This window comes from Cypionkella sp. (assembly GCF_034376685.1).
Classification (GTDB): domain Bacteria; phylum Pseudomonadota; class Alphaproteobacteria; order Rhodobacterales; family Rhodobacteraceae; genus Cypionkella.
The window spans coordinates 56,085-102,841 of the sequence record NZ_JAXMJJ010000078.1; the positions used below are offsets into that span (position 1 = coordinate 56,085).

Here is a 46,757-nt window from a genome sequence, read left to right on the forward strand (position 1 = left end):
CGGGGTCCTGCTGTATCCACAACTTGACGCCCTGCTGGTCTTTCTCGGATTGACAGCCGTGACCATCTGCGCGGGCCATTCGGTGGGAATGCACCGCCTGCTGATCCATCGCAGCTTTGAAACTCCACGGGTCGTTGAATACACCTTTGTCTGGCTTGGCACCCTTGTCAGCATGGCGGGGCCGATCGGCATGATCCGCACCCATGATCTGCGCGACTGGCATCAACGCCAAACCGAATGCCCGCCGCATCCCGCCCATCAAGCCGCCTTCTGGCGCGACGCATGGTGGCAACTTTGCTGCGAGTTTCGTCTGGACCACCCGCCCGAATTCGTTCTGGAAGATCGCGTAGGACAAGACCGCACCTACCGCTTCATCGAGAAGACATGGATGTGGCAGCAACTTCCCGTTGCGCTGCTGCTCTATGCTTTCGGCGGCTGGGCTTGGGTTTTGTGGGGTTGCTCGCTGCGGATATTTGTCTCACTTGTTGGACATTGGCTGGTCGGGCATTTCTCGCACCGACGCGGCCATCAGGGTTGGCGCATTTCCGGTCTGCCCGTGCAAGGCTACAACATCCCCGGCATCAGCCTGCTGACCTTTGGCGAAAACTGGCACGGCAACCACCACGCCTTCCCGCATTCCGCCAAGCTGGGGGTCGAACGCGGGCAGCTCGATCCGGGCTATTATTTCATCTGGGTTTTGCAGAAACTGGGGCTCGTATGGAATGTAAAAACCCCAGACTCGGAACCGCCCCGCAAAGGCTTGCAGCGTGTTTAGGGTGATGCTTCTACCGGCGTCAAACGTCGCTATAACTCCATTGCTGACATGAAACCCACCACCTCTTTTTGCCCGGAATCAAGGGTGAAGCCCGCCGGGCCGCGCCCGACCTCCTCCCGGGAGGGCGCGTTTGCAACGGCACCAGCAGAAATTCGGTGGGAGTCGTTGACCCAGTAAGCGCCTAGAACAAGCGTCGGCGCGCCATCCCGAGGTCGGGCACGACCCTGTGTTGCGCTTCACCTGAACCGCAGCTTTGCCTTGCTTAGCCGTCACACCATTGCTTTCCCTGACTCGAGTCGTTCCATTCGCCGTTGTAGGGCAGTTCCTCCAGAACTTGCCCAACCCCAGCCTCAAAACTGGTTAACCCTTCATTAAAAAATTCGTAACTCACTGATCCCAAACCATAAACCAAATGGTCCCAACTCGGGACCACACCCAAACCCCCAAATCCCACCCCCTTCACAACCGCGTGCCACCCCTCCAAACCACCCTTGCACCCGTCCGCAGCTTGGGGGATTGTCCCGCCATGCCCTCCGCCCGCATCCTCCCCCTGATCGTCGCGACAGCCCTGCTGATGGAGAATATTGACAGCTCCGTCCTCTCTACCTCCCTGCCGCAGATCGCGAAGGATCTGAACTCCGACCCGATCCACCTGAAGCTGGTCCTCACCACCTACCTGCTCGCCCTCGCCGTCTTCATCCCCGCCTCCGGCTGGATGGCCGACCGGTTCGGGGCCCGCAAAATCTTCCGCGCCGCCATCGTGGTTTTTGCCCTGGGCTCCATCGCCTGCGCCCTCTCCACCAACCTGATCGAACTCGTCGCCGCCCGCGCCCTGCAAGGGATCGGCGGGTCGATGATGACCCCGGTGGGCCGCCTGATCGTGCTGCGCGGCACCCCCCGCGCCGGGCTGGTGGGCGCGCTGGCCTGGCTGACCGTGCCTGCGCTTTTGGGCCCGGTGCTGGGGCCACCCCTGGGCGGCTACATCACCACCTATTGGGATTGGCGCTGGATCTTCTGGATCAACATCCCCATCGCCGTGCTGGGCGTGATCCTAGCCACCCTCTACATCCCCGACCTGCGCGAGCCTGAACCCCGCAGCTTTGACACCGCTGGCTTCCTGCTGCTCGGTCCCGGCCTTGCGGGATTCCTGACCGGCGCGACGCTGATGGGTCTGAACCTTGCGCCCCCTCTCGCGGTATTCACTCTGATGGGTGGGGGTGCGGCCCTGATCGCTCTTTACGTCCGCCATGCCCTGCGGGTGGCCAATCCGATGGTCGACCTGCGCCTGCTGGCGCTGCCGACCTTCCGCATCTCTGTCACCGCAGGCACGCTGTTCCGTGTCGGCGTCGGCGCGTTGCCGTTCCTGCTGCCGCTGATGCTGCAACTCGGCTTCGGGCTGAACCCGTTCCAATCCGGCATGATCACCTTCGCCTCGGGCATCGGCGCGCTGGTTTTGAAATTCGCAGCCCAACCGATCCTGCGCCGCTTTGGCTTCCGCCGGGTCTTGCTGGTCAATGCCCTGATTTCCTCGGCGTTCATTCTCGCCCCCGCAGGCTTCACCCCACAAACGCCGTGGCTGTTGATGCTGGTGGTCTTGTTCGTGGGCGGGCTGTCACGGTCGCTGCAATTCACCTCGGTCAACGCCATCGCCTATGCCGAGGTGCCATCCGAGCGGCTTTCCTCGGCCACCTCTTTCACCGCTGTTCTGCAGCAACTTTCCGGTTCCATCGGCATCACCTTGGCCGCGATGACGCTGGAGGGCGCGGGCTATCTGCGCGGCACATCAGCCACCGATCTAGGCAACTTCCCCATCGTGTTCATCGTGATCGCCTTGCTGTCGCTGTCTTCTGCGGTGATCTTCGCCAAGCTGGCGCCACAAGCCGGGTCGCAACTGGTCCGCGCCGCAGATTGACAGCAGACGGCTTTGCGCCGACTTTGGCGAAAACGAAAGGCCTGCGCATGGACATCAACCTTACCTTTGAGCGCCCCGAGGAAGGCCCGAAATCTGGACCTGTGACCATCGGCTGGTTTCTGACGCAGGACAAAGGTGCGGTGATGTATGATCCGCCCGAGCGGGTGCTGTTTCGCCAAACGAACAAGGCTCATTCCAAATCGGCCAGCCGTTGCCCGGCGGTGATCCAGCTGGAAAGCCGCTACTTCATGATCAAATGCCCGTTTGACATGCATCTTGGCTTTGGCCGAGACGACAAAGGCAAGCCGCATCTGATCAACCGGGCCGGAGCGGCATCGCCCATTCGCGCCAACAAGCTGGGTGAGGTGATGACGCTGGTGTCGGAAACCGAATGGCGCTACCCGGATCGCCCTACCGTGCAAATGTCGTTGCCCTACTGCTTTATCGCGGATGAGCTGGTCTACATCACCCAGCTTTCCGCCTTCGCACATTACCGCCGCGAGCAACTGCCGGGCACGATCTTTGGCGGCCGCTTCCCGCTGAACATCTGGCCGCGCCCGCTGATGTGGGCGTTTGAATGGCACGAGCCTGAGAAAGACATTATCCTGAAACGCGGTGAGCCTTTGTTTTACTGCCAGTTTGAAGCCGAGGGCCCGGATCGTCCGGTGCAGGTGGTTGAAGCCGAGAAAACCCCCGAGTTGCAGAAATATATGGATCAGATCGGCGGCGTGGTGAATTACGTCAACCAGACTTTTGGCCTGTTCAAAGCTGCCGAGGCGCTGCGGCCCAAGAAGCTGCTGACACCGAAGGAACGCGGGTAGGGTGGGTCTAACCCACCGCGCGGATCGGTGGGCTACACCCACCCTACCGCTCTTCTGAAAAGGTCTTTCTGTGCGTAGCTTCTTGGAAATTTATGATCTTGCCAGCGCCACCTCTCGGGTGATTTTGCAGACCGAGCGGCATATCGAGGCGCCGAACTGGGATCCCTCCGGCAAGACGCTTTTGGTCAACGCCGAGGGGCGGCTGTTCCGTGTGCCGCTGGATGCCCCCGTTTTGCTGCCAGTCGAAACCGGTGTTGCGGTCAAGCTGAACAACGACCACGGCATCAGCCCCGATGGCCGTCAGATCGTGATTTCGTCGCATCACGAGGGTCAAGGCTCGCAGATCTATATGGTTCCGGCTCGCGGCGGCGATCCGATCAAAATCTCTCCCGAGGCCCCGAGTTGGTGGCATGGCTGGTCGCCGGATGGGACGACCCTGACCTATGTTGCGGCGCGGGGCGAAAAGAAGGTAATCGACGTCTACACCTTGGCGTTGGGGGCTTTTGAGACCCGGCTGACCCAGGGAGAGGGGCATTGCGACGGGCCGGATTATTCTGCCGATGGTCGCCAGATTTACTACAACTGCGACCGTGACGGTCATGCGCAGATCTGGGTGATGGCGGCGGATGGCACAGGCCAGCGCAAGCTGTTCGCGGATCACTACGTCAACTGGTTTCCGCATCCCTCACCGGACGGGCAGCTCCTGCTGTATCTGGCTTACCCCCCCGGCACCTTAGGTCACCCGGCAAACCTGCCGGTGGCGCTCTGCCTCTGCGATCCCAAAGGTCATGGCCGCCGCCGCATTCTGGAATTTATCGGCGGCCAAGGCACGATCAACGTGCCGAACTGGGCACCGGATTCGCACGCCTTCGCTTATGTGCGTTACGAGCCCTGAACCGGGCCGACCTGAAGTGGAACAGGTGGCCGCACCCCCATCATCCGATGCGTGTTGCTCCAGACCGAGATATAAATCTCTGCGGCCCCATTCGGTGACAAATGCTCGGGTGTCAGACCAACGATTCGCACCCTCAGGTGGTCGCTGTGCTGCAAGGGTTCGGTCATCACGGCCGTGGCAGCTGGCCCCAGAAAGCCCAGATGGCGCAGGCTGCGGCGCGGCAACAGCCCCAGCAAGGGCCGTTTTGCCAGCGCATAAATCCCGATCCTGCCATCTGCTTGCAGCTGTAATTCTGCGGCATCTCCAATGCACAAGCCGCTTTTGCCGATATGCAGCTGCACGTCTTGCACCGGGGCCTTGTGAATCAATACCTGCAAAATGTCCTGCATCCGTGCCGCCTTTTTGTTTTTCTGGTTACCGATTGGGCCGCAAACCCGTCGCAGGGCAAGACCGTTCAACATACCTTAGGTTGTAGTCGCCAGAACGGGCGGTATCGCGCCGACCACATGCAGCCCTATCGGCGGATTCGCGTTCATCGCTGCGCAAACCCTGCATAAATTTGCCTGAATGTCTTTGATCCACGGCATTGCAAAGCAAACCACTCCTCCCCAAGTATCGCCCAAGGCCACCGTCGATGTGCTGGAGATCCGGGCATCGCAGGGGCGCTTAGCAAAAGGAGTGATACCGATGAATTTAGAGAAATTCACGGAGCGGTCGCGCGGTTTCATCCAAGCGGCGCAAACGATTGCCATGCGGGAAAGCCATCAGCGGCTGGCACCCGAACACCTGCTGAAAGCAGTGATGGATGATGATCAGGGGCTGGCGAGCAACCTGATCCGTCGCGCTGGCGGCGAGCCTGCGCGGGTGGTGGAATCGCTGGCCTTGGCGATGGGCAAGTTGCCGAAAGTCTCGGGTGATGCGCAGCCGTTCATGGACCCCGGCCTTGTGAAAGTGCTGGATGAGGCTGAAAAGCTGGCCAAGAAGGCGGGCGATTCTTTCGTGCCAGTGGAACGTCTGCTGATGGCTTTGGGCATGGTGAAATCCGCCGCCAAGGATGCCTTGGACGCAGGCGCAGTCAGCCCCCAAAAGCTGAACTCGGCGATCAATGACATTCGCAAGGGTCGCACGGCGGACAGTGCTTCGGCTGAAGAAACCTATGATGCGCTGAAGAAATATGCCCGTGATCTGACCGAGGCTGCCGAGCAAGGCAAGATCGACCCGATCATTGGCCGTGACGAAGAAATCCGCCGCACCATGCAGGTGCTTTCCCGCCGTACCAAGAACAACCCCGTGCTGATCGGTGAGCCTGGAGTCGGTAAAACCGCGATTGCCGAGGGTCTGGCTTTGCGCATCATCAACGGCGACGTGCCAGAGAGCCTGCGCCACAAGAAACTGATGGCGCTGGACATGGGCGCTCTGATCGCCGGCGCGAAGTATCGCGGTGAGTTTGAGGAACGTCTGAAAGGCGTGTTGAACGAGGTCACCGCTGCAGCGGGCGATATCATCCTGTTCATCGACGAGATGCACACGTTGGTCGGCGCGGGCAAATCCGATGGCGCGATGGATGCCGCCAACCTGATCAAACCCGCCTTGGCGCGGGGTGAGTTGCACTGCGTTGGCGCCACCACGCTGGATGAATACCGCAAGTATGTCGAGAAGGACGCGGCTTTGGCGCGTCGGTTCCAGCCGGTTATGGTCTCTGAACCGACGGTTGAAGACACCATTTCGATTCTGCGCGGTATCAAAGAGAAATACGAACTTCACCACGGCGTGCGGATTTCTGACTCTGCGCTCGTGGCTGCCGCAACGCTCAGCCACCGCTACATCACCGACCGTTTCCTGCCCGATAAGGCCATCGACCTTGTGGACGAAGCGGCCAGCCGTCTGCGGATGGAGGTAGACAGCAAGCCCGAAGAACTCGACCAGTTGGATCGCCAGATCCTGCAACTGCAAATCGAGGCCGAGGCGCTGAAGAAAGAGGACGATGCCGCCAGCAAAGACCGTCTGGAAAAGCTGGAGATGGAACTGTCGAACCTGCTGGAGCAATCCGACGCGATGACCGCCAAATGGCAGGCAGAGCGTGACAAACTGGAAGGCGCGCGTGATCTGAAAGAGCAACTCGACCGCTTCCGCGCCGAGCTGGATCAGGTCAAGCGCGACGGCAATCTGGGCCGTGCAGGTGAATTGTCTTATGGCATCATTCCGGGGCTGGAAAAGCAACTGGCCGAGGCTGAGGCGCGCGAAGGCGATGCTTTGGTATCCGAAGCCGTGCGCCCCGAGCAGATTGCTGAAGTGGTCGAACGTTGGACCGGGATTCCAGTGGCCAAGATGCTGGAAGGCCAGCGTGAAAAGCTGCTGAAGATGGAGGAAGAGCTTGGGCGTCGGGTGATCGGCCAAAACGCCGCCGTCACCGCCGTGGCCAATGCTGTGCGGCGCGCGCGGGCTGGGCTGAACGATGAGGGGCGGCCTTTGGGCAGCTTCCTGTTCCTCGGGCCAACCGGCGTGGGGAAAACCGAGCTGACCAAAGCCGTTGCCGAATATCTGTTCGACGACGACGCGGCGATGGTGCGGATTGATATGTCCGAATTCATGGAGAAACACTCGGTCTCGCGCCTGATCGGCGCGCCTCCGGGCTATGTTGGCTATGATGAGGGTGGCGTTCTGACCGAAGCCGTTCGGCGCCGCCCTTATCAGGTGGTGCTGTTTGACGAGGTGGAAAAAGCCCACCCCGACGTGTTCAACGTGCTGCTGCAAGTGCTGGACGATGGCATGCTGACCGATGGTCAGGGCCGCACCGTCAGCTTCAAGCAAACGCTGATCATCCTGACCAGCAACCTTGGCGCGCGGGCTTTGTCGGAACTGCCGGAAGGTGCCGATCAGGCAGGTGCGCGGGCGCAGGTGATGGAAGCGGTGCGGCAGCATTTCCGCCCGGAATTCCTGAACCGTCTGGATGAGCAGATCATCTTTGATCGTCTGAACCGTGTCGATATGGCGGGTATCGTTGAGATTCAGCTCCGCAAACTTGAGGCCCGTCTGGTCAGCCGCAAGATCACGCTGGATCTTGACCCGCAGGCCAAAGCTTGGCTGGCGGATGAAGGCTACGATCCGGTGTTTGGCGCGCGTCCGCTGAAACGGGTGATCCAGAACCACCTGCAAAACCCGCTGGCCGAGATGATCCTGTCGGGCGACGTGCTGGATGGCGCGACGATCAAAGTCAGCGCTGGGGCGGATGGCTTGATCATCGGGGACCGCGTGTCGGCCTCGCGTCGCGAGCGTCCGGCGCAGGCTGTGGTGCATTAGGATCTCGATCCATAAGAAAACTGAAAGCCCGTCCTTGTTGCCAAGGGCGGGCTTTTTCAATTCTGCTGGTTTGCGTTCAGCGCGGGGTGGTCCCAACTCGGGACCTTTTTTATGTGTTTATAATCAATGGGATGAGGTGGTGGATTTAACGATTTGTTAAGGGTTGGACGGTTGTGAGAGGTAACAGGCCGTCAAATTCTTGCACGGGGGGATACGGCGACCCCAAGCCCATGGCGATCATTGAGCACAATCTGAAACGAAAATCTGTTTCCTTTATGTTCTCTTTCGGTATGCTGGGCCGCACCCCATTGCGGAGGCAATCATGCTGGATCAGCGGCACAAGTTCGAACGGTTCAAGGCCCTTCATACTGGCGACCGTGCATTCGTTATTCCCAATCCATGGGACGCGGGGTCAGCCCGTCTTCTCACAAGCCTTGGGTTTGAGGCGCTCGCGACCACCAGCGCCGGATATGCGTTTTCGAAGGGCAAGCGCGATTCCTTTGCCGGTCTTGAACGGGGCGAAATTCTGGACAACGCGGCTGAGATTGTCGCCGCGACTGATCTGCCCGTGTCAGCCGATTTAGAAGATGGCTTTGGATCTGCACCGGAAACCTGCGCTGAAACGATCCGTTTGGCTTGTGCGGTTGGACTGGTCGGCGGCTCTATTGAAGATGCAACGGGCGATGCCTCTCACCCGATTTATGATTTTTCTCAATCGGTTGAGCGGGTTCATGCTGCAGCCGAAGCAGCGGCTAGCCTGCCTTTCCTGCTGACCGCAAGGGCAGAGAATTTCCTTTGGGACAAGCCTGATCTGGACGACACAATCAAGCGGCTGCAGGCTTTTTCTGCCGCTGGTGCGGATGTTCTGTATGCACCCGGATTGCCCAATCTTGAAACCATCCGCACCGTCTGCGCCGCTGTCGACAAGCCGGTCAATGTTGTCATGGGGCTGCGCGGGCCGACCTATTCCGTGGCGGAACTGTCAGATGCCGGTGTTCGCCGGGTGAGTGTTGGCGGCTCTTTCGCACGCGCGGCACTCGGCGCGCTGATGCGCGCCGCTGAGGAGGTCAGGGATACCGGCACTTTTGAGTACGCCTCTGACGCGCTGCCAGCGAAGGTCGTCACGGAGCTGATGTCGAAAGATAAGCCCAACGAAAGGCAATGACGCCTGCGCCCGCCAATGCGGCATCAAGATGCGCGCGGGCCTTCCTGCTCTGTGCCGGATTGCAAGCGTCGCAAAGCTGACCTCCCTGACCGGCTGCGCCTAACTCGATATTTTCCCAAGCGCCGCCTTCAGTGCCGCAACTTTCGCGCGGTCCGTGCGCTTTTCGCTGCCGGATTGGAAACCGAAGGCAAGGGCCTCACCGCCACTGGGCAGCGGGCTGGAGCAGGAGGCGTGGATTTCGCGCAGGGGTAGGTGGGTCATTTTTGGCAGGGTTTCCAAAGAGATACCTGACCCTGGCATGATGATTAGGCCCTCGCCTGCGGCTTGCATCATGGCTTGGAGCGCTTCTGCGCCATCGGCGGCGGTGAGGGCGCCGCCAGAAGTCAGGATGCGACGGAAGCCCAGGGCTTTGGCGGTGGTGACGGCTTCGGGTTTGTTGGGGGCAAGGTCGATGCAGCGGTGCAGGGTGGCATCAAGCCCCGCGGCTTCGTCCAGCAAGACCCGCAGGACGGCCTCATTCAAGCGGCCATCGGCATGGCTTGCGCCAAGGACAACGCCTTTCAGACCAAGCGATCGGGCGGCGCGGATGTCGGCGCGCATCACTTCAACCTCGGCCTCGGTATAGGTGAAATCCCCGGAACGTGGGCGGATGATCGGATAGCACAATGCGCCGGATTGCGCGGCCATCTGCATCAGGCCAAGCGTCGGGGTGAGGCCGCCCAACGCTAAGGCGGCGCAAAGCTCGATGCGGTCGGCCCCGCCTGCGATGGCCTCAGACAGGCCAGCGGGATCGTCAACGCAGACTTCTAGCAGGATTTTAACCAAAGCGGGCCTCCCCTGCGGCGGCGGCTCCGGCGAGGCCTGCGTCGGCGGAGGTGGTGGCGGGGACGATCAGGGGCGTATCGGTTTGGCGCAAGATGCGGGCACGGGTGGCGGTATCAAGGGCGGCGATCAGGGTGGTGTCGTTGGCAAGGCCGCCGCCGACCGGGACGATGTCAGCGCCAATCAGGTTGATGACCATGGCGAGTTGGCCCGACAGCAGATCGACCCAACGGGTGACGGTTGGGCTAGGGGCAGTTTTCCATACCGCGATGATAGCTTCGGCGCTGGCGTCTTGTCCGGTGAGGTGTTTGTGCAGTCGTTCCATCCCGCGTGCGCCGCCGATGGTGTCGAGGCAGCCGATCTGGCCACAGCCGCAGGGGAAGGCGGGGTCGTGGACGACGGGGCCGTGGCCCCACTCGCCTGCGTAGCCGCCCGCGCCGGTGACGATCTGGCCGTTGAGGACAAGGCCGCCGCCAACGCCGGTGCCAAGGATGATGCCGAAGACATTTCGGTGGGTTTTGCCTGCGCCATTGGTGGCTTCGGCCATCGCAAAGCAATCGGCGTCGTTCAGGATCAGCACGGGGCGGTTGAGGGCGGCTTGCAGATCGGCGGTGACGTTGCGGCCATCCAGGCAGGGGATGTTGGCGACTTTGATGCGGCCTGAGGCGGGATCGACGACTCCGGTGATCGAAATGGCGATGGCGGATTCTGTGCTGAGGAAGGCGGCGAGGGCGGCGGTGAAGGCGGCGAAATCCTGTGTGGGGGTGGCGGTTTCGCCCAAGGGTTCGAGGTGGCCGTTGCTGCTGCGGGCCACTTTGATGCGGGTGCCGCCGATATCGAAGGCTAGGATCATCTTGCGCACTCCTTGACAGACCCCTCTGTTGGCCGCATGACGCCGGAAATCAAGGGAGATCGCAATGCAGGATGACCGGTTGATCGTGGCGCTGGATGTGCCGAATATCGTGCAGGGGCTGGAATTGGCGGGGCGGCTGGGCGATACCGTGTCGTTTTACAAAATTGGGCTAGGGATGCTGACCGGCGGTGGTTTTGCTTTGGCGAATGAGCTGAAGCAGGAACACGGCAAGCGGATTTTCCTCGACATGAAGCTGTTCGACATTGGTGCGACGGTCGAAGCGGCGGTGCGCGGGATTGCGCAGTATGATCTGGATTTTCTGACCGTGCATGGCGATCCGCAAGTGGTGCGGGCGGCCGTGGAGGGTCGGGCGGGGAGCGGGTTGAAGATTTTGGCGGTGACGGTGCTGACCTCGCTGGACCGTTCGGATCTGGACGCGAATATGATCCGGGCGGGGGATCTGAGCGAGATCACCATTGAACGCGCGGCGCGGGCGTTGGAGGCGGGGGCGGATGGGGTGATCTGCTCGCCGCAAGAAGCCGCCGCGATCCGGGCTTTGCCACAGGCTTTGGGTCGGTTGATCGTGACGCCGGGCGTGCGGCCTGCGGGGGCGGATTTGGGCGATCAGAAGCGGGTGGCGACGCCAGCGCAGGCGATTGCGGATGGGGTGGATCATATCGTGGTAGGGCGTCCGGTCTGGCGGGCAGCAGATCCGGCAGCAGCGGCGCGAGCGATTGTGGCCGAAATGATGTCACCACAGGCGCGTGCGCCAAACCGGTGATTTGGGCGAGTTAGAGACGCTTTTGAAGGGGTTTGATGGCTGACGTGGCGAGCGGGGGTTCACACCCCCGCACCCCCGTGGAATATTTAAGCCAGTATGAAACAAATTTTAGATAAGTTTAGCGACTAGTGGGTGAACTCGGCCGCGGAGCCCCAGAGTTGTTTTACGCGCGCGTCACGACCGCAGCTTTCACGGTAAAACTTGTAGGCGTTCTGCTTTTCCTTCGGGCCACGACGGGTCAGCACAAGCTCGGTGCTTTTGTAGTAATCCTGATGATAGGCCTCGGCTGGCCAGAAGGTTTTGGCGCTAAGAACCGGGGTGACGATGGTTTGGCCAAGCGCGGCTTGGGCTTTGGCGATTTCATCCTTGGCTATGTTCTTTTCAGCCGTGTTAGAAACGAAAATGGCAGATCGGTAGGCTTTGCCACGATCACAGAACTGGCCGCCAGCATCGACTACATCGGTCGAGTGCAGGAATTTGTCGACGATCTGCGCATAGGTGATCTTGGCATCATCATAGGTAATCTTCACCGCCTCATAATGGCCATCGTGGTCGTCATAGGTCGGGTTTTGCGAATTTCCCCCGGTGTAGCCGGAAATCACATCCTTCACCCCCGCGACGCCTTCAAAGTTCGACTCGACGCACCAGAAACATCCGCCCGCCAAGATGGCGGTTTGGGTTTTGGCCTGAGCAGCGCCTGCGAGCAGGATCAGGGCGAGGGTGAGGCGGATCATGTTCAACTCCATCTGTTTGAAAAAGCCTGAGGCTTAGCCGCGATCCGGGCAACTCACCCATCTGTGAGATCACGCCAAGGTGATGGCCCCCTTGGCCTTTCAGCATCGCCGCAATAGCGTAGCGGGCAAACAGGAGACCGCCATGACCGACCATGTATCGACCCATCAAGCTGAAGAAGACGCCCGGAACGAGGATATTCTGATCTATGTGAACGGCAGGATTGTGCCGAAAGCGCAGGCGATGGTCTCGGTTTACGATTCAGGCTTCATGCTCGGCGATGGAGTTTGGGAGGGGATACGGCTGTATAACGGGCGCTGGACGTTCCTCGATGAACATATTGAGCGGTTGTTCGAGGCGGCGAAGGCGATTGATCTGGACATCGGCATGACCCCAGATCAGGTGGTTTCCGCCGTGTTAGAGACGCAAAAGGCCAATGCCATGGTTACGGATGCCCATGCGCGGCTGATGCTGACGCGGGGGGTGAAGACACGGCCATTCCAGCATCCGAAGCTGTCGCAGCGCGGCCCGACGATGGTGATCATCATGGAGCATTCGCGCCAAAAACTGCCGCGCCCGATCCGGTTGGCGACGGTGCCGCATATGCGCGGCTTGCCAATGACGCAGGATCCGAAGTTGAACAGCCATTCCAAGCTGAACTGCATTCTGGCCTGTATTGCGGCGGAGAAGGCCGGGGCGGATGAGGCGTTGATGTTGGATGTGCATGGCTTTGTGAACACCACCAACGCCTGCAATTTCTTCATCGTGCGCAAGGGGGCGGTTTGGACCAGCACGGGGGATTATTGCATGAACGGCATCACCCGGCAGAAGGTGATTGATCTGTGTAAGGCCAATGACATCCCGGTGTTTGAACGCAATTTCAGCCTTGTAGAGACGTATTCTGCGGATGAGGCGTTCTTGACCGGGACGTTTGGCGCGCAAACTCCGGTGGGGTCGATTGACGGGCGGGTGATTGGATCAGGCCAGATGGGGCCAATGACGGAGCGTCTGCGTGGGCTTTACAAGGCGATGGTGGGGGCATGACTTCTGCCGCAAAACGCATTGCGATGTGGTCGGGGCCGCGCAATCTGTCAACCGCGATGATGTACAGCTTTGCGGCGCGCGGCGATTGCACGGTGTGGGACGAGCCGTTTTACTCCGCCTATCTGGAATACACTGGCATTGATCATCCGATGCGCGACGAGATCATCGCGGCGCACGAGCCTGACCCGGATGTGGTCGCCTCGATCTGCAAGGGGCCGGTACCGGGCGGAAATGCGGTGTTTTACCAAAAGCACATGACGCTGCACATGATCCCGCAGTTTGATCGGCGCTGGATGCGGTCTTGCACGAATGTGTTTCTGATCCGGCATCCGGCGCGGGTGGTGGCGAGCTATGCCAAAAAGCGCGAGGGCACGACGCTGGCGGATATCGGTTTTGTGCAGCAGGCGGAGCTGTTTGACGAGGTGGCGGGGTGGTCGGGCAGCAACCCGGTGGTGATCGACAGCGATGACATTCGGGCTGAGCCGGAAGCGATGCTACGCAAGCTGTGTGCCACCATTGAGGTGCCGTTTACCCGGAAGATGTTGCACTGGCCTGCGGGCGGCAATGAGGCCGACGGCGCTTGGGCGCCGCATTGGTATGCAGCGGTGCATCGCAGCACCGGGTTTGAGGGGGCGGAGGGGCCGTTGCCGAATTTGGGCGGTGTTTACGCGGGTCTGGTGAAGCAAGCTTTGCCGCATTATCAGCGACTGGCGGCGTTCAAGCTTTAGATCGGGGCGCCGCTGTGCAGGGCTGAGAGCAGTTGGTCAGCCTCTCGCAGGACAGTATCGCGGTGGGTTTCCGCCATCTTGTCCCATGTGCGATACATCTGCGCCATGCGGGGGTTTTTGGCGAAGCGGTCGCGGTGACGATCCAAGAAATGCCAATACAGCAGGTTGAACGGGCAGGCATCGGGGCCGGTGCGGTCTTTCACCTTGTACGCGCAACTGCTGCAATAGTCTGACATGCGGTCGATGTAGGCCCCGGACGAGACATAGGGTTTTGAACCCAACTGACCGCCGCAAGCAAATTGACTCATGCCAATGGTGTTGGGGGCTTCGACCCATTCGAAGGCATCGATGTAAACGGCAAGATACCATTCGTGGACAAAAGCAGGGCCTATTCCGGCCAAAAGCGCGAAATTTCCGGTGATCATCAGGCGCTGGATGTGATGGGCATAGGCCAGATCGCGGGTCTGCGCGACGGCGGCTTTCATGCAGGCCATCTTGGTTTTGCCGCCCCAATAGACGGCGGGCAGCGGGGCTTTGTGGTTGAGCGCATTTAAGGTCGGATAGTCCGGGCCGTTCAGCGCCCAGATGCCGCGCATATATTCGCGCCAGCCGATGATCTGGCGGATGAAGCCTTCCACCGCGTTCAGCGGGGCGCGGCCTGCGTGGTACTCAGCCTCGGCACGCTGGCAGACTTCCAGCGGCGAAAGCAGGCCAAGGTTGATACAGGGCGATAGCAGCGAATGACTAAGGAAGGGATCGTCGGCCAGCATGGCGTCTTGCTCATCACCAAAGCGGGGCAGGCTGTGCGTGATGAAATGGTCCAGCGCGGTGAGGGCTTCGGCGCGGTCAGTGGGCCAATGGAAGGGGCGGAGGTTTCCGAAGTGGGTCGGGAAATGCGTCTCTACAAGGCTTAAAACCGCCTCTGTTTCGGCATCAGGAGTAAAGCGCAGCGGCTTGGGGCGCAGCAGGTCGGGCTTGGCGGCTTTGCGGTTTTCGGGGTCGAAGTTCCACTGGCCGCCGATGGGTTGGTCGCCGTCCATCAACAGCCCGGTGCGACGGCGCATGTCGCGGTAGAACCATTCCATCCGCAGCTGTTTGCGTTCAGAGACCCAAGCGGTGAAGGTTTCGGGCGGGCAGAGGAAACGATCGTCTGGGAGCATGGTGACCGTAAGGGGAACGGCTTCCAGCGCTTGCAGCAGCCGCCAATCGCCGGGAGTCGTAACGATCAGGTGATCTGCGCCATGTTCAGTAGCGCGTCGCAGGATTTCTGCGGGGAGCGAGGGGCCGGTTTCGGGATCATCCAGCCGGGAATAGGCGACGGTGTAGCCTTCGGCCGTCAGGTGATGGGCAAACTTGCGCATCGCGGTCAGCACCAGCGCGATCTTCTGCGGATGGTGCGGGACGGCGGTGGATTCGGTCATCACCTCGGCCATCACGATCACATCGCAGGCAGGATCGGCCTGCCGCAATCCGGCGAGGGTGTCGGTGAGTTGGTCACCCAGAACGAGGATCAGGCGGGGTTTGTCTGTCATGGCGCGGAGGTAGCGCGCGGTTTTGGAAAGTCAGGGGGCGGTGCGGCTATCCCAGCAGTTTTGCAAGACCCATTGCCACGGTCGGGTTGCCGGACAGTTTCAGCTTACCCGTGGCCAGCGCCATCATCGGGTTCAGCTTGCCTTTCAGCAGGCTGACCAGGTTTTCTTGGCTCAGGCGCAGGGTGCAGTCGGTGTCGCGATCTTCTGTGCTGGCGGTGCCGTCGGCCAGCACGATCAGACCGTCTGCGCCGCAGTCGAACTTTAGGCTACCGGAAAAGCTTTTTGTTTGCAGCACTTTGCGCATTTCTGCTGCGATGTCGTCCAGTGTCATGCCGATCTCCCTTGGGTGTGGATCACGATAGACGGCAAGAGATCAGAGGCAAGTGTGCCGCCGCGTCACGGCGGCACAAGAGGGAGGCAGGCTGCCGATCAGCCTTTGTCGGCCACGCGGGCGTTACGGCTGGCGATCAAGCGCAGGCGCAGGGCGTTCAGGCGGATGAAGCCTTCGGCGTCTTTTTGGTCGTAAGCGCCGGCATCTTCTTCAAAGGTGACGTGCTTTTCGGAATACAGGCTGTAATCCGACCACCGCGCGACGGTGCGGGCGGAGCCTTTATACAGCTTCACGCGGACGGTGCCGGTGACGTATTCTTGGGTTTTGTCGATCAGCGCCTGCATGGCTTCACGCTCGGGCGAGAACCAGAAGCCGTTGTAGATCAGCTCGGCATAGCGCGGCATGATGCTGTCTTTCAGGTGGCCCGCGCCGGAATCCAGCGTGATCTGCTCGATGCCACGGTGGGCTTCCAGCAGAATGGTGCCGCCGGGGGTCTCATACAACCCGCGCGATTTCATGCCGACGAAGCGGTTTTCCACAAGGTCGAGCAAGCCGACGCCATGCTTGCCGCCAATATCGTTCAGGCGGGCAAGGATGGTGGCGGGGGACAAAGCCTCACCGTTGATGGAAACGGCATCGCCATGTTCAAAGCCGATTTCGACATATTCCGGAGTGTCGGGGGCTTTTTCCACCGGGGTCACGCGCTGATAGACGAATTCGGGGGCCTCTTCGGCCGGATTCTCCAGCACTTTGCCTTCGGACGAGGTGTGCAGCAGGTTGGCATCGACCGAGAACGGCGCTTCGCCGCGCTTGTCTTTGGCAATCGGGATCTGGTTGGCCTCGGCGAATTCCAGCAGCTTGGTGCGGCTGGTCAGATCCCACAGACGCCACGGCGCGATAACCTTGATCGCGGGGTCAAGCGCGGCGGCAGAAAGCTCAAACCGCACCTGATCGTTGCCCTTGCCGGTGGCACCATGTGCGACGGCATCCGCGCCGGTTTCATGCGCGATACGGACAAGGTGCTGCGAAATCAGCGGGCGGGCGATCGAGGTGCCGAGCAGGTAGAGGCCTTCATATAAAGCGTTAGCGCGGAACATCGGGAAGACGAAATCCCGCACGAATTCTTCCCGCACATCAACAACATGGATGTTTTCTTCTTTGATCCCCATCAGCAAGGCCTTTTGCCGTGCTGGTTCAAGCTCTTCGCCCTGACCAAGATCGGCGGTGAAGGTCACCACTTCGCAGCCATATTCGGTTTGCAGCCATTTCAGGATGATCGAGGTATCCAGACCGCCGGAATAGGCGAGGACGACTTTCTTCGGGGCGAGCTTGGCGGACATTTGGGGGAACTCCTTCACGGGTTTCGCCCGCGATTATCGGGAAATGGGGCCAAGGGCAAGGCGGACGGTTCACCGCAGGGTTGACGGGGCGGTTGACAGAGGGCCGTTGCGGTGAATCATGGCGGGATTGGTTTAGGAAATGGAGGGCAAGATGAAGGGCGTGCAGATTTTCTCGCATTCGTTGCGGCAGGTGATGGATAACCTTGGCCCCGCGCTGAAAGTATCTGGGGTGCTGTATTTTGTGCAGGTGGTGATCACCGGAGCACTGGGTTACGCGATGGCCTCGTCTGGAGTTGCGGGTATGGGCAGCGGCATGGGGTTGGGCGTGATCTTGGTGCTGGTGGTGTCGTTGATCACCGGGATCTGGATCGCTGTGGCATGGCACCGCTATGTGCTGCTGGGGGAAGAGCCTGTCGGATATGTACCGCCTTTCATGGGCGAGCGGATGGGGTCTTACTTTGTCAAATCCCTGCTGATCGGTTTGGTGCTGATGGTGCTTGGCATGATCCTGGGCATGGTGGTCGGGCTGTTGTTTGGGCGGCTGATGGCGGCAAGCGGCATGTTTGTGGCGATGCTGCTGATGGCGGCAATGGTGCAGGTGCCGATGATCTTCCTTGGTCTGCGGATGGCTGCGGCCTTGCCCGGCACCGCTTTGGGTGCCAACCCGCCGCTGATGGCAGGCTGGCAGGCAACGGAGGGTGAATGGCGGCCATTGTTGCAACTGGCCGTGCTTATGGCGCTGGCGCTTTGGGTGGTGAACCTGATCGGCTGGTTTGTGTTTGGCGGCATCGGGGTGATGGCGCAGCTGTGGCAGCTGATCGCGGGCTGGCCGGTCACGATGGTTGGCTTGTCGATTTTGACCACGCTTTACGGCCATTACATTGAAAAGCGTCCGCTGGTCTGACTTGCTTTTCGGCCTCAGGCGGGCGTAATCGGGGATATGAGTGATTTTTCCGATGCCGCCCGCCAATCCACCCGCGCCCTGCGTGAACTGTTTCCGCGCACGCCGTTGCAGCGCAACGACTATCTGTCGCGGCGCTATGGGGCCGAAATCTGGCTGAAGCGCGAGGATCTGAGTCCGGTGCGCAGTTATAAACTGCGCGGGGCGTTTACCGCAATGCGCAAGGTGCGGGCGAGCAATCCGGGGCAGACAGCGTTTGTGTGCGCCTCGGCTGGGAACCATGCGCAGGGTGTGGCCTTTGCCTGCAAACATTTCGGCGTGAAGGGCACGATTTTCATGCCGGTGACGACGCCGCAGCAGAAGATCGACAAGACGCGGGCATTTGGCGGCGATGCGGTGCGGATCGTGCTGACCGGGGATTATTTCGACCAAACTTTAGCGGCTTCGCAGAAATATTGCGCCGAGCAGGGCGCACATTTTCTGTCGCCGTTTGATGATGAGGATGTGATCGAAGGCCAAGCTTCGGTTGCCGTCGAGATGCTGGAACAACTGGGCCGTGCGCCGGATCTGGTGGTTTTGCCGGTGGGGGGCGGTGGACTTGCCTCGGGTGTGACGCGGTTTTTGCGGGCGGAAGCACCAGAGACTGCCTATCGTTTTGTCGAACCCGTCGGGGGGGCCAGCCTGACGGCGGCACTGGCGGCGGCAGAGCCTGTGAAGCTGCGGGTGATCAACAGCTTTGTCGATGGCGCGGCGGTGGCGCGGCTGGGCGACAAGACCTTTGCGGCACTGTCTTGGGTGAAACCCGCCGAGGTTTTGCTGGCCCCCGAAGACCGGATCTGCGTGACCATGCTGGACATGCTGAACGTCGAAGGCATCGTGCTGGAGCCTGCGGGGGCGCTTTCAGTCGATGTGTTGCAGGATTTGGCCCCCGAGATTGCCGGGAAAGTGGTGGTCTGCGTGACCTCAGGCGGCAATTTCGACTTTGAGCGGCTGCCGGAAGTGAAAGAGCGGGCGCAGCGCTATTCGGGAGTGAAGAAGTATTTCATCCTGCGGATGCCGCAACGCCCCGGTGCCTTGAAAGAGTTTCTGGGGATGTTGGGCCCCGAGGATGACATCGCCCGGTTCGAATATCTGAAGAAATCGGCGCGCAACTTTGGCTCGGTGCTGATCGGGATTGAAACCAGCCAAGCCGCGAATTTCAAATCGCTGTTCGACCAGTTGGATGCAGCCGCCTTCACCTATCGCGACATCACCAATGATGAGATTTTGTCCGAATTTCTGATCTAGGCGATCTGGCTTTGCCTTGGCTAGGCCGCGCTGGCTTTCGGCCCCGCCACCAGCGCCTGTTTGGAGGCCTGATAGCTGCTACAGACCTGCGCCACATCCACCGCAGTATCACCTGCCGCGGCGCGGCGCTCCCCAGACTGACACGCAGCTGCAAAGCGCGCGAAGCCAAGGTTGAGTGCCGCCCCCTTCAGAAAATGCAGGTCAGCCTCAAGCGCCTTGGCGCCGACGGTTCGGGAAAGTCGCGCGATCACCTCATCCGCTTCTTCCAGAAACATCGCGACCACTTCGGCAAAATCATCCTCGCCGATCTCTGATCGAAGTTCGTTCACCCTGTCCCAAGCAATCACATCACACCTTCCCTTCCTCACCCATATACAGTTTGCCCGGTGTTGCTTAACAATCCGTAACCGCTAACACGCTGGATAGGCACAGTTTTAAGCTTCACTTGCCGTTAAGGGCTTGGGTGCAGACAGGGAAAAACCCGTGATGAGGCCCGTGCTGTGAAATCCCAGTTTCTACCGCAATCCACCGCGCTCCGCAGGCCCAGTGCCTTTGCGGCGCGCCCGATTCTGGTGGTGGATGACAGCAAGGCGCAGCGCAGGATTCTGCAAATGCAGCTGACGCGCTGGGGTTATCAGGTCACTGAAGCGGTCTCTGGCGATGAAGCGCTGGCGCTGTGTCTGGCGCAGGATTTCGATATCGTTTTGTCAGACTGGATGATGCCCGGCATGACCGGGTTGGAGTTTTGCAAGGCATTTCGGGCACTTCCGCGAGAGGGCTATGGCTATTTCATCCTGCTGACCTCGAAATCCGAAAAGACCGAAATCGCCGATGGGTTGGAAAACGGCGCAGATGACTTTCTGACCAAACCTGTCAGCGCCGATGAACTGCGCGCGCGGCTGCGGGCAGGCGAGCGGATTCTGGGAATGCAGGATGAACTGGTCGAAAAGAACCGGCTGATCGGCAGCACGCTGGAGGAGTTGCAGAAAGTCTATGATTCGCTCGACCGTGATCTGATTGAGGCGCGCAAGTTGCAACAAACGCTGGTGCGCGACCGCTTGCGGGATTTTGGCGCGGGAAAGGCAGCCCTGATGCTGCGGCCCTCGGGCCATGTCGGCGGGGATCTGGTGGGCAGTTTTGTGATCAATGCGAGCCGAATCGTGGTGTATTCGGTGGATGTCTCAGGGCATGGCGTGGCCTCGGCGATGATGACGGCGCGGCTGGCGGGGCTTTTGTCGGGGGCTTCGCCCGATCAGAACATTGCGCTGAAACTGGCGTCGGATGGTGGCCGGGATGCCTGGCCGCCCGCGATTGTGGCGGCGCGGCTGAACCGGATGATGCTGGAGGAGTTGCAGGTCGATCAGTATTTCACGCTGGGCTATGCAGAGATCAACCTGGAAACCGGGCTGGCGACGCTTGTGCAAGCAGGCCATCCGCATCCGCTTTTGTTGCGGGCGGATGGCGGGATCGAACGGCTGGGTGACGGCGGCTTGCCGATTGGGCTGATTGATGGCGCGGAATATCCGCAAACCAGCTTTACCTTGCAGCCGGGGGATCGGTTGTTTCTGGTCTCGGATGGCGTCACCGAATGCCCCAACCCGTCAGGTGAAGAGTTGGGCAGCGAAGGTCTGATCAAAATGCTGCACCATAACAGCAGGTTACACAGCCAAGACCTGCTGGAGGCCTTGCTGTGGGATCTGAACGCCTTTGCGGGGGGCGGCGTGTTCCCCGATGATGTTTCGGGACTGATCTTTGACTACTTTGGGCCGAAGCCCGCCGCCACATGACGCATCGCCAGCCCCAGCATCGCCCGATCCCCCGGATTTCCCAACAGGCGCAAGCCCGCCTCTGGCTGCATCCAGACCGCCTGATGCCCCGGCTCGGTTGGCGGACCGATCCGCAGAACCGGGCGGGCCAGATAGATCGTGCAGATCTTTTCCGCCCACAGATCGTACTCCGGCATATAGGTGAAGCGCCGGAACGCGCCAAGTCGACGGATGCCCGCGATGTGATAACCGGTTTCCTCCATCACCTCGCGGTGCAGGGCGGCAATCGGATGCTCGCCCTTGTCGATACCGCCACCGGGCAATTGATATTCCGGCTCTGGCTCGGCTTGATGCGTGGTTAAAATCGCGCCGCGATCCCACAAAACCGCATAAACCCCCGGCCTGCGGGTGTAGTGACGCCCCGCTTGCGGGCTGATTCCATAGCGTTTGATCATGCTTGCCCCTTGGGTGCGCGGTTGCTCTGCCTATATAGGCGCGGTATGCCAAGCTTGGCACGTTTAGGAAACCCCATGACCTCCCCTTTGCAAATCGCTTGGGACGATACCGTCCTGCCCTTTCAACTTGACCGCTCTGACATCCGTGGCCGCGTGGCGCGGCTGGATGGCGCGCTGGACAATGTGCTGAAGCAGCACAACTACCCGCCGGTGATCGAGGCGCTGGTGGCCGAAGCCGCTGTGCTGACCGCGCTGATTGGCCAATCGGTGAAGCTGCGCTGGAAACTGTCGTTGCAGATCCGCGGCAAGGGCCCCGCACGGCTGATCGCGACCGATTACTATGGCCCATCTGAGGATGGCGAGCCCGCGCGCATCCGCGCCTATGCCAGCTATGATGCGGAACGGCTGGATCTGAATGCCGAACCGTTCAGCCAGATCGGCGAGGGCTATTTCGCGGTGATGATTGATCAGGGCCAGGATATGCAGCCCTATCAAGGCTTTACCCCGATTGCGGGCCGGTCCTTGTCGGACTGTGCGCAGACCTATTTCGCGCAATCCGAACAGATCCCGACGCGCTTCGCGCTGACTTTCGGCAAAAGCCAAATGCCGGGGGAAGCCGCACATTGGCGGGCGGGCGGCGTGATGTTGCAGCATATGCCGGCGGTTGGCGGCTCGGTTGCGGCCGAAGCTGGATCGGGCGAAGGCGGCTTGCTGAGCCATATCGACATTCTGGCCGGAGACGAGGCCGAGAACTGGACGCGCGCCAACGCCTTGCTGGATACGGTTGAGGAAATCGAGCTGGTCGGGCCGACGGTTGCGCCGACCGATCTGCTGGTGCGGCTGTTCCACGAAGAACAACCACGGGTGTTTGACGCGCAAGTGGTGCATTTCGGCTGCTCGTGCTCGCCGGAAAAGGTGGTGCAGGCGATGTCGATCTATTCGGCGAAAGACATCAAGCACATGACCACGCCGGAAGGGGTGGTCACCGCCGATTGCCAGTTCTGCGGCAAACATTACGAGTTCGACCCTAAAACCCTTGGGTTTGACGCAGTGAAAGCGCCGGGTGATGCGGGATGAAATTGCCCGCCTGAAAGATGCACTCGCCCGTCCTGCGGGCGAGTCGTCGGATTTTGACCTGAACCCGGTTCTGCTGCCCGATACGCGGATCTTGCGGGCGGCGGCGGTGTTGATCGCGGTTTGGCTGCGGCCAGACGGCGCGCAGTTGATTCTGACCAAGCGGTCCTCGCATCTGAAACACCATCCGGGGCAGATCGCCTTTCCGGGTGGCAAGGTGGATGCGGGGGATAGCGGGCCAGAGGCGGCGGCGCTACGCGAGACCTGGGAAGAGATTGGTCTGCCGCAGGATCGGGTTGAGATTCTGGGGCGTTTGCCGACGCATGAAACCGTGACAAACTACATGATCACACCAATTTTGGGCGTTGTCAGAGACGATTTTAGCCCGGTGCCCGAAGCGGGGGAAGTGGACGAAGTGTTCACCGTGCCCTTGGCGCATGTTCTGGACCGAGGCCAGTTTGTCATTGAGGGTCGGGTCTGGAAGGGCCAGCCGCGTCGCTATTTTGCGGTGCCATATGGGCCGTATTACATCTGGGGGGCTACGGCGCGGATATTGCGCAATCTGGCCGAGATGGCGTCATGAAAATCTCGGGAGACTGGATCGACCATCCCGGCACGCAGGCGCTGTGCGCTGTTTTGACAGAGGCCGGGTATCAGGCGCTGTTCGTGGGTGGCTGTGTGCGCAATGCGCTGCTGGGTGTTGCCGTTGCGGATATTGATGTTGCGACGGATGCGCGGCCTGAAATCGTCTCTGACCTTGCTGAAACTGCGGGATTTCATGTTGTTCCGACCGGGATTGAGCACGGCACGGTGACGGTGATCGCGCAGGGGCTTGCGCATGAGGTCACGACGTTTCGGCGCGATGTGGAAACCGATGGGCGACGGGCGGTGGTGGCGTTCTCGACCGATGTGGCCGAGGATGCCGCGCGGCGTGATCTGACGATGAATGCGCTTTATGCACGGGCGGATGGTGCGGTGCTGGACCCGTTGGGCGGCCTGCCTGACCTGATGGCGCGGCGGGTGCGCTTTGTCGGTGAGCCAGAGGCGCGGATTCGCGAAGATTACCTGCGCATCCTGCGGTTTTTCCGGTTTCATGCGGTCTATGGTGATCCTGCGGCTGGGATTGATGCCGAAGGGTTGGCAGCTTGTGCAGCCAATGCTGATGGCATCGAAGGTCTTTCGCGCGAACGCATTGGGGCCGAGATGCGCAAACTGCTTGACGCGCGCGACCCCGCGCCAGCGGTGGCTACGATGGCACAAGCCGGGATTCTTGCGCGCGTTCTGCCGGGATCAGATGCCAAGGCGCTGAGCGTTCTGGTGCATCTGGAGGGTGATCTGGCGCCGCGGTGGCAGCGGCGTTTGGCGATTTTGGGCGGCATTGATCCGGCTGATGCCTTGCGGCTTTCGCGGGCGGATTTAGGCTCTATTACGGCGGTTAGAAACTATGTTGGATCAGCTATGACACCAGCGGCCCTAGGATGGAAGCTGGGGGTTGAGCAAGCCGCTGATACGGTGCTGTGCCGTGCGGCATTGTTTGAATCCTTGCCGCCTGAACACTGGCAAAGCGAGATTGCGCGCGGGGTGGCCAGCACGATCCCGGTGACAGCCGCCGATCTGATGCCCGCGCTGCAAGGCCCGGCCTTGGGCAAAAAACTGCGCGAAATAGAGGCGCGCTGGCTTGCCTCTGACCTTTATCTGCGCAAGTCTGACCTGCTGGCGTAAGGTTTCCTTCGCCCCCCTTAGGCCCTATATGCCAAGGGCAACGCGCGAGATCATCATGTTCAAGTTCTTTGAGGGTCTTGTTGACCCCTATGCGACCTACGCCCAAACCGACACACCGCCACGCAAGCTGTGGCCGTTTCTGCGTGACTATGTGCGGCCTTTTAAGGGTGTTTTTGCGGTCACTGCGGTGGTGGCGACGGCGAATTCGGCGTTTGATGTTGGGTTGATCTGGTATGTCGGGCGCTTGGTGGATCTGCTGGCGAACGGCGATCCGGCGCAAGTCTGGGCCAGCCACGGCACCGAGATTTTGCTTGTCGGGCTTGCGGTTCTGATTCTGCGGCCCATGATTGGCGGCACGGGTGTGGCCTTGCTGCACAACACCATTTTGCCGAATTTCGGCACGATGATGCGCTGGCGGGCGCATCGGCATGTGCTGCGGCAACCTGTGGGATGGTTCGAGTCCGATTTCGCGGGCCGGATTGCCAACCGCATCATGCAGGCGCCTCCGGCAGCGGGGGAGGCGGTGTTTCAGACCTTTGACGCGGTGGCTTTTGCCTCAACCACCCTCGTGGGTGCTGCGATCATGCTGGCGGGGGCGGATGTGCGGTTGTTGCTGCCCCTGGTGCTGTGGTTTGCGGGCTATGTCGCGCTGATGCGCTGGACGATTCGGCGGGCGGGACCTGCGGCGACGGCCAGTTCGGATGCGCGCTCGGCAGTCACGGGCCGCGTGGTCGATGCCTATGCCAACATCCATTCGGTGAAGCTGTTCGCGCATCACGATCTGGAAGAAAACTACGGACGCGAGGCGATTGAACGCGCGCGGCAGACGTTTTTTGCGGAAATGCGCGTGGTCACCAAGATGGATATCATCCTGACCGTGTTGAACGGCTTGCTGATCGTGGCGGTGACGGCTTGGGCGATGTGGCTTTGGTATCAAAGCCTTGCCAGCGTTGGCACGGTGGCCGCGGCGGTGACTTTGGTGCTGCGGTTGAACAACATGACCTATTGGATCATGTGGGCGACGACCAATCTGGTGCAGAACCTTGGCACGGTGCAAGAAGGCATGCAGACGATCACGCAGCCGATTGCATTGGTCGATCAACCGGGGGCGGGGGCGTTGGATTTCCGTCAGGGGCGCGTGCAGATTGAGGGCGTTTCGCACCACTACGGGCGCGGCTCGGGTGGGTTGCAGGCGATTTCGCTGGACGTGGCACCAGGGGAGAAGATTGGCGTTGTCGGGCGCTCGGGCGCGGGTAAGTCAACCTTGGTGAAGCTGATGCTGCGGTTCTATGACACCGAGGCGGGGCGGATTTTGATTGATGGGCAGGATATTGCGCGGGTCACGCAGGATTCGGTGCGCACGCGGATTGGCATGGTGAGCCAAGACAGCAGTTTGCTGCACCGCTCGGTGCGCGAGAATATCCTGTATGGGCGGCCTGAGGCGACCGAGGCGCAGATGATTGCGGCGGCGAAACAAGCCGACGCGCATGAGTTTATCCTGACATTGCAAGACCCTGAGGGGCGGATGGGCTATGATGCCCATGTCGGCGAACGCGGCGTTAAGCTGTCGGGCGGGCAGCGGCAACGGGTGGCTTTGGCGCGGGTGATCCTGAAGGACGCGCCGATTCTGATCCTGGATGAGGCGACTTCGGCGCTGGATTCTGAGGCAGAGGCGGCGATTCAAGAGGCGTTGTTCGGCGTGATGCAGGGCAAAACCGTGATCGCGATTGCGCACAGGCTGTCGACGATTGCCGCGATGGACCGGATTGTGGTGCTGGAAGATGGCCGTGTGGCCGAACAGGGCACCCACGCGGAACTGCTGAAAGCGAACGGGCTTTATGCCCGATTCTGGGCGCGCCAATCCGGTGGGTTCATCGGGTTGGAGACGGATGAGTTGGAGTCGGGCGCATGAAGCTATTTCCCACAATCAAGCCGTTCCGCCCTGCATCCACGAGCCCGCCCGCGACAACATGGAAGTTTTTCCTGTGGGCGGTGCAGGGGGCTTGGCCGGGCATCCTGTGGGCGACGTTCTGGTCAGCCTGTTCGGGATCACTAGAGGCGATTTCGGCGACGATTCTGGGCGATGTGATTGACGCGGCCAACACCGCCAACCCCGACACGGTGTTTCGCGATCATATCTGGCTGTTCGTCGGCTTTGTCGGCTTCTACCTGATCGCGCGGCCGCTGATTTTCGGGATGACCACCCATGCAGCGGCTATTGTTGTCGAGCCCAACCTGTTCCCGCTGATCCTTTCGCGGATGCACCGCTGGACACTCGGGCAAGCGGTGACGTTCTTTGACAACGATTTTGCCGGACGGATTGCGCAAAAGCAGATGCAGGTGGCGCGGGCGGCGACGGATGTGGTGTCGGGCAGCGTCGAAACCATGGCGTTTTCGCTGGCTTCGGTGATCGGCTCGGTGGCGCTGCTCAGCACGATCAACGGCTGGATTTCCTGGCTGCTGGTGGCATGGGTTGTTGCTTACATCCTGTTTATCAAGGGATTTCTGAAGAAGGTGCGCGGCGCTTCGGGGGCACGGGCAGCGGCGCGGGCAATGGTGACCGGGCAGATTGTCGATACCGTCACCAATATGAAAACCGTCAAACTGTTCGCGCATTCGCGGCACGAGGATGGCGTGGCGCTGGAGGCGATGAACGCTTTCCGCGACAAGGCGATCGAGTACGGCATTATCTCCAGCTGGTTCCGCCTGAGCCTGATGGCACTGGCCGGGGTGCTTCCGGTGGTGTTGGTGGGGGCGACGGTTTGGCTTTGGTCGCAAGGCGGGGCAACGGCGGGGGATATTGCGGCAGCGGGGGCGATTGCATTCCGTCTGGCGCAGATGACCGGATGGGTTTCGTTCAGCCTGATGGCGATCTTTGGCAATCTGGGGGAGGTTGAGGATGGCGTGAAAACCCTGACACCGCCCTATACGTTGCAGGATGCCTCGGGTGCCGTAGAGATGCCGCGTGTGCAAGGCGAAGTGCGGATGGAGCATGTGAACTTTGCCTATGGCCGCAAGACCGACGACGGGCGGGGCGGCGTGGATGATCTGAACCTGACGATCAAGGCCGGGGAAAAGATCGGCATTGTTGGCGCGTCCGGTGCGGGGAAATCGACGCTGGTGGCGCTGCTGTTGCGGCTCTATGACGCCGAAAAGGGCAGAATCTTGATTGACGGCATTGATGTGCGGGCGGTGACGCAAGAGTCATTGCGGCGGCAGATCGGCATGGTCACGCAGGAAACCGCGATGTTCAACCGCACGGCGCGTCAGAACATCATGTATGGCAACCCCGATGCCACCGAAGAGATGATGATTGCGGCGGCCAAGCAGGCCGAGGCGCATGAGTTCATCCTGAACCTGCGCGATTTTTCCGGGCGCAAGGGCTATGACGCTTATCTGGGCGAGCGGGGCGTCAAGCTTTCTGGTGGGCAGCGGCAACGCATCGCCTTGGCACGCGCCTTCCTGAAAGACGCGCCGATTCTGGTGCTGGATGAGGCGACTTCGGCGCTGGATTCGGAAGTCGAGGCCAGCATTCAGGATGCGCTGACATCGGTGATGCGGGGCAAGACCGTGCTGGCGATTGCACACCGGCTGTCAACGATTGCCGAGATGGACCGAATCGTCGTGCTTGACGCGGGCCGCGTTGTGGAACAGGGCAGCCATGCAGAGTTGTTGGCAGCGGGCGGGTTATACGCACGCTATTGGAATCGCCAATCGGGCGGCTTCATCGGCACCGAAGAAAAGGAAGCGGCAGAGTGAAAGTCACCATCGAACGGTTGGGCCACCTTGGCGACGGGATCGCACAGGGGCCGGAGGGCGTGATCTATGTGCCCGGAATGCTGCCGGGCGAAGAGGTTGAGGGCGATCTGCAAGGCGATCAACTGGCAGACTTCCGCATTGTGACGCCTTCGGTCAATCGGGTGAAACCGCCTTGTGTGCATGCCAAGACCTGCGGCGGCTGCATGATGCAGCACGCTTCGGAGGCGTTTGTCGCCGATTGGAAGCTGGGGATCGTGAAGGGCGCGCTGGCTGGGCAGGGGTTGGAGGCCGAGTTCAGGCCGATCATCACCTCACCGCCGAAGTCACGGCGCAGGGCCACGATCGCGGCGCGACGGACCAAGACCGGGGCGCTGATGGGATTTCATGCCCGCGCGTCCGACATGGTCGTCGAGGTGCCGAACTGCCAGTTGCTGCATCCCGACCTGATCGCGGCGTTTCCGGGACTGCAGGCGCTGGTGAAGCTGGGCGGCTCGCGCACGGCAGAGGTTTCGCTGACGGTGACACGGTCCTTGTCCGGCGCCGATGTGATGGTGGTCGGTGGCAAGCCTTTGGACGGACAGTTGCAGTTGGAACTGGCGCGCGTGACCGAGACTTACGGCTTTGCGCGGCTGACCTGGAACGGCGATACCGTGGCGCTGCGCACCGCACCGATGCAGCGGTTTGGCCGCGCTTTGGTGTCGCCGCCGCCCGGTGCGTTTTTGCAGGCAACGGTTGAGGGTGAGCAGGCGCTGCTGCGCTCGGTGGCTTTGGCGATTGGATCAGCCAAGAAGATTGTCGATCTGTTCGCAGGCGTGGGCACCTTTGCGCTGCCCTTGGCAGAGCGCGCCGAGGTGCATGCGGTGGAAGGTGAAGCCGCGATGATGGTGGCCTTGGAAAAATCTGCACATAACACCGAAGGGTTGAAGCGCGTGACGGTGGAAACCCGCGATCTGTTCCGCCGCCCGCTGGAAGATGATGAGTTCAAAGGTGTTGAGGCCGTGGTCATCGACCCGCCGCGCGCCGGGGCCGAGGCACAGATGGCTGTGCTGGCGCGTAGCAAGGTGCCGGTGATTGCCAGCGTATCCTGCAACCCGGTCAGCTTTGCCCGCGATGCCAAGGTGCTGATTGCGGGTGGGTATCATCTGGATTGGGTGCAGGTCGTCGACCAATTCCGCTGGTCTTCGCATGTGGAACTGGTCGCAAAGTTCAGCCGCAGCTAAGCCAGTTGTGCTATCGTTGAAAAAAGCGTGATCGGCTGTGCCGATTCGCAGACTAGGCAACCTGCGGTTTTTTCGCTACTCAGCAGGAAAAATATAATAGCGGACGGGCAGTCGATGCGGGTTTTTCGGATTCTTCTGGTGATTTTGGCTGGGCTGGCGTTGACCGCCTGTTCGTCAAAATTCAAAACTTATAACGGGCCTGAGATCACCTCGGTGCAGGTGCAAAAGGCCAATCGCAAGATGTATCTGCTGCACAACAGCAAGGTGATCAAGGCATACGACATCGGGCTGGGTGGCGCGCCGGTCGGCCACAAGGAATTCGAGGGCGACAACAAGACGCCTGAGGGGGTTTATTACATCACCCACCGCAACCCGGATTCGCGCTACCACCTGTCGCTGGGCATCAGCTATCCCAACAATGAAGATCGCGCCAATGCCGCGTTGCTGGGCAAGCCGCCGGGCGGTGACATCATGATTCACGGTGGGCCACCGCGCAAAGCCAATGGCAAGCCCCGCAAGGTTTCCAGCCGGGATTGGACGGCGGGCTGTATCTCGGTGTCGGATGAAGAGATCGAGCGGGTTTATGCGATGATCAATCCGGGCACGCCGATACAAATCTTGCCGTAGCGCATAGAAAAGGGGCCACGCAGGCCCCTTTTTCATCAGTGCAACAAGTTCGGGGCCGATCAGCCGCCCAGAACCAGTGTCCACCAGATTTTGCCCGATTGCTCTTGGAACCAGGCAAAGCCGATCTCGCGCGCTGACGGATTCAGGATAACGTCGCGGGTATCCGCTTCTGCCATCCAGGCCGAGAGGGTCTCCAACTCGGTCTGATAGGTTTCCGAGATGGTCTCTCCCATAAACTGCCCGGTGTAGCCGACGCGCTGCACCCGCAGCAGCGGCGAGGAACCATCTGACCCGAAATGCCAGGGCCGATTCTGCACCGCCATGTCACGCGAATGGGTCAGGGCGGCGGCATTCAGGGCGGCATTGTACGCCAGAGGCTGCGCGCCTTTGGCCGAACGCAGCGCATTCACCGAATCAAGCAAACGGAACGGGATTGTCTCGGCCTCGGCCTTGTTGATGCGATAGACGCGCGGCGCGGCAGTGCCGCTGGCATCCACCGGAGGGGCCGAGCTCATGCCACACGAAGCGACCAGCAAGGCTGCACTGCCTGCGACAAGGACTGTCCGTCTGTTCATCTGTATTTCACCTGATAGGGGCTGCTTCTGGCCCTTTGTTTGCTTGTGCTTAACGAACTCCAGCGCGGGTTTCAAATCCAACCCTGCGATAATGTGTTAAACTTGGCGTTAGTTCGCCAACTAACGTGTGTTTGATTTGCGGCGGGGACCGCAAAGCAGTAAAAGCCGCAAAAAGCAGATCGCATTGCAGACCCCCTGAGCAGAAGAAACTGGAGAAGAGCGCATGACCGCCGACCCCCGCAACACGCTGAACCGCCGCCTGTTTCTGGGCAGCGCGGCGGCGGTGATGTCAACCGCAGCCCTGCCCGCCGCCGCACAGCTGGCCAACTCCACTGAGCCTGATACGCCGCTGGCTGGTGCCGTGCGCAACAACATCTCGGCGTTTCGGATGCTGGATTGGCGCGACCACTTCGACAACACCCGCAATGGTGTGATTCTTGCGGATCTGAACTCACGGGCGTTGCATTACTGGTCGGAAGACCAAAGCATCTACAAGCTTTACCCGACCTCGGTGCCGCTGAATGACGAGCTGACGCGGCGCGGTCGCACCGATGTCATTCAAAAGGTTGAGAATCCGCGCTGGATTCCCACCAAGTCTATGCTGGAGCGCAACCCGGAATGGCCGAAGGTCATTGAAGGTGGCTCGCCGGATAACCCGCTTGGCGTCCGCGCATTGTATCTTGGATGGCCCGCCTACCGGATCCACGGCACGCACGACACCCGCAAGATTGGCCGCAGGTCTTCCAGCGGCTGCGTGGGTCTGTACAACGAGCATATCCTCGAGCTGTATTCTTTGGTCAAAGTCGGCACGCAGGTTCTGTTGCTTTAACGCAACCCTATTGATTTCTAGCTGCCGATACTGGCTTTCGCAGCCAGCTCGGTGGCTTTGATTCATGTTGAATCCACAGTTTTTTCCTTGCCTCGTGCCGCCCCCGGCAATTGCCTCAAAGGTGTTGCTAAATTGACGACAAGGCCACACGCTTTAGCATCGGCTTTTGACAGATCGTTGCAATTTCGCGGGCGGGCGGGGTAGAGATCGGATACGAGGAATATTCTTGGGTGTGTGCCGTCGCCTCTGCGAATTTGGCGGTATGCAGAAAACTGGAGATAGACATGAAAAAAATCGCTCTCGCCGCCGCTTTGTCGGTTGCTGCTACCACCGCTTTCGCTGGTGGCGTTGTTGAACCGGTTATGGAGCCGGAAGTTGTCGCAGCTGCGACGACGTCGTCCTCGGGCGGCATCCTGATTCCGCTGCTGCTGCTCTTGGTTGTGGCTGCTGCAGTTTCGTCCAACTAATCCTTGGATCGAATTTAGAAAGGACGGCAGAGCAATCTGCCGTCCTTTTCTATTTTGCGGATGGAAGTTGCGCTGGCATTGCGCAACAGCCTTTTGATCTGACGCTATATCCAGCCTGCAAGGTTTTCCTCGATCACCTGCACCAGCGCGTTGATATGGGCGGTTTCGTCGTTCAGGCACGGGATATAGGTGAACACCTCACCACCCGCGTGTTCAAACGACTCGCGGATTTCGCCGTTGATTTCTTCCAGCGTCTCGATGCAATCGGCTGAAAACGCAGGTGCCATCACCGCGATGCGTTTTTTCCCCTGTTTAGCCAGTTCCGCGACGTGGTTCACCGTATACGGCTTCAGCCATTCCTCGCGGCCAAACACGGATTGGAAGGTCACGTCGATTGTGCCTTTGTCCCAACCCAAACGCTCGCGCAGCAAGCGCGAGGTTTTGGCGCATTGGCAGTGATAGGGATCGCCCTCCATCAGATAGCGAATCGGCATGCCGTGGTAGCTGGTGACCAGCACATCCGGCCTGTGATCCAGGCTTGCATAGGCGCGCTCGACCGATTGCGCGAGGGCCTCGATATAGGCGGGGTGATCGAAGTATTCGGGCACCGTGCGGGCGGCGGGCTGACGTTTCTCTTTCATCAAAGCCGCAAAGAAGGCGTCGTTGGCGGTGGCCGAAGTGGCACCTGCATAGTGCGGATAGAGCGGGAAGAACAAAATCTTCTCGCAACCCGCCGCGACCATCGCCTTGACCTTCGATTCCGTCGAGGGATTGCCATAGCGCATGGCAAAATCGACCATGACGCCATCGCCATGCTTGGCGGCAATCGCCTGCGCAATCGCCGCCGTCTGCGCCTTGGTGATGGTCAGCAGCGGGCTTTCGTTCTTCTCATGGTTCCAGATCAGCTTGTAATTCGCGCCTGATGTGAAGGGCCGCTTGGTCAGGATGATCAGTTGCAGCAAGGGCTGCCACTTCCAATCCGGGATATCGACCACGCGCTTGTCTGACAGAAACTCCGACAGATACCGCCGCATCGACCAATAGTCATAGCCATCCGGCGTGCCGAGATTGGCAAGCAGAATGCCGATCTTGGCTTGTTTCACCTTCGGGTGATCCGCAGGGGCATGGGCAAGGCGTCCGGTTCCGGGGGCGATGTCGGTCATATTGGCTCCTAAAGCTGCCCCCGAGATAACGCGGCGTGGCCCGGCGTCAACCGTTCTTGACTGCGGCCTTTAGCGCATCTTCCAACCGGGCCGTTGCCGAACCCGGTCGCAGCGGCTTTTGCTGAGTCTCATGTGGTGCCCATCCGGTCAGGCAAATGATCTCAAACGTTGCCGGGATCAGGCCATCGGGCGTGGCATAGGTTGCGGCATATATCTGCGCGGCACGGGCAAGGACGGCGCGGCGTGTCGGGTGCTTTAGCCGCGCGGCCAAGGCGTTGCCCTCGCCCATCGCGCGCAGATCGGCCATCAGGTGAAAGGCATCGCGATAGAACACGGTTTTGGTGAAGCTGTCGGCCACCGGCAGCGCGAAGCCTGCGCGTTGCAACAGCCCGCCCAGATCGCGAATCTCGCCCATCGGCAGCACGCGGGGCGAAATCCCGCCTGTGGTTTCCGCCTCGGCCTGCGCCAGACAGGCGCGCAGCTCATGCAGGGTTTGGCCACCAAACAGCAGGCCAAGAAACAGCCCGTCTGGGCGCAGCGCGCGGCGGCATTGCACCAGTTGTCCGACCGGATCATTTGCCCAATGCAGGGTGAGGGCGTCGATCACCAGATCCTGCGCCTCGGTTTGCAGATCAAGCGTGTCGTTGTCGGCAATTGACGGAAAATCTGGCCATAATTGCGGAAAAGCCGTCACCACCACCGGGTTTGTAAACGACCTGTTAACTTCGCTCAGGCGATCCTGCACTTCGGCGACCGCTTCTTCCTGCAAGAAGAACGCCGTCGCGCGGGCGCGGTGCAGGGCAAGGGCTTTGCGGTCTGTCAAAGTCATGGGCAGGGTTGGCGTCATGGGGCGCGACCATAGGGGGAAGGCATGGGATTGCAAGCCGCGCTGCATCTGATCTACCCGCCGCAGTGCCTGACCTGCGATGCGCTGGTGACAACGGATTTCGGGCTGTGCGGCACCTGCTGGCGCGAAACGCCGTTCATCACCGGGCTGGTGTGCGATCACTGCGGCGTGCCGTTGCCGGGAGAAGAGACAGGCAAGCCCGAGCATTGCGATGATTGCCTGACCATCGCACGGCCTTGGTCGCAGGGACGGGCAGCGATGCTGTATCGCGATAATGCGCGGCGGCTGGTGCTGGCTTTGAAACATGGCGATCGCTTGGATCTGGCGCGGCCTGCGGCGCACTGGCTGCATCGGGTGGCAGGTCCGATGCTCAAACCGGGGATGATCGTGGCCCCGATCCCGCTGCATTGGCTGCGGCTGATCAAGCGGCGCTACAATCAGGCGGCGTTGCTGTCAGCAGCGGTGGCGAAGCTGGCCGATCTGGATCATTGCCCCGACCTGCTGATTCGCCGCCGTCATACCGGCAGTCAGGAAGGCCGCAGCCGTGATGGCCGCTTTGCCAATATGGCCGATGCCTTGGTGCTGCATCCACGGCGGGCGAACCGGGTGGAGGGGCGTCATGTGCTGCTGGTCGACGATGTGATGACCTCGGGTGCGACTTTTGCCGCCGCCGCTGAGGCCTGCATTGCAGGCGGCGCAACGGGGATTTCCGTTCTGGCCCTAGCCCGCGTTGCGAAGGATGCCTAAATCCTTATAGTCACCCCAGACTCTAAGGATTTGCTGATGAAAACCGTTGAGATTTATACCACCCAGACCTGCCCTTACTGCATCGCCGCCAAAGGCCTGCTGAAGAAAAAGGGCGTGGCCTTCAAAGAAATCGACGTGGGGGCTGACCCTGCGGTGCGCCAAGCCATGACCGAACGGGCGGGGCGGCGCTCGGTGCCGCAGATTTTCATTGGCGGCACCCATGTCGGCGGCTGCGACGATCTGCATGCGCTGGACCATGCCGGCAAACTTGATCCGATGTTGGCCTGATGCGCGCGGGGCTGGTGCAACTGACGGTTGGCGATGATCTGGTGGCCAATCTGGCGGTAACGCAGGCGCATATCGCGGCGGCGGCGGCAGGGGGGGCGGGTCTTGTGCTGACCCCGGAATGCACCAACCTTTTGTCCTCCAGCCGCACGCATCAACGCAGCGTGATGCGGCATGAGGATCAGGATGAAACCTTGGCCGCTTTGCGCAATCAGGCGGCGAAAGCGGGGATCTGGCTGTTGATCGGGTCTTTGGGCGTGCTGACCCATGATGCAGATGGCCGTTTTGCCAATCGCTCGTTTCTGATCTCGCCCACAGGTGAGATTGCGGCGCGCTACGACAAGATCCACATGTTTGACGTGAACGTGTCGGAAACCGAGGTTTATCGCGAATCCGCAGGCTATCGGCCCGGCACCAAGGCGGTGTTGGCAGAAACCCCCTTCGGCAAGATCGGCATGACCGTCTGCTATGACGTGCGTTTTCCGCATCTGTATCGGCGTCTGGCGCAAGGCGGTGCGCAGATCATCACGGTTCCCGCCGCGTTCAACCACATTACCGGCGCTGCGCACTGGCACACGCTGCTGCGGGCGCGGGCGATTGAAACCGGCTGCTTCGTGCTGGCACCGGCGCAAACGGGTTTCCATCCCGAAACCCACGGCAAGGGCCGCAATACCTATGGCCATTCGCTGGCCATCGCACCTTGGGGCGAAATCCTTGCCGATGCGGGCACCGAACCCGGCGTCACCTTTGTTGACCTTAACCTCGACGCCGTCACCAAAGCCCGCGCCCGCGTGCCCTCGCTGACCCATGACCGGGAGTTTACCGGCCCATGATCGACCCGCGCACCGATGAGATCGCTGTGGCGCTGTTTGGCGAGCTGTTCATGGCTGATCAGTTGGCGCGCAACCGCATCTCGAAGGCGCTGCCGAAGGGGATGGAGCTGTCGCATTTCTCGGTGCTGAACCATCTGGCGCGGTTGAATGAAGAACGCACCCCGGCGCAACTGGCGCGTGCCTTTCATGTGACCCGTGGTGCTATGACCAACACCCTCGCCAAGCTGGAATGGGCCGGCCATATCCATATTCGCCCAGATTGGGACGATGCCCGGCAGAAGTTTGTCGCGATCAGCCCGTCGGGCCGTTCCGCCCGCGACGCGGCTGTCGCCTCAGTTTCGCCGCTGATCGCAGAAGTTGTCACCGCATTGGGAGCCGATAAGGTCCGCGCGGTGTTACCCGTATTGCGCGAATTGCGTGTGCGGCTGGAAGGCGAAGACTGATGCGATTGCGATTGCTGCCCCCCAACGTCAACGCAGCGATCTTGCGCTACTATCGCCGCACCGAACAGGCAGAGCTGGATCTGATCGCGGCGGGTGTCGCCTTCTATGCCTTTCTGGCGATCTTTCCAGCGGCGGCGGCGATCATCGCGATCTGGGGTTTTATCTCGAACCCTTCAGTGATCCGGCAAGAGATTGAATTGCTGCGGGGCTTTCTGCCGCAAGATGCCTATTCGCTGATCTTCGGGCAGGTCGAGGCGCTGCTGGCGGTGCCAAGCGGTAAGCTTGGGCTGGCGACACTGCTGTCGACGGCGCTGGCGCTGTGGTCGGCGCGGGCGGGGGTGGCAGCGCTGATCCGGGGGCTGAATGCCATCCATCATCTGCCAAACCGGTCCGGTCACTGGCATCAGTTGCGTGCGATTGTGCTGACCTTTGTGCTGGTTGGGCTGGTGCTTGCGGCTTTGGTGATGGCCGTGATCCTGCCGGTGGTTTTGGCCTATCTGCCCAGCGCCATCCCCGGTTCGCTGCTGGCGGATTCGAACTTGCTGTTGGGCATTGTCGCCGCGGTTCTGGCTGTCAGCCTCGCCTACCGGTTGGGGCCAAATTACACCAGCACCAAGCCGCCGCTGTTGTCCTGGGGTCTGCTGGTGGCCATCGTGCTGTGGGTTGTGGCGACGCGCGGCTTTACGCTGTATCTGGCGAATTTTGCGTCTTACAACCGGGTCTATGGCTCGATTGGTGCTGTGGTTGTGCTGCTGATGTGGCTTTACGTCAGCGCCTATGCGGTGCTGCTGGGGGCGGCCGTAGATGCAGAGCGCAACCGCAACCGCCGCCCGTTTCAGTAATCTTTCTCCAGCACCACGCCCAAGCCGGTATCGCCATCCGAACCTGACCTCGCCCGCAGCGTGACGGATTTGCTGACATCCAGATTGAGATTGATTTCGGACTGGCCGTTCTGATCGACGGTGACTTCGGAATAGATGTTCTTGGTCAGATACTTACCCGCAGTAACCGAAGCCCCGCCAGAGGCATCGGTTTTCACATCCAGATTGTCCAAGCCAAAGCTCTCGCGCAGTTTTGACACCACGCCTTCGCCGCCGCGCCCCGCCAAAGTTGCCACCGCATTGGCCAGTTGCAGCGCCTGAAACGCCGAAAGGTTCTGTAGGCCCTGCCCGAACAGCAGTTGCGCCAGCACTTCTTCCTGCGGCAGTTCCGGGGTCGAGCTGAAGGTTACCACCGGATCGGTCGCCGGGCCTTCAATCGTCACGCCGCTGGTGATGCCTTCGTTCTCGGTGCTGGCAACGATACGGATCGAGGGCACCAGATCGCCCTCCATCTGCAATACCGCCTCAGACAGATCGAGGCGTTTACCCAAAATCTCCAACCGCCCGCGGATCAGGTTGAACGCGCCAGAAGGCACCACGGCATTGGTGCTACCAAGCAAGCGCAGCTCGCCGCCCATCTCAACATCCAGTCCCCGGCCACGGATGAACAGGCTGGGCGCCGATAGGGTGATGTCCAGCCCATAGCCCGGCCCACTGCCGCCCCGGCCTGCATCCGCACCCGAGCCCAGCAGACCTGCCCGCGCACGGGTGGCGCGCACGGGACGCGGCTCGTTCTTATGCTCCAGCCCCGGCAAACCTCCCGCGCCGCCGAAGCCAGTCGAGGGCACGCGCAACTCGGTTTCCGAAAGCGCAATCCTGCCCGCAATCAACGCCCCGCCCATCAGTGGGCCTTTAAGCGTGACACCGCCGTTCAGCGTGGTTTCATAGAGATCAGGATCGCGCAACGTGACCGCGCGCAGATCCACCGCCAGATCGCCCGTATAGGGCGCGCTGAGGCCCGCGCTGCCGCGCACCGCAATGCTGCCCCCAGACGAGACCGCCGTGGTCACATCAATCACTGCATTGCCCCGTGCCAGATCGGCCCGCGCAGTAATGTCTTGCAAGGCAAAGTTCAGTGCGGGGTCTGCCAAGCGCCCGCCTGACAGCGTCACCGGGCCAGACAAAGACTGCAACCCCAACGGGCCATTCAGCCGCAGATCAAAGCCCATCTGGCCCGAAATCGCCCTCGGCTGGATGAATGCGTTGGCCAATGCCGCCTGCGCTGTGCCCTTGATCGCCAGATCACCCGTGCCGAACCCCGGCGCAATCTTGCCCGTGACCGTCGCATCAATCTGCCCCGGCCCCTTGCCTTCCAGATCCAGCGTCACACCCGACGCATCCTGCACCGCCGTGCCTGTCACCGACAAAGCGCCCGGAAACTCTGGCACGATCAGCGCAAGGTTCTTCAGCCGCGCCGTTAGATCAACCGTCTGTTTGTCGCCCGTCACGCTGCCCGAGGCTTGCGCCTCCAGTTGCGGGTTGGACAACGTGGCGCTGTCGACTTGGATCACGCTGTCTTTCATCGACAGCACCAATCCCAAGACAGAGTTGCCTGCCAGCAGCTTGTCCGCCTGCGGATTGCCAATCGCCAAACTGCGGCCATTGGCATCAAACGTCAGCTTGCCTGCCGCCAATGTCCCGGTCAGATGCGCTTCTCCGCCCAGCGCGCCGCGATATTGCCCGCCCAAACTGGCCAAATCGCGGAACAGAAGATTGGCGGTGATGTCGCTACCCGTGCTGGCCAAGCTGCCTGAGGCTTTCATCTTCAACGACGATGCCTGCACTGTCAGATCGCGCAGCGTGGTGCCTTCGGTGGTGCGCAGGACAGAGGCCGTCACGGTGGCCTGCCCACGCAACAGATTGTCCAGTTCAGCAACGCCCGCCCGCATGTCGGTGCCCGTGGCACTGCCCGTCAGATCAAACGCGCCGGTGATCGGGCTGCCGTTGCCGCTGACTGACACCTCTGCCGCGCCCGCCAGATTGCGCCCGGCAAGGCCCGACAGCCGCGACAGATCGGCCATGTTTGCACTGGCTTTGCCGGTGATGGCGAACGCATCCCCCAGCCCTTCGATCTTGCCATTCAGCAGCGCGGAATAATCCTCGCCGCTCAGGCTCATCCGTTGCACGGTGACGCTGCCATCGCCCTCGCGCCAATAGGCCGAAGCATCGCCCCAGACCACCGCGCCCAGTGCGCGGCCAAGATTCTGATCGGTCGGCTCTAGCCCCTCGGCGGCATAGCGGAAGGTGCCGCCGACCTGCCGCGCACCTGCCAGTCGTGTGATACGACCCGAGCCGGAAATCGACAGGCTGCTGGCGCGAAAATCGGCTCTGTCAAAGCCCAACACGGCGATATTGGCGTTCCAACCTTCGTCCTGCGTGGCGTCATAGCCCACGGCGATATCAGCGGAGTTAACCTTGACCGGAAGGTCCGTGGTCAGCGGTAAAAGCACCGGGCTGCCATCGGGCGCGGCGATCTTGCCTGACAGATTGAACTTTTGCGGCAAGCCGTCCGGGGCCAAAGCCAGCGAGCCTTGCAATGCCAGCGCCTTGGCGTTGACCGTCAGGCTGTCCAGCGCCAACCGACCATCCGGCCAGCGTTGGCCTGCAGTGGTGAGGCTGACCGAATTGCCAAAGAACTCGGCATAGGACGGCAGGAACAAGGGTGCCAGATCGCCCGCCAGATCAGCCGAGAACGCCGTTGCCTCATCGGCCTGACCCTTCAGAGTAATCTTGCCCGCCAGCCGATCCACGCCATCGGTGGTCAGCGCCACGTCTGCGGCGAAATCGGAAACCGGGCCTGCCCCCTTCACGTTCAGTGCCACCGAAGGCGCGCCGGGCAAACCCAGCTTGACCGAGGCGATGCCGCCCGCCGCTTCTTCGGCAGACAAATCAATCGACAACTGTTGCGTTGCATTGGCGTAGGACGCTGTCAGCGAAACCTTCCCCGCTGGCCCCGTATCGGTGCGCTCCAGCACAAGATTGCCGTTGCCCTCGCCCCCCGACAAAGACATCGAGGCTTGCAGCGTCGCCTCAAGCCCGGTGCCCAGCACGCTTGGCCCCAGCACGATACGCTTGGCGGCGATCTCGCCGATCTCTACCGAAACCGGCAGTTCGGGCAGGCTGAAACTGCCCGCCTCGGGTGACGGAGTGTCAGAGCCGCTGGCAGGCAGACGATCCAGCACAATCTCGCCCGCCGTCAGTTCATTCACCACCACGGCACCGGAAAGCAGCGAAGATCTGCTCCAGTCCAGGGTGACATCGCGCAGGGTCAGCCAGACGCCGGTATCATCCGCAATCGTCAGCTCGGTCAGGCTGGCCTGCGATGACAGCGCCCCGGCAAAACCGGTCACAACTACCTTACGACCAGCACCGGACAGGCTGTCTTCCAGAAACGCCGTCAGATAGTCGCGGTCATCGGTCTGTGCGAAACCCGTCAGCGGCAGCACGGCAAAACAACTGGCCAGAAGATATTTCCGCATCAGAATGCTTGCCCCAAACCAACATAAACCTGAATGCCGTCCCCCGTATTGCCCCCCACGGGCCCGGCCAGATCCAACCGGATCGGGCCCACCGGGGTTGCATAGCGTACGCCGATGCCTGCGCCCGCGTGCCAATCGCCGAGATCGCTGAAGAATTCATTGGCATCGATCCGGCCCATATCGACAAAGCCCACGACGCCAATCGACTCTGTCACCTTCATCCGTGCCTCAAACGAAGCGCCCATGAAGGTCTTGCCCCCGGTCTGATAGGTGTCTCCAAGCCCGTCGCGCAGCACGTTCACGCCCAAGGATTGATAGGGCTGGCCGCGCACCGTGCCGCCGCCGCCCGAGTAGAACAGATAGTCGCGCGGCGTGCCCAGCAGGCTTGCGCCAAACACCGCACCCGCCTGCACCCGCCCCGCCAGCACCAAACGCTTCGCTTCGCCCAGGCTTTTGTAGCCGCGCAGATCAAGCGTCGCCCGCACACCGCTATCGGTGATGCCAAAACCCAGGAACGGCTTCACCTCGGCCGCCGCATAGATGTTGCGGGTTGCATCCGTCTTGTTGTCGCGACGGTCCCAGATCACGCTGACCGGCAGCGACAGCGCCTTGTAAGTCGACTCCCCTGACGGGTCGGTGATAATGGCATGGTCATAGGACAACCCGGCCTTGCCAGAGAGCTGTTCCGAGACGACATGCGACAGCGACAGCGTCGCACTGAACAGATCAGCATCAAAATCGGCCTCATTCAGCTTGCCATAGGCCAGTTCCACCCCTGCCGTGGTATCGGGCGTAAAGGTGGCCGGACGTTCCAGCGAGATCCCGAAAGCAAAATCCGCCCCGCCGTCAGTGGCGCCAATATTGGTGATATCGCCGCTGACCTTCAGCCGCTCGCCCCCGCCAAACAGGTTGCGGTGCAGCCAGGCGCCGTTCAGCGTGGCCCCGTCATTGCTGCTGAGTTCTGCGCCAAAGGTGTAGCGACGTTTCTTTTCCTCAACCAAAGTCAGGGTGATTCCCAACAGATCAGGCGCGGTGATGAAATCATCCTCGGTCAGCGTCACCGATTTGAACACGCCCGTCCGCCGCAGCCGCGAGGCCACACGCTCCAACTCGGCGGGGGAAAACGCCTCGCCTTCGGGCAGGCCTGCAATAGCGCGCACCCGGCGCAAGCGCATCCGTTCGGCACCATTCACGGTCAGCGGCCCGAAGCGCAGTTTCGGACCCGGATTCAGCTCTACATCCGCCGCCAGCTTGGCGGTCTTGTGATCTGCGGTCAGTTTTTGGCTGGAAACTTCGGCCTTGGCATGGCTTTGCGCCCGCCAGCCATTCACCCCCGCCGTCACCGCCTCAAGGATCACGCCGCTTTCGGCGGTCTTGCCCACCGCAAAACCCTCGGGCAGTTCGGTGCGCCGCGCCAAAGGCGCAATGCGGGCCTGACTGAAGGCAAACTCCGGCCCCGGTTCGACCACGACCTTGATTGCGGAAATCGACCCCGGTGCATCCAGAGGGGCGATGCTTGCGGCCTCTACCCCATCGACGTAAACGTGGATCACTGCCGAATAATACCCGCGCGCATACAGCGCGTTCAGCAGGCTGGCATATTCCGCCCGCGCATCGGTGAAAACATCCTGCGCATCGGTGTTGCCGGATTTCTCGGCGGCCAGCAAAATCGAGGCTGCGCGCAGTTCTTTCTCCAGCGCTTTTGGCGCACCCGGAACGCTAAACTCAAGCCGATCAAGTGCTTGGCCTGCTGATCCCGCCATCAGGCTCAGCGCCAAAGCCCCCGCGACGATACGCGACGTTTTCTTGATCTGAACACTATACATGGATACTCCGAACAAACTTATCCACACTATGCCGTGATCAGCAACAAAGGGCAACGCCGCCCCCAATCACAATTTCTACGAATAGGCGTTTCGCCGCGCCCTTGACGCAAGCGCGATTTGCGCCGAACTGTTAGCGCAAACCAAACAAGGGGTTCGCCATGTATACCGCCGCCGAAAACCGCTATGATCTAATGCCCTATCGCCGCTGCGGCGCATCTGGCCTGAAGCTGCCTGCAATCTCTTTCGGCCTGTGGCACAACTTCGGCCATGACACCCCGCACGCCACCAAACGCGCGATGTGCCAGACCGCGTTTGATCTTGGCATCACCCATTTCGATCTGGCCAACAACTACGGCCCGCCGCCCGGCTCTGCCGAAGAAGCCTTTGGCGATATCCTGAAAACCGATTTCAAACCCTACCGCGATGAGATGATCATCTCATCAAAAGCGGGCTACGAGATGTGGGGTGGCCCCTATGGCGAATGGGGATCGCGCAAATATCTGATCTCGTCTTGCGACCAGTCGCTGAAGCGGATGGGGCTGGATTACGTCGACATCTTCTATTCGCATCGCTTCGACCCTGACACGCCTCTGGAAGAAACCATGATGGCGCTGGACCATATCGTACGCTCGGGGCGCGCGCTGTATGTCGGGCTGTCCAGCTACAACCAACAGCGCACCCGCGAAGCCCATGCTATCCTGAAACAGCTTGGCACCCCCTGCCTGATCCATCAGCCCAGCTATAACATCCTCAACCGCTGGATCGAAACCGACGGGTTGAAAACCGCGCTGCAAGATTTGGGCATAGGCTCGATTGCCTTTGTGCCGCTGGCGCAAGGCTTGCTGACCAACAAGTATCTGAACGGCATTCCCGCAGGCAGCCGTGCGGCGCAAGACAAATCGCTGCATCCATCTGTGGTCGAGAAAGCCGTCGAATCGGTGAAAAAGCTGAACGACATGGCGCAAGCGCGCGGTCAGACCTTGGCGCAGATGTCCATCGCCTGGGTTCTGCGCGAGGGTGGCATCACTTCTGCCCTGATCGGCGCCTCCAAACCATCGCAAATCGTCGATTGCGCAGGTGCCATCAACAACCTTGATTTCACGCCCACAGAACTGGCCGCCATCGACGCGATCTCGGAAGAAAAGGCGATCAACCTCTGGGCCAAATCCTCTGAGTGATCTTTGGGTTTGAAAACGCGCAGGCCGGGTTAGTGCAGTAGCCCGGCCGAAAGAACTTGGGCGACACTGCGAGAACCGAGTTATACGAGCTTCAGGAAGGCCCCGCGTTGGGATCTTCCATTCTGCAAATTAACCCTGTCCGAGAGTTCAGAAAGTGGTGCCGCTGAAGAGACTCGAACTCCCGACCCCATCATTACGAATGACGTGCTCTACCAGCTGAGCTACAGCGGCACTTTCTGGTGGCTTCTCCTAGGGTGCGCCCAAAGTGAAGTCAACCCCCGCCACAGCCTTCAATTCGCGCTGCGCGCCACCGCTGCCAGATCAATAATCTCAGGCTCTGCCACCACCTCCGGCGCGGGTGCTGAGGCTGCCCCTAACGGCGAGCCGACCATCAGCGGCAACAGCTCTGCCCCGGTCACGCTGGGCCCGTTCACCTCAACCGGTTCACGCCAGCTCAGCGTGTCAAACCCACCGCAGTTTTCGCAAATCGGTTGCCACAGGCTGTGGATCGCCTGACATTTATCGCAGCACCACTGCGGCCCGCGCGGCGCGGTCAACGCCTTCGACAGCCAGCCCCGCACCACCGCGTCATCGGCGCCCTCGCCGCGCTCAATCGCCGCCATGATCGCCAGGGCGCGCTGTGTCGGATGGCGCGTCACCAGATCACCCAGCGCGCGCCGTGCATCCGGGAATTCCTCGGCGGTGATGTTCAGCTCGGCCACCAGCAGCCGGGTCTCGTCGCTGTCAGGGTGCGACGCGGTCAGCGCCCGGAAGCGCTTTAGCCGTTCATGCGGAACCTCATCGGGTTCAATCTCGGCAAAGGCCGCGGCAATCTCGGGGTGCGGCAGCATCTCCCATGCTTTTTTCAACACACGGGTGGCAGATTTCTTGTCACCTTTGTCGATCAACCCGCGCCCGGCCATCACCGCAGCCGGGATCAGATCGGGTGATTTGCGGTTGGCTTCAATCGCGGCCTCCCGCGCTTCAACCGTCGCCGTCTCATCCAGCACGCCGCGGGCCTCTTGCAAAGCCAGCACGGCATCCCGGCGTCGATAGACATCCTTCGGCAAAGCCCCGGCCTTCAGCTTGGCCCCCAAGGTCGCCCGTGCACCTTTCCAATCGGCTTTCTCGGATTGCAGCTTCAGCAGAATATCCTGCGTCTCGGCATGCTTTGGTTTCAGAGCAAACGCCTTTTCGGCCAAGGCCAGCGCGGTATCGGTATCGCCCTCCGCCAGCTTTTGCTTCATCAAACCGCGAATGCCGACAAAGCGCGAGGCATCGCTGGCCAGCAGCGTCTTGTAGGCCTCGGTCGCGCGCCTGGTATCGCCCGCGGCTTCTGCCGCCTGCGCCACCAACAACGTCGTCAATTCCGGCCGTTCCAGAAATTTCGCCGCCCGCTGAGCACGCATCAGCGCCAGACGCCCCTCGCCTGCGGCCAGCGCCATCAAACCATCGTTCAGCGCTTGATAGCCTTTGCGTTCGCGGTTGCGGTCGAAATAGCGCGAGATCGCGGTCTCATCCCCATTCAGAAATCGCAGGGTTGCGACGATGAAACCCACCAGTTTCATCAAGGCCCACAGCGCCACCACCAGCACCAACAGCAGGATCGCGGTTTGCAACGGGCCAAGCGTGAACTCCCACCCCCCCATCGAAATCCGCACACCTTCCTCACTGTGCAGCAGCGTATCGGCGCCATAGGTCAGCCCCGCAATCGCGGCGATGAACAGCAGAACCTTGACCAAAGACCAGATCATCGCGCGCTCCTATTGCATCGCTGCGGCAAGGCCCGCAACTGCCGCGACCGCTGCCTGCCGCTTTTGCGCCAGCGCCTGCCAATCGGCCAAAGCCGTTTGCGCTTCGGGCGGAAGCGTTGCGATTTCGGTCAGCGCTGTCGCAATGTCGCCCCCCGTCAGGGCCGCCTCTGCCCGCGACAGGATCGCGTCAGGGTCATTGCCCTCGCGCGGCGCAAGGGATCGTGCGCCCGTCTGGGTGCGCAGAAAGTTCGCGGCCCGATCAGACCAGCTTTCGCCCATATTCGCCCGCAACGCCGCATCAAGCGCAGCCCGCGCCGCCACCGGAAACGCATCTTGCAGCGCGGCCAATGTGGGCACCCCGGTTTCCGCGTTATCACTCAGCACCGCAGGCACATCGCCCAAAGCGGGGAGCGCCGAGGCATAGGCCGCACCACTATCTAATGCCGCCTGCACCCGGCCCAAAGCCGCACGGGCCTCGGCCGCTTTCGCCGTAGCCTCAGCATCGGCTTTGATCTGCGCGGCGGTTTCCTCAGCCTGCTTCAGCACGGCGTCTGCAGCCGCTTTCTGTGCCGCCAAAGCCGCCGCCGACGGAGCATTTCCACTGATCGGCGCCGCTTCAAGTGCGGACAAGCGCTGCTCGAATGCGGTGAGTTGTTGCTGCAAAGGCGCAATGTCTGGCGCAGCTTTGCCTTCCAAAGCGGTCAAGCGCGCCGTCAATCCCGCATCCGGGGCCGCTGCAGGCTTTGCCGACAGTTCAGCCAGTTGCGCCTTAAGCCCCTCCGTTTCCGCCTGTTGTGCGGTCAAAGCCGCCTGCAACGCCGATGTATCCTGCAGCGGCCAGCCGCCTGGCACATATTGCGCCAAGCCAAAACCCGCCCCCGCCGCAATCACACCCCCCAGAATCGGGCCAAGCCAGCCGCTCTTGCGCGCCGGAACCTGCGCCGCCCGGATCGGTTCTGACGCAACCACCGGAGCCGCCTCAAGCTCGCTTGTTTCTATGTCAGCCATCGCGGACCTCGCTTTTGCTTTTGGCGCCTTGCCGTTTCAGCCGCCGTTGCTTTGAAGTTAGGCCGAGGCCTCCTGTGGTTCAAGAAGTCATCCAAGCGCGCGCAAGGCCTCGATTGCCTGCTGCATCGCGAAACTGTCAGGACGGCTGGCGATCTGGACCAACTCGGTCGGAAAATCAAAGGCTTCCGCCACAGCAGAACTAAGCGCAGCCAACTGAAGCGGCGCTTTTGCCGCAGTGCGGCGCAGTTCTGCCACAAGCAAAACCGCCGACCGGGCTGAGAAAACAGGCAGGATCACCGGCGCTGATCCTTGCAGCAGCAAGATGGCTTCATCACTCAAGCGCTGCGCAATCTGGCGGTAGGTGATCACAGAAACAGTCTCTATACCTGCGGAAATCAGCCTGTTTTGCAAATCTCCTGCCGTGTCCTGTCCTTGCAGCAGCAGCAAACACCCGACCGGCGCGACGCTTGCGATCTGCGCCAGAAGGTCATCGGCATCACCGCCCGCCGAGCTTGCGTCAAATCCCAGCGCCTGCGCCGCCTCTGCTGTGCGATTGCCAACGCAGAATGCCCGCTTGGGCAGCGCGATCCCGGCGGCGGA

The 46,757-nt window shown here is 61.1% G+C and carries 44 protein-coding genes and 1 tRNA gene (1 of these 45 only partly in view); 27 read left to right on the top strand and 18 right to left on the bottom strand.

Annotated features, from left to right (window positions below):
- The 4 genes from U1A24_RS14745 to U1A24_RS14760 form a co-directional block, all read left to right on the top strand.
- Positions 1 to 775: the 3' portion of an acyl-CoA desaturase gene (locus U1A24_RS14745; RefSeq protein ID WP_322322733.1), read on the top strand. Its footprint begins 125 nt before the window's first position; only the last 775 of its 900 coding nucleotides appear in the window; the start codon falls outside the window, past its left edge; the stop codon is at positions 773 to 775.
- Between the two features lie 526 nt (positions 776 to 1,301).
- The gene (locus U1A24_RS14750) at positions 1,302 to 2,687 is read left to right on the top strand and encodes a DHA2 family efflux MFS transporter permease subunit (RefSeq protein WP_322322734.1); all 1,386 of its coding nucleotides are present in this window, start codon (positions 1,302 to 1,304) and stop codon (positions 2,685 to 2,687) included.
- A 47-nt stretch (positions 2,688 to 2,734) separates the two neighbouring features.
- A complete protein-coding gene (locus tag U1A24_RS14755) occupies positions 2,735 to 3,508 on the top strand; it encodes a hypothetical protein (protein WP_322322735.1) in 774 nt (257 codons plus the stop codon).
- An 82-nt stretch (positions 3,509 to 3,590) separates the two neighbouring features.
- Positions 3,591 to 4,403 carry a hypothetical protein gene (locus tag U1A24_RS14760; protein ID WP_322322736.1) on the top strand — a complete coding sequence of 271 codons (813 nt, stop codon included), beginning with the start codon at positions 3,591 to 3,593 and terminating at the stop codon, positions 4,401 to 4,403.
- Here U1A24_RS14760 and U1A24_RS14765 read toward each other — a convergent pair.
- Positions 4,391 to 4,792: a hypothetical protein gene (locus tag U1A24_RS14765; protein WP_322322737.1), complete on the bottom strand. Its 402-nt coding sequence runs from the start codon at positions 4,790 to 4,792 to the stop codon at positions 4,391 to 4,393. The two genes, U1A24_RS14760 and U1A24_RS14765, sit on opposite strands and share 13 nt — an antisense overlap.
- A gap of 298 nt (positions 4,793 to 5,090) precedes the next feature.
- Between U1A24_RS14765 and clpB the strand changes: the two genes are divergently transcribed.
- Together clpB and U1A24_RS14775 are read left to right on the top strand one after the other, a co-directional pair.
- Positions 5,091 to 7,703 (top strand): ATP-dependent chaperone ClpB, encoded by a 2,613-nt coding sequence (clpB, locus tag U1A24_RS14770; protein WP_322322738.1) that lies wholly within the window; start codon positions 5,091 to 5,093, stop codon positions 7,701 to 7,703.
- Between the two features lie 322 nt (positions 7,704 to 8,025).
- Positions 8,026 to 8,868: an isocitrate lyase/phosphoenolpyruvate mutase family protein gene (locus tag U1A24_RS14775; RefSeq protein WP_322322739.1), complete on the top strand. Its 843-nt coding sequence runs from the start codon at positions 8,026 to 8,028 to the stop codon at positions 8,866 to 8,868.
- 99 nt (positions 8,869 to 8,967) lie between these two features.
- Here U1A24_RS14775 and U1A24_RS14780 read toward each other — a convergent pair whose 3' ends face one another.
- Positions 8,968 to 9,693, bottom strand: coding sequence for a copper homeostasis protein CutC (locus U1A24_RS14780; protein ID WP_322322740.1), 726 nt, complete (start codon positions 9,691 to 9,693; stop codon positions 8,968 to 8,970).
- Positions 9,686 to 10,543, bottom strand: a complete 858-nt coding sequence (locus U1A24_RS14785) for an ROK family protein (RefSeq protein WP_322322741.1) — start codon at positions 10,541 to 10,543, stop codon at positions 9,686 to 9,688. The genes U1A24_RS14780 and U1A24_RS14785 overlap by 8 nt, the downstream gene beginning before the upstream one ends.
- Positions 10,544 to 10,607: 64 nt before the next feature.
- Here U1A24_RS14785 and pyrF point away from each other — a divergent pair, with 64 nt between their 5' ends.
- Positions 10,608 to 11,324, top strand: coding sequence for an orotidine-5'-phosphate decarboxylase (gene pyrF, locus U1A24_RS14790; RefSeq protein ID WP_322322742.1), 717 nt, complete (start codon positions 10,608 to 10,610; stop codon positions 11,322 to 11,324).
- A gap of 125 nt (positions 11,325 to 11,449) precedes the next feature.
- Here pyrF and msrA read toward each other — a convergent pair whose 3' ends face one another.
- Positions 11,450 to 12,058, bottom strand: coding sequence for a peptide-methionine (S)-S-oxide reductase MsrA (gene msrA / locus U1A24_RS14795; protein ID WP_322322743.1), 609 nt, complete (start codon positions 12,056 to 12,058; stop codon positions 11,450 to 11,452).
- A 142-nt stretch (positions 12,059 to 12,200) separates the two neighbouring features.
- Here msrA and U1A24_RS14800 point away from each other — a divergent pair, with 142 nt between their 5' ends.
- Both U1A24_RS14800 and U1A24_RS14805 read left to right on the top strand, forming a co-directional pair.
- Positions 12,201 to 13,100, top strand: a complete 900-nt coding sequence (locus tag U1A24_RS14800; RefSeq protein ID WP_322322744.1) for a D-amino acid aminotransferase — start codon at positions 12,201 to 12,203, stop codon at positions 13,098 to 13,100.
- 23 nt (positions 13,101 to 13,123) lie between these two features.
- Positions 13,124 to 13,828, top strand: coding sequence for an HAD family hydrolase (locus U1A24_RS14805; RefSeq protein WP_322322776.1), 705 nt, complete (start codon positions 13,124 to 13,126; stop codon positions 13,826 to 13,828).
- On the opposite strand, the gene U1A24_RS14810 is transcribed toward U1A24_RS14805, so the two are convergent.
- The 3 genes from U1A24_RS14810 to U1A24_RS14820 all read right to left on the bottom strand — a co-directional run bounded on the left by U1A24_RS14810 (position 13,825) and on the right by U1A24_RS14820 (position 17,031).
- Complete coding sequence (locus U1A24_RS14810; protein ID WP_322322745.1) at positions 13,825 to 15,360, bottom strand: cryptochrome/photolyase family protein; 1,536 nt, start codon at positions 15,358 to 15,360, stop codon at positions 13,825 to 13,827. The genes U1A24_RS14805 and U1A24_RS14810 overlap by 4 nt on opposite strands.
- Positions 15,361 to 15,406: 46 nt before the next feature.
- Complete coding sequence (locus tag U1A24_RS14815) at positions 15,407 to 15,691, bottom strand: SCP2 sterol-binding domain-containing protein (protein ID WP_322322746.1); 285 nt, start codon at positions 15,689 to 15,691, stop codon at positions 15,407 to 15,409.
- Between the two features lie 98 nt (positions 15,692 to 15,789).
- Positions 15,790 to 17,031: an argininosuccinate synthase gene (locus tag U1A24_RS14820; protein ID WP_322322747.1), complete on the bottom strand. Its 1,242-nt coding sequence runs from the start codon at positions 17,029 to 17,031 to the stop codon at positions 15,790 to 15,792.
- A 151-nt stretch (positions 17,032 to 17,182) separates the two neighbouring features.
- Between U1A24_RS14820 and U1A24_RS14825 the strand changes: the two genes are divergently transcribed.
- Positions 17,183 to 17,935 carry a hypothetical protein gene (locus U1A24_RS14825; RefSeq protein WP_322322748.1) on the top strand — a complete coding sequence of 251 codons (753 nt, stop codon included), beginning with the start codon at positions 17,183 to 17,185 and terminating at the stop codon, positions 17,933 to 17,935.
- 36 nt (positions 17,936 to 17,971) lie between these two features.
- Entirely contained in the window at positions 17,972 to 19,219 is a 1,248-nt protein-coding gene (ilvA, locus tag U1A24_RS14830) for a threonine ammonia-lyase IlvA (RefSeq protein ID WP_322322749.1), read from the top strand.
- Positions 19,220 to 19,239: 20 nt separating this feature from the next.
- Here the strand turns inward: ilvA and U1A24_RS14835 are convergent, their stop codons facing one another.
- Positions 19,240 to 19,548, bottom strand: coding sequence for an Hpt domain-containing protein (locus U1A24_RS14835; RefSeq protein WP_322322750.1), 309 nt, complete (start codon positions 19,546 to 19,548; stop codon positions 19,240 to 19,242).
- 171 nt (positions 19,549 to 19,719) lie between these two features.
- On the opposite strand from U1A24_RS14835, the gene U1A24_RS14840 reads away from it, so the two are divergent.
- Positions 19,720 to 21,006: a PP2C family protein-serine/threonine phosphatase gene (locus U1A24_RS14840; RefSeq protein WP_322322751.1), complete on the top strand. Its 1,287-nt coding sequence runs from the start codon at positions 19,720 to 19,722 to the stop codon at positions 21,004 to 21,006.
- Here U1A24_RS14840 and U1A24_RS14845 read toward each other — a convergent pair.
- A complete protein-coding gene (locus U1A24_RS14845; protein ID WP_322322752.1) occupies positions 20,976 to 21,440 on the bottom strand; it encodes an NUDIX hydrolase in 465 nt (154 codons plus the stop codon). The genes U1A24_RS14840 and U1A24_RS14845 overlap by 31 nt on opposite strands.
- Positions 21,441 to 21,515: 75 nt before the next feature.
- On the opposite strand from U1A24_RS14845, the gene U1A24_RS14850 reads away from it, so the two are divergent.
- From U1A24_RS14850 to U1A24_RS14880, 7 genes are all read left to right on the top strand, one after another.
- Positions 21,516 to 22,517 (top strand): Hsp33 family molecular chaperone HslO, encoded by a 1,002-nt coding sequence (locus U1A24_RS14850; protein WP_322322753.1) that lies wholly within the window; start codon positions 21,516 to 21,518, stop codon positions 22,515 to 22,517.
- Complete coding sequence (locus U1A24_RS14855) at positions 22,507 to 23,097, top strand: CoA pyrophosphatase (protein ID WP_322322754.1); 591 nt, start codon at positions 22,507 to 22,509, stop codon at positions 23,095 to 23,097. Before U1A24_RS14850 ends, U1A24_RS14855 begins: the two co-directional genes overlap by 11 nt.
- The gene (locus U1A24_RS14860; RefSeq protein WP_322322755.1) at positions 23,094 to 24,236 is read left to right on the top strand and encodes a CCA tRNA nucleotidyltransferase; all 1,143 of its coding nucleotides are present in this window, start codon (positions 23,094 to 23,096) and stop codon (positions 24,234 to 24,236) included. The genes U1A24_RS14855 and U1A24_RS14860 overlap by 4 nt, the downstream gene beginning before the upstream one ends.
- 55 nt (positions 24,237 to 24,291) lie before the next feature.
- A complete protein-coding gene (locus tag U1A24_RS14865; RefSeq protein WP_322322756.1) occupies positions 24,292 to 26,148 on the top strand; it encodes an ABC transporter ATP-binding protein in 1,857 nt (618 codons plus the stop codon).
- Positions 26,145 to 27,995, top strand: coding sequence for an ABC transporter ATP-binding protein (locus U1A24_RS14870; protein ID WP_322322757.1), 1,851 nt, complete (start codon positions 26,145 to 26,147; stop codon positions 27,993 to 27,995). Before U1A24_RS14865 ends, U1A24_RS14870 begins: the two co-directional genes overlap by 4 nt.
- A complete protein-coding gene (locus U1A24_RS14875) occupies positions 27,992 to 29,215 on the top strand; it encodes a class I SAM-dependent RNA methyltransferase (RefSeq protein ID WP_322322758.1) in 1,224 nt (407 codons plus the stop codon). The genes U1A24_RS14870 and U1A24_RS14875 overlap by 4 nt, the downstream gene beginning before the upstream one ends.
- A gap of 114 nt (positions 29,216 to 29,329) precedes the next feature.
- Positions 29,330 to 29,842, top strand: a complete 513-nt coding sequence (locus U1A24_RS14880) for a L,D-transpeptidase family protein (RefSeq protein WP_322322759.1) — start codon at positions 29,330 to 29,332, stop codon at positions 29,840 to 29,842.
- Positions 29,843 to 29,901: 59 nt separating this feature from the next.
- Here the strand turns inward: U1A24_RS14880 and U1A24_RS14885 are convergent, their stop codons facing one another.
- Entirely contained in the window at positions 29,902 to 30,417 is a 516-nt protein-coding gene (locus U1A24_RS14885) for a CAP domain-containing protein (RefSeq protein WP_322322760.1), read from the bottom strand.
- Between the two features lie 223 nt (positions 30,418 to 30,640).
- Here U1A24_RS14885 and U1A24_RS14890 point away from each other — a divergent pair, with 223 nt between their 5' ends.
- The gene (locus tag U1A24_RS14890; RefSeq protein ID WP_322322761.1) at positions 30,641 to 31,246 is read left to right on the top strand and encodes a L,D-transpeptidase; all 606 of its coding nucleotides are present in this window, start codon (positions 30,641 to 30,643) and stop codon (positions 31,244 to 31,246) included.
- Positions 31,247 to 31,530: 284 nt separating this feature from the next.
- Positions 31,531 to 31,713: a hypothetical protein gene (locus U1A24_RS14895; protein ID WP_322322762.1), complete on the top strand. Its 183-nt coding sequence runs from the start codon at positions 31,531 to 31,533 to the stop codon at positions 31,711 to 31,713.
- Between the two features lie 104 nt (positions 31,714 to 31,817).
- On the opposite strand, the gene hemH is transcribed toward U1A24_RS14895, so the two are convergent.
- Positions 31,818 to 32,876 carry a ferrochelatase gene (gene hemH, locus U1A24_RS14900; protein ID WP_322322763.1) on the bottom strand — a complete coding sequence of 353 codons (1,059 nt, stop codon included), beginning with the start codon at positions 32,874 to 32,876 and terminating at the stop codon, positions 31,818 to 31,820.
- 46 nt (positions 32,877 to 32,922) lie between these two features.
- The gene (locus U1A24_RS14905) at positions 32,923 to 33,723 is read right to left on the bottom strand and encodes a methyltransferase domain-containing protein (RefSeq protein WP_322322764.1); all 801 of its coding nucleotides are present in this window, start codon (positions 33,721 to 33,723) and stop codon (positions 32,923 to 32,925) included.
- A 24-nt stretch (positions 33,724 to 33,747) separates the two neighbouring features.
- Between U1A24_RS14905 and U1A24_RS14910 the strand changes: the two genes are divergently transcribed.
- The 5 genes from U1A24_RS14910 to U1A24_RS14930 are packed head-to-tail and all read left to right on the top strand — an operon-like array spanning position 33,748 to position 36,873.
- Positions 33,748 to 34,470: a double zinc ribbon domain-containing protein gene (locus tag U1A24_RS14910; protein WP_322322765.1), complete on the top strand. Its 723-nt coding sequence runs from the start codon at positions 33,748 to 33,750 to the stop codon at positions 34,468 to 34,470.
- 36 nt (positions 34,471 to 34,506) lie between these two features.
- On the top strand, positions 34,507 to 34,758 hold the full coding sequence (gene grxC / locus U1A24_RS14915) for a glutaredoxin 3 (RefSeq protein ID WP_322322766.1): 252 nt from the start codon (positions 34,507 to 34,509) through the stop codon (positions 34,756 to 34,758).
- Positions 34,758 to 35,588, top strand: a complete 831-nt coding sequence (locus U1A24_RS14920; RefSeq protein ID WP_322322767.1) for a carbon-nitrogen hydrolase family protein — start codon at positions 34,758 to 34,760, stop codon at positions 35,586 to 35,588. Before grxC ends, U1A24_RS14920 begins: the two co-directional genes overlap by 1 nt.
- The gene (locus tag U1A24_RS14925) at positions 35,588 to 36,031 is read left to right on the top strand and encodes a MarR family winged helix-turn-helix transcriptional regulator (RefSeq protein ID WP_322322777.1); all 444 of its coding nucleotides are present in this window, start codon (positions 35,588 to 35,590) and stop codon (positions 36,029 to 36,031) included. The genes U1A24_RS14920 and U1A24_RS14925 overlap by 1 nt, the downstream gene beginning before the upstream one ends.
- A complete protein-coding gene (locus U1A24_RS14930; protein WP_322322768.1) occupies positions 36,031 to 36,873 on the top strand; it encodes a YihY/virulence factor BrkB family protein in 843 nt (280 codons plus the stop codon). The genes U1A24_RS14925 and U1A24_RS14930 overlap by 1 nt, the downstream gene beginning before the upstream one ends.
- On the opposite strand, the gene U1A24_RS14935 is transcribed toward U1A24_RS14930, so the two are convergent.
- Both U1A24_RS14935 and U1A24_RS14940 read right to left on the bottom strand, forming a co-directional pair.
- Positions 36,867 to 40,391, bottom strand: a complete 3,525-nt coding sequence (locus tag U1A24_RS14935) for a translocation/assembly module TamB domain-containing protein (RefSeq protein WP_322322769.1) — start codon at positions 40,389 to 40,391, stop codon at positions 36,867 to 36,869. The genes U1A24_RS14930 and U1A24_RS14935 overlap by 7 nt on opposite strands.
- Entirely contained in the window at positions 40,391 to 42,217 is a 1,827-nt protein-coding gene (locus U1A24_RS14940) for an autotransporter assembly complex family protein (protein WP_322322770.1), read from the bottom strand. Before U1A24_RS14940 ends, U1A24_RS14935 begins: the two co-directional genes overlap by 1 nt.
- A 158-nt stretch (positions 42,218 to 42,375) precedes the next feature.
- On the opposite strand from U1A24_RS14940, the gene mgrA reads away from it, so the two are divergent.
- Positions 42,376 to 43,395, top strand: coding sequence for an L-glyceraldehyde 3-phosphate reductase (mgrA, locus tag U1A24_RS14945; protein ID WP_322322771.1), 1,020 nt, complete (start codon positions 42,376 to 42,378; stop codon positions 43,393 to 43,395).
- 155 nt (positions 43,396 to 43,550) lie between these two features.
- Here mgrA and U1A24_RS14950 read toward each other — a convergent pair.
- The 4 genes from U1A24_RS14950 to U1A24_RS14965 all read right to left on the bottom strand — a co-directional run bounded on the left by U1A24_RS14950 (position 43,551) and on the right by U1A24_RS14965 (position 46,745).
- Positions 43,551 to 43,626, bottom strand: a tRNA-Thr gene (locus U1A24_RS14950).
- A 59-nt stretch (positions 43,627 to 43,685) separates the two neighbouring features.
- On the bottom strand, positions 43,686 to 45,149 hold the full coding sequence (locus tag U1A24_RS14955; RefSeq protein WP_322322772.1) for a heme biosynthesis protein HemY: 1,464 nt from the start codon (positions 45,147 to 45,149) through the stop codon (positions 43,686 to 43,688).
- A gap of 9 nt (positions 45,150 to 45,158) precedes the next feature.
- Complete coding sequence (locus tag U1A24_RS14960) at positions 45,159 to 46,157, bottom strand: hypothetical protein (protein ID WP_322322773.1); 999 nt, start codon at positions 46,155 to 46,157, stop codon at positions 45,159 to 45,161.
- Between the two features lie 87 nt (positions 46,158 to 46,244).
- Positions 46,245 to 46,745: a uroporphyrinogen-III synthase gene (locus tag U1A24_RS14965; RefSeq protein WP_322322778.1), complete on the bottom strand. Its 501-nt coding sequence runs from the start codon at positions 46,743 to 46,745 to the stop codon at positions 46,245 to 46,247.
- Positions 46,746 to 46,757: the final 12 nt, after the last annotated feature.

What these genes read in the sequence shown, in the direction of transcription:
- U1A24_RS14750 (WP_322322734.1), top strand. Translation starts at nt 1,302, where the DNA reads ATGCCCTCCGCCCGCATCCTCCCCCTGATCGTCGCGACAGCCCTGCTG.
- U1A24_RS14755 (WP_322322735.1), top strand. Translation starts at nt 2,735, where the DNA reads ATGGACATCAACCTTACCTTTGAGCGCCCCGAGGAAGGCCCGAAATCT.
- U1A24_RS14765 (WP_322322737.1), bottom strand. Translation starts at nt 4,792, where the DNA reads ATGCAGGACATTTTGCAGGTATTGATTCACAAGGCCCCGGTGCAAGAC.
- clpB (WP_322322738.1), top strand. Translation starts at nt 5,091, where the DNA reads ATGAATTTAGAGAAATTCACGGAGCGGTCGCGCGGTTTCATCCAAGCG.
- U1A24_RS14775 (WP_322322739.1), top strand. Translation starts at nt 8,026, where the DNA reads ATGCTGGATCAGCGGCACAAGTTCGAACGGTTCAAGGCCCTTCATACT.
- U1A24_RS14785 (WP_322322741.1), bottom strand. Translation starts at nt 10,543, where the DNA reads ATGATCCTAGCCTTCGATATCGGCGGCACCCGCATCAAAGTGGCCCGC.
- pyrF (WP_322322742.1), top strand. Translation starts at nt 10,608, where the DNA reads ATGCAGGATGACCGGTTGATCGTGGCGCTGGATGTGCCGAATATCGTG.
- msrA (WP_322322743.1), bottom strand. Translation starts at nt 12,058, where the DNA reads ATGATCCGCCTCACCCTCGCCCTGATCCTGCTCGCAGGCGCTGCTCAG.
- U1A24_RS14800 (WP_322322744.1), top strand. Translation starts at nt 12,201, where the DNA reads ATGACCGACCATGTATCGACCCATCAAGCTGAAGAAGACGCCCGGAAC.
- U1A24_RS14805 (WP_322322776.1), top strand. Translation starts at nt 13,124, where the DNA reads ATGTGGTCGGGGCCGCGCAATCTGTCAACCGCGATGATGTACAGCTTT.
- U1A24_RS14810 (WP_322322745.1), bottom strand. Translation starts at nt 15,360, where the DNA reads ATGACAGACAAACCCCGCCTGATCCTCGTTCTGGGTGACCAACTCACC.
- U1A24_RS14815 (WP_322322746.1), bottom strand. Translation starts at nt 15,691, where the DNA reads ATGACACTGGACGACATCGCAGCAGAAATGCGCAAAGTGCTGCAAACA.
- U1A24_RS14820 (WP_322322747.1), bottom strand. Translation starts at nt 17,031, where the DNA reads ATGTCCGCCAAGCTCGCCCCGAAGAAAGTCGTCCTCGCCTATTCCGGC.
- U1A24_RS14825 (WP_322322748.1), top strand. Translation starts at nt 17,183, where the DNA reads ATGAAGGGCGTGCAGATTTTCTCGCATTCGTTGCGGCAGGTGATGGAT.
- ilvA (WP_322322749.1), top strand. Translation starts at nt 17,972, where the DNA reads ATGAGTGATTTTTCCGATGCCGCCCGCCAATCCACCCGCGCCCTGCGT.
- U1A24_RS14845 (WP_322322752.1), bottom strand. Translation starts at nt 21,440, where the DNA reads ATGATCAAACGCTATGGAATCAGCCCGCAAGCGGGGCGTCACTACACC.
- U1A24_RS14850 (WP_322322753.1), top strand. Translation starts at nt 21,516, where the DNA reads ATGACCTCCCCTTTGCAAATCGCTTGGGACGATACCGTCCTGCCCTTT.
- U1A24_RS14855 (WP_322322754.1), top strand. Translation starts at nt 22,507, where the DNA reads ATGCGGGATGAAATTGCCCGCCTGAAAGATGCACTCGCCCGTCCTGCG.
- U1A24_RS14860 (WP_322322755.1), top strand. Translation starts at nt 23,094, where the DNA reads ATGAAAATCTCGGGAGACTGGATCGACCATCCCGGCACGCAGGCGCTG.
- U1A24_RS14865 (WP_322322756.1), top strand. Translation starts at nt 24,292, where the DNA reads ATGTTCAAGTTCTTTGAGGGTCTTGTTGACCCCTATGCGACCTACGCC.
- U1A24_RS14870 (WP_322322757.1), top strand. Translation starts at nt 26,145, where the DNA reads ATGAAGCTATTTCCCACAATCAAGCCGTTCCGCCCTGCATCCACGAGC.
- U1A24_RS14880 (WP_322322759.1), top strand. Translation starts at nt 29,330, where the DNA reads ATGCGGGTTTTTCGGATTCTTCTGGTGATTTTGGCTGGGCTGGCGTTG.
- U1A24_RS14885 (WP_322322760.1), bottom strand. Translation starts at nt 30,417, where the DNA reads ATGAACAGACGGACAGTCCTTGTCGCAGGCAGTGCAGCCTTGCTGGTC.
- U1A24_RS14890 (WP_322322761.1), top strand. Translation starts at nt 30,641, where the DNA reads ATGACCGCCGACCCCCGCAACACGCTGAACCGCCGCCTGTTTCTGGGC.
- U1A24_RS14895 (WP_322322762.1), top strand. Translation starts at nt 31,531, where the DNA reads ATGAAAAAAATCGCTCTCGCCGCCGCTTTGTCGGTTGCTGCTACCACC.
- hemH (WP_322322763.1), bottom strand. Translation starts at nt 32,876, where the DNA reads ATGACCGACATCGCCCCCGGAACCGGACGCCTTGCCCATGCCCCTGCG.
- U1A24_RS14905 (WP_322322764.1), bottom strand. Translation starts at nt 33,723, where the DNA reads ATGACGCCAACCCTGCCCATGACTTTGACAGACCGCAAAGCCCTTGCC.
- U1A24_RS14910 (WP_322322765.1), top strand. Translation starts at nt 33,748, where the DNA reads ATGGGATTGCAAGCCGCGCTGCATCTGATCTACCCGCCGCAGTGCCTG.
- grxC (WP_322322766.1), top strand. Translation starts at nt 34,507, where the DNA reads ATGAAAACCGTTGAGATTTATACCACCCAGACCTGCCCTTACTGCATC.
- U1A24_RS14920 (WP_322322767.1), top strand. Translation starts at nt 34,758, where the DNA reads ATGCGCGCGGGGCTGGTGCAACTGACGGTTGGCGATGATCTGGTGGCC.
- U1A24_RS14930 (WP_322322768.1), top strand. Translation starts at nt 36,031, where the DNA reads ATGCGATTGCGATTGCTGCCCCCCAACGTCAACGCAGCGATCTTGCGC.
- U1A24_RS14935 (WP_322322769.1), bottom strand. Translation starts at nt 40,391, where the DNA reads ATGCGGAAATATCTTCTGGCCAGTTGTTTTGCCGTGCTGCCGCTGACG.
- U1A24_RS14940 (WP_322322770.1), bottom strand. Translation starts at nt 42,217, where the DNA reads ATGTATAGTGTTCAGATCAAGAAAACGTCGCGTATCGTCGCGGGGGCT.
- mgrA (WP_322322771.1), top strand. Translation starts at nt 42,376, where the DNA reads ATGTATACCGCCGCCGAAAACCGCTATGATCTAATGCCCTATCGCCGC.
- U1A24_RS14955 (WP_322322772.1), bottom strand. Translation starts at nt 45,149, where the DNA reads ATGATCTGGTCTTTGGTCAAGGTTCTGCTGTTCATCGCCGCGATTGCG.
- U1A24_RS14960 (WP_322322773.1), bottom strand. Translation starts at nt 46,157, where the DNA reads ATGGCTGACATAGAAACAAGCGAGCTTGAGGCGGCTCCGGTGGTTGCG.